The 57,259-nt window shown below is 44.6% G+C and carries 56 protein-coding genes, 4 pseudogenes and 1 riboswitch (2 of these 61 cut by a window edge); of the genes and pseudogenes, 29 read left to right on the plus strand and 31 right to left on the minus strand.

The window, feature by feature from the left end:
• From PLE7327_RS12865 to PLE7327_RS12905, 9 genes are all read left to right on the plus strand, one after another.
• Positions 1-1,304, plus strand: partial view of a NuoF family protein gene (locus PLE7327_RS12865; RefSeq protein ID WP_015144262.1) — the 3' portion only. The gene continues 316 nt to the left of window position 1, outside the view; only the last 1,304 of its 1,620 coding nucleotides appear in the window; the start codon falls outside the window, past its left edge; the stop codon is at positions 1,302-1,304.
• 110 nt (positions 1,305-1,414) lie between these two features.
• Positions 1,415-1,822 (plus strand): hypothetical protein, encoded by a 408-nt coding sequence (locus PLE7327_RS12870; RefSeq protein ID WP_015144263.1) that lies wholly within the window; start codon positions 1,415-1,417, stop codon positions 1,820-1,822.
• 198 nt (positions 1,823-2,020) lie between these two features.
• Positions 2,021-2,737 (plus strand): bidirectional hydrogenase complex protein HoxU, encoded by a 717-nt coding sequence (gene hoxU, locus PLE7327_RS12875; RefSeq protein ID WP_015144264.1) that lies wholly within the window; start codon positions 2,021-2,023, stop codon positions 2,735-2,737.
• A 10-nt stretch (positions 2,738-2,747) separates the two neighbouring features.
• Entirely contained in the window at positions 2,748-4,193 is a 1,446-nt protein-coding gene (locus PLE7327_RS12880; RefSeq protein WP_041393251.1) for an NAD(P)/FAD-dependent oxidoreductase, read from the plus strand.
• Between the two features lie 47 nt (positions 4,194-4,240).
• Positions 4,241-4,789: a coenzyme F420-reducing hydrogenase subunit gamma gene (locus PLE7327_RS12885; protein WP_015144266.1), complete on the plus strand. Its 549-nt coding sequence runs from the start codon at positions 4,241-4,243 to the stop codon at positions 4,787-4,789.
• A 74-nt stretch (positions 4,790-4,863) separates the two neighbouring features.
• Entirely contained in the window at positions 4,864-6,288 is a 1,425-nt protein-coding gene (locus tag PLE7327_RS12890) for a Ni/Fe hydrogenase subunit alpha (RefSeq protein WP_015144267.1), read from the plus strand.
• 55 nt (positions 6,289-6,343) lie between these two features.
• A complete protein-coding gene (locus PLE7327_RS12895) occupies positions 6,344-6,631 on the plus strand; it encodes a (2Fe-2S) ferredoxin domain-containing protein (protein WP_015144268.1) in 288 nt (95 codons plus the stop codon).
• Positions 6,618-7,127: a PAS domain-containing protein gene (locus PLE7327_RS12900; protein WP_015144269.1), complete on the plus strand. Its 510-nt coding sequence runs from the start codon at positions 6,618-6,620 to the stop codon at positions 7,125-7,127. Before PLE7327_RS12895 ends, PLE7327_RS12900 begins: the two co-directional genes overlap by 14 nt.
• 10 nt (positions 7,128-7,137) lie before the next feature.
• Positions 7,138-8,307 (plus strand): SpoIIE family protein phosphatase, encoded by a 1,170-nt coding sequence (locus PLE7327_RS12905; RefSeq protein WP_015144270.1) that lies wholly within the window; start codon positions 7,138-7,140, stop codon positions 8,305-8,307.
• A gap of 179 nt (positions 8,308-8,486) precedes the next feature.
• On the opposite strand, the gene PLE7327_RS12910 is transcribed toward PLE7327_RS12905, so the two are convergent.
• The 3 genes from PLE7327_RS12910 to PLE7327_RS12920 form a co-directional block, all read right to left on the minus strand.
• A complete protein-coding gene (locus PLE7327_RS12910) occupies positions 8,487-8,780 on the minus strand; it encodes a hypothetical protein (RefSeq protein ID WP_015144271.1) in 294 nt (97 codons plus the stop codon).
• Positions 8,781-8,946: 166 nt separating this feature from the next.
• Complete coding sequence (locus tag PLE7327_RS12915; RefSeq protein WP_015144272.1) at positions 8,947-10,005, minus strand: ABC transporter permease; 1,059 nt, start codon at positions 10,003-10,005, stop codon at positions 8,947-8,949.
• Positions 10,006-10,082: 77 nt separating this feature from the next.
• Complete coding sequence (locus PLE7327_RS12920) at positions 10,083-10,601, minus strand: adenine phosphoribosyltransferase (RefSeq protein WP_015144273.1); 519 nt, start codon at positions 10,599-10,601, stop codon at positions 10,083-10,085.
• 67 nt (positions 10,602-10,668) lie between these two features.
• Here PLE7327_RS12920 and PLE7327_RS12925 point away from each other — a divergent pair, with 67 nt between their 5' ends.
• Both PLE7327_RS12925 and PLE7327_RS12930 read left to right on the plus strand, forming a co-directional pair.
• Positions 10,669-11,298 (plus strand): DUF3038 domain-containing protein, encoded by a 630-nt coding sequence (locus tag PLE7327_RS12925; RefSeq protein ID WP_015144274.1) that lies wholly within the window; start codon positions 10,669-10,671, stop codon positions 11,296-11,298.
• On the plus strand, positions 11,295-11,960 hold the full coding sequence (locus tag PLE7327_RS12930; protein ID WP_015144275.1) for a DUF4335 domain-containing protein: 666 nt from the start codon (positions 11,295-11,297) through the stop codon (positions 11,958-11,960). Before PLE7327_RS12925 ends, PLE7327_RS12930 begins: the two co-directional genes overlap by 4 nt.
• Before the next feature lie 8 nt (positions 11,961-11,968).
• Here the strand turns inward: PLE7327_RS12930 and PLE7327_RS12935 are convergent, their stop codons facing one another.
• Both PLE7327_RS12935 and PLE7327_RS12940 read right to left on the minus strand, forming a co-directional pair.
• The gene (locus tag PLE7327_RS12935; RefSeq protein WP_041392114.1) at positions 11,969-12,922 is read right to left on the minus strand and encodes an NAD(P)-dependent alcohol dehydrogenase; all 954 of its coding nucleotides are present in this window, start codon (positions 12,920-12,922) and stop codon (positions 11,969-11,971) included.
• Between the two features lie 47 nt (positions 12,923-12,969).
• Positions 12,970-13,179, minus strand: a complete 210-nt coding sequence (locus tag PLE7327_RS12940; protein ID WP_015144277.1) for a hypothetical protein — start codon at positions 13,177-13,179, stop codon at positions 12,970-12,972.
• 170 nt (positions 13,180-13,349) lie between these two features.
• On the opposite strand from PLE7327_RS12940, the gene PLE7327_RS12945 reads away from it, so the two are divergent.
• A complete protein-coding gene (locus tag PLE7327_RS12945; protein ID WP_015144278.1) occupies positions 13,350-14,129 on the plus strand; it encodes an MBL fold metallo-hydrolase in 780 nt (259 codons plus the stop codon).
• Between the two features lie 45 nt (positions 14,130-14,174).
• Here PLE7327_RS12945 and PLE7327_RS12950 read toward each other — a convergent pair whose 3' ends face one another.
• Positions 14,175-15,296 (minus strand): site-2 protease family protein, encoded by a 1,122-nt coding sequence (locus tag PLE7327_RS12950; RefSeq protein ID WP_015144279.1) that lies wholly within the window; start codon positions 15,294-15,296, stop codon positions 14,175-14,177.
• A gap of 322 nt (positions 15,297-15,618) precedes the next feature.
• Between PLE7327_RS12950 and argF the strand changes: the two genes are divergently transcribed.
• Together argF and pruA are read left to right on the plus strand one after the other, a co-directional pair.
• Positions 15,619-16,545: an ornithine carbamoyltransferase gene (gene argF, locus PLE7327_RS12955; protein ID WP_015144280.1), complete on the plus strand. Its 927-nt coding sequence runs from the start codon at positions 15,619-15,621 to the stop codon at positions 16,543-16,545.
• 595 nt (positions 16,546-17,140) lie between these two features.
• A complete protein-coding gene (pruA, locus tag PLE7327_RS12960; protein ID WP_015144281.1) occupies positions 17,141-20,119 on the plus strand; it encodes an L-glutamate gamma-semialdehyde dehydrogenase in 2,979 nt (992 codons plus the stop codon).
• 145 nt (positions 20,120-20,264) lie between these two features.
• Here pruA and PLE7327_RS12965 read toward each other — a convergent pair whose 3' ends face one another.
• Together PLE7327_RS12965 and def are read right to left on the minus strand one after the other, a co-directional pair.
• Positions 20,265-20,462, minus strand: a complete 198-nt coding sequence (locus tag PLE7327_RS12965; RefSeq protein WP_015144282.1) for a hypothetical protein — start codon at positions 20,460-20,462, stop codon at positions 20,265-20,267.
• An 11-nt stretch (positions 20,463-20,473) separates the two neighbouring features.
• A complete protein-coding gene (gene def, locus PLE7327_RS12970) occupies positions 20,474-21,040 on the minus strand; it encodes a peptide deformylase (RefSeq protein WP_015144283.1) in 567 nt (188 codons plus the stop codon).
• Between the two features lie 426 nt (positions 21,041-21,466).
• On the opposite strand from def, the gene PLE7327_RS12975 reads away from it, so the two are divergent.
• On the plus strand, positions 21,467-23,089 hold the full coding sequence (locus PLE7327_RS12975; RefSeq protein WP_015144284.1) for a pentapeptide repeat-containing protein: 1,623 nt from the start codon (positions 21,467-21,469) through the stop codon (positions 23,087-23,089).
• A gap of 21 nt (positions 23,090-23,110) precedes the next feature.
• Here the strand turns inward: PLE7327_RS12975 and PLE7327_RS12980 are convergent, their stop codons facing one another.
• From PLE7327_RS12980 to PLE7327_RS13015, 8 genes are all read right to left on the minus strand, one after another.
• Positions 23,111-23,641: a phycobiliprotein lyase gene (locus tag PLE7327_RS12980; RefSeq protein ID WP_015144285.1), complete on the minus strand. Its 531-nt coding sequence runs from the start codon at positions 23,639-23,641 to the stop codon at positions 23,111-23,113.
• Positions 23,642-23,726: 85 nt separating this feature from the next.
• The gene (locus tag PLE7327_RS12985) at positions 23,727-24,407 is read right to left on the minus strand and encodes a HEAT repeat domain-containing protein (RefSeq protein WP_015144286.1); all 681 of its coding nucleotides are present in this window, start codon (positions 24,405-24,407) and stop codon (positions 23,727-23,729) included.
• A gap of 144 nt (positions 24,408-24,551) precedes the next feature.
• On the minus strand, positions 24,552-25,427 hold the full coding sequence (locus tag PLE7327_RS12990; protein ID WP_015144287.1) for an alpha/beta hydrolase: 876 nt from the start codon (positions 25,425-25,427) through the stop codon (positions 24,552-24,554).
• A 184-nt stretch (positions 25,428-25,611) separates the two neighbouring features.
• Entirely contained in the window at positions 25,612-27,366 is a 1,755-nt protein-coding gene (locus tag PLE7327_RS12995; protein WP_015144288.1) for a hypothetical protein, read from the minus strand.
• Between the two features lie 325 nt (positions 27,367-27,691).
• A complete protein-coding gene (locus tag PLE7327_RS13000; RefSeq protein WP_015144289.1) occupies positions 27,692-28,147 on the minus strand; it encodes an NUDIX hydrolase in 456 nt (151 codons plus the stop codon).
• 117 nt (positions 28,148-28,264) lie between these two features.
• Positions 28,265-29,650, minus strand: coding sequence for an argininosuccinate lyase (gene argH, locus PLE7327_RS13005; RefSeq protein WP_015144290.1), 1,386 nt, complete (start codon positions 29,648-29,650; stop codon positions 28,265-28,267).
• Between the two features lie 31 nt (positions 29,651-29,681).
• Entirely contained in the window at positions 29,682-29,924 is a 243-nt protein-coding gene (locus PLE7327_RS13010; RefSeq protein ID WP_015144291.1) for a hypothetical protein, read from the minus strand.
• A gap of 25 nt (positions 29,925-29,949) precedes the next feature.
• The gene (locus tag PLE7327_RS13015) at positions 29,950-31,401 is read right to left on the minus strand and encodes a GAF domain-containing SpoIIE family protein phosphatase (RefSeq protein WP_015144292.1); all 1,452 of its coding nucleotides are present in this window, start codon (positions 31,399-31,401) and stop codon (positions 29,950-29,952) included.
• Between the two features lie 245 nt (positions 31,402-31,646).
• On the opposite strand from PLE7327_RS13015, the gene PLE7327_RS13020 reads away from it, so the two are divergent.
• A complete protein-coding gene (locus PLE7327_RS13020) occupies positions 31,647-32,045 on the plus strand; it encodes a 4a-hydroxytetrahydrobiopterin dehydratase (protein WP_015144293.1) in 399 nt (132 codons plus the stop codon).
• A gap of 89 nt (positions 32,046-32,134) precedes the next feature.
• Here PLE7327_RS13020 and PLE7327_RS13025 read toward each other — a convergent pair whose 3' ends face one another.
• From PLE7327_RS13025 to PLE7327_RS13045, 5 genes are all read right to left on the minus strand, one after another.
• The gene (locus PLE7327_RS13025) at positions 32,135-33,370 is read right to left on the minus strand and encodes a hypothetical protein (protein ID WP_041392116.1); all 1,236 of its coding nucleotides are present in this window, start codon (positions 33,368-33,370) and stop codon (positions 32,135-32,137) included.
• Complete coding sequence (locus tag PLE7327_RS13030) at positions 33,345-33,641, minus strand: hypothetical protein (RefSeq protein WP_041392118.1); 297 nt, start codon at positions 33,639-33,641, stop codon at positions 33,345-33,347. The genes PLE7327_RS13025 and PLE7327_RS13030 overlap by 26 nt, the downstream gene beginning before the upstream one ends.
• 205 nt (positions 33,642-33,846) lie before the next feature.
• Positions 33,847-34,785: a glycosyltransferase family 2 protein gene (locus PLE7327_RS13035; protein ID WP_015144294.1), complete on the minus strand. Its 939-nt coding sequence runs from the start codon at positions 34,783-34,785 to the stop codon at positions 33,847-33,849.
• A gap of 121 nt (positions 34,786-34,906) precedes the next feature.
• Entirely contained in the window at positions 34,907-36,094 is a 1,188-nt protein-coding gene (locus PLE7327_RS13040) for a glycosyltransferase (RefSeq protein WP_015144295.1), read from the minus strand.
• 50 nt (positions 36,095-36,144) lie between these two features.
• The gene (locus tag PLE7327_RS13045) at positions 36,145-37,725 is read right to left on the minus strand and encodes a glycosyltransferase family 39 protein (protein ID WP_015144296.1); all 1,581 of its coding nucleotides are present in this window, start codon (positions 37,723-37,725) and stop codon (positions 36,145-36,147) included.
• 134 nt (positions 37,726-37,859) lie between these two features.
• On the opposite strand from PLE7327_RS13045, the gene shc reads away from it, so the two are divergent.
• The 6 genes and pseudogenes from shc to PLE7327_RS13080 all read left to right on the plus strand — a co-directional run bounded on the left by shc (position 37,860) and on the right by PLE7327_RS13080 (position 42,644).
• Entirely contained in the window at positions 37,860-39,800 is a 1,941-nt protein-coding gene (gene shc, locus PLE7327_RS13050) for a squalene--hopene cyclase (RefSeq protein WP_015144297.1), read from the plus strand.
• 71 nt (positions 39,801-39,871) lie between these two features.
• Complete coding sequence (locus PLE7327_RS13055) at positions 39,872-40,168, plus strand: DUF3288 family protein (protein ID WP_015144298.1); 297 nt, start codon at positions 39,872-39,874, stop codon at positions 40,166-40,168.
• A gap of 176 nt (positions 40,169-40,344) precedes the next feature.
• A complete protein-coding gene (locus tag PLE7327_RS24395; RefSeq protein ID WP_071880610.1) occupies positions 40,345-40,470 on the plus strand; it encodes an SDR family NAD(P)-dependent oxidoreductase in 126 nt (41 codons plus the stop codon).
• A 30-nt stretch (positions 40,471-40,500) separates the two neighbouring features.
• Positions 40,501-41,345, plus strand: a protein-coding gene (locus tag PLE7327_RS23460) for an IS5 family transposase (protein ID WP_217523113.1) whose coding sequence is annotated in 2 segments (ribosomal slippage) — positions 40,501-40,885 and positions 40,885-41,345 — 846 coding nt in all. Because the reading frame shifts where the segments join, the coding sequence is not laid out codon by codon here.
• 18 nt (positions 41,346-41,363) lie between these two features.
• Positions 41,364-42,080, plus strand: a pseudogene (locus PLE7327_RS13075) (SDR family oxidoreductase); the annotation flags it as partial.
• A 24-nt stretch (positions 42,081-42,104) separates the two neighbouring features.
• Positions 42,105-42,644: a pentapeptide repeat-containing protein gene (locus PLE7327_RS13080; protein WP_015144299.1), complete on the plus strand. Its 540-nt coding sequence runs from the start codon at positions 42,105-42,107 to the stop codon at positions 42,642-42,644.
• Positions 42,645-42,912: 268 nt separating this feature from the next.
• Here the strand turns inward: PLE7327_RS13080 and PLE7327_RS13085 are convergent, their stop codons facing one another.
• Positions 42,913-43,884, minus strand: coding sequence for an integron integrase (locus tag PLE7327_RS13085; RefSeq protein WP_015144300.1), 972 nt, complete (start codon positions 43,882-43,884; stop codon positions 42,913-42,915).
• A 284-nt stretch (positions 43,885-44,168) separates the two neighbouring features.
• Between PLE7327_RS13085 and PLE7327_RS13090 the strand changes: the two genes are divergently transcribed.
• Positions 44,169-45,062, plus strand: a complete 894-nt coding sequence (locus tag PLE7327_RS13090; RefSeq protein ID WP_015144301.1) for a hypothetical protein — start codon at positions 44,169-44,171, stop codon at positions 45,060-45,062.
• A 40-nt stretch (positions 45,063-45,102) separates the two neighbouring features.
• Positions 45,103-45,582: a hypothetical protein gene (locus PLE7327_RS13095; RefSeq protein WP_144266123.1), complete on the plus strand. Its 480-nt coding sequence runs from the start codon at positions 45,103-45,105 to the stop codon at positions 45,580-45,582.
• 160 nt (positions 45,583-45,742) lie between these two features.
• Here PLE7327_RS13095 and PLE7327_RS23465 read toward each other — a convergent pair.
• Positions 45,743-46,586, minus strand: a pseudogene (locus tag PLE7327_RS23465) (IS5 family transposase).
• Positions 46,587-46,621: 35 nt separating this feature from the next.
• Positions 46,622-47,995 (minus strand): NAD(P)/FAD-dependent oxidoreductase, encoded by a 1,374-nt coding sequence (locus PLE7327_RS13110; protein ID WP_015144303.1) that lies wholly within the window; start codon positions 47,993-47,995, stop codon positions 46,622-46,624.
• A 147-nt stretch (positions 47,996-48,142) separates the two neighbouring features.
• Here PLE7327_RS13110 and PLE7327_RS13115 point away from each other — a divergent pair.
• The 5 genes and pseudogenes from PLE7327_RS13115 to PLE7327_RS13130 all read left to right on the plus strand — a co-directional run.
• Positions 48,143-48,814 (plus strand): annotated as a pseudogene (locus PLE7327_RS13115) (TetR/AcrR family transcriptional regulator).
• Positions 48,815-49,218: 404 nt separating this feature from the next.
• Positions 49,219-49,304, plus strand: a riboswitch (Fluoride riboswitch).
• Between the two features lie 187 nt (positions 49,305-49,491).
• A complete protein-coding gene (gene crcB, locus PLE7327_RS13120) occupies positions 49,492-49,917 on the plus strand; it encodes a fluoride efflux transporter CrcB (RefSeq protein ID WP_015144304.1) in 426 nt (141 codons plus the stop codon).
• Positions 49,917-50,300: a fluoride efflux transporter CrcB gene (gene crcB / locus PLE7327_RS13125; protein ID WP_015144305.1), complete on the plus strand. Its 384-nt coding sequence runs from the start codon at positions 49,917-49,919 to the stop codon at positions 50,298-50,300. Before crcB (PLE7327_RS13120) ends, crcB (PLE7327_RS13125) begins: the two co-directional genes overlap by 1 nt.
• Positions 50,301-50,318: 18 nt before the next feature.
• Positions 50,319-50,492: a DUF190 domain-containing protein gene (locus tag PLE7327_RS23470; protein WP_083888298.1), complete on the plus strand. Its 174-nt coding sequence runs from the start codon at positions 50,319-50,321 to the stop codon at positions 50,490-50,492.
• Positions 50,480-50,805, plus strand: a pseudogene (locus tag PLE7327_RS13130) (group 1 truncated hemoglobin); the annotation flags it as partial. The gene PLE7327_RS23470 and the pseudogene PLE7327_RS13130, both read left to right, overlap by 13 nt.
• A 1,177-nt stretch (positions 50,806-51,982) precedes the next feature.
• On the opposite strand, the gene PLE7327_RS13140 reads toward PLE7327_RS13130, so the two are convergent.
• From PLE7327_RS13140 to phnL, 7 genes are all read right to left on the minus strand, one after another.
• Positions 51,983-52,792 (minus strand): GntR family transcriptional regulator, encoded by an 810-nt coding sequence (locus tag PLE7327_RS13140; RefSeq protein ID WP_015144307.1) that lies wholly within the window; start codon positions 52,790-52,792, stop codon positions 51,983-51,985.
• 92 nt (positions 52,793-52,884) lie between these two features.
• Positions 52,885-53,097: a hypothetical protein gene (locus PLE7327_RS13145; RefSeq protein ID WP_144266124.1), complete on the minus strand. Its 213-nt coding sequence runs from the start codon at positions 53,095-53,097 to the stop codon at positions 52,885-52,887.
• 68 nt (positions 53,098-53,165) lie between these two features.
• A protein-coding gene (locus tag PLE7327_RS13150) for an ISKra4-like element ISPle1 family transposase (protein ID WP_144266088.1) occupies positions 53,166-54,232 on the minus strand; the annotation gives its coding sequence in 2 pieces (ribosomal slippage) (positions 53,166-54,076 and positions 54,076-54,232; 1,068 coding nt in all).
• Positions 54,233-54,251: 19 nt separating this feature from the next.
• Entirely contained in the window at positions 54,252-54,656 is a 405-nt protein-coding gene (locus PLE7327_RS13160; protein ID WP_217523118.1) for an MBL fold metallo-hydrolase, read from the minus strand.
• 155 nt (positions 54,657-54,811) lie between these two features.
• Positions 54,812-55,381, minus strand: a complete 570-nt coding sequence (gene phnN, locus PLE7327_RS13165) for a phosphonate metabolism protein/1,5-bisphosphokinase (PRPP-forming) PhnN (protein ID WP_015144308.1) — start codon at positions 55,379-55,381, stop codon at positions 54,812-54,814.
• Between the two features lie 5 nt (positions 55,382-55,386).
• Entirely contained in the window at positions 55,387-56,547 is a 1,161-nt protein-coding gene (locus PLE7327_RS13170) for an alpha-D-ribose 1-methylphosphonate 5-triphosphate diphosphatase (protein WP_015144309.1), read from the minus strand.
• Between the two features lie 52 nt (positions 56,548-56,599).
• Positions 56,600-57,259, minus strand: partial view of a phosphonate C-P lyase system protein PhnL gene (gene phnL / locus PLE7327_RS13175; protein WP_015144310.1) — the 3' portion only. It continues 78 nt past the right edge of the window; 660 of the gene's 738 nt are visible here — the last part of the coding sequence; its start codon lies beyond the right edge, outside the window; it ends in the stop codon at positions 56,600-56,602.

Consider the following 57,259-nt stretch of genomic DNA (forward strand, 5'->3'; position numbering starts at 1 on the left):
GCGACTCCCAACATCCCTTTTTTGCCCGCCAAATGCGGATCGTCAGGAAACATAGCGGCAAGATCGATCCCGAACGCATCGAAGAATATATCGCGGTTGGAGGCTATCAATCTCTCTACAAAGCACTCTACGAAATGTCCCCCCCTCAAGTGGTAGAAGAAATTAGTAAAAGCGGGCTGCGAGGGCGCGGCGGCGGCGGCTATCCCACGGGCTTAAAGTGGGCAACCGTGGCAAAAATGCCTGGAGAGCAAAAATATGTCATCTGCAACGGAGATGAAGGCGATCCCGGTGCTTTTATGGATCGCAGCGTCTTGGAAAGCGATCCCCACTTGGTATTAGAGGGAATGGCGATCGCGGGATATGCCGTCGGTGCTAACCATGGCTTTATCTACGTTCGCGCCGAATATCCCCTCGCCATCCAAAGACTGCAAAAAGCCATCCAGCAAGCTAGGAAATACGGAATTCTCGGCAGTCAAGTCTTCGATTCCCCCTTTGATTTCAAGATCGACATCCGCATCGGGGCGGGCGCGTTTGTCTGCGGCGAAGAAACTGCCCTGATCCAGTCAGTTGAGGGCAAACGAGGCAACCCAGTCCCCCGTCCGCCCTATCCCGCCGAATCCGGTTTGTGGGGCTGTCCTACTCTCATCAATAACGTTGAAACCTTCGCTAACATTAGCGCCATCATCCGAGAAGGGGCAGACTGGTATGCCAGCATCGGCACCGAAAAAAGCAAAGGCACCAAAATCTTTGCTCTCACCGGGAAAATTCGCAACAACGGTCTGATCGAAGTGCCGATGGGGATTACCCTGCGGGAAATCGTCGAAGACATGGGCGGCGGTGTTCCCGATGGCGAAGTCAAAGCCGTACAAACGGGCGGTCCCTCTGGCGGCTGCATTCCCGCTTCCTTACTCGATACGCCTGTAGACTACGACTCCCTAACCAAAGTCGGTTCGATGATGGGATCTGGCGGGATGGTGGTCATGGATAAAAGCACCAGCATGGTAGAAGTCGCCCAATTTTATATGGAATTCTGTCGCGGGGAAACCTGCGGCAAGTGCGTCCCCTGTCGCACGGGAACGGTACAACTCTATGGTCTGTTGACCAAGATATTGAAGAGAGAGGCAACCATGGCAGATTTGGAAAAACTAGAAGCCCTCTGTTACATGGTCAGGGATACCAGTCTGTGCGGTTTGGGAATCAGTGCCCCCAATCCAGTCTTGAGTACGCTGCGCTATTTCAAGGAAGAGTATTTAGATTTGATTGGGCAAGAAAGTCCAAACGGGAGAATATTAGTGAGTCATTAGTTCTTGATAAGCAGAGCCACCAATTTAAATATCAATTGTAGTGCGAGCATCTTGCTCGCGCGAGCGAGACGATCGCACTACCTACCTCTGTTATCGGAAGAAGATTAGAAATGGAAGCGATTAATTACCCGCTGGCTTTAGGGTTATGGATAGGAATGCTTGCTATCGCTGTTACTAACGGCTATCTAGGTGATATTTATATTGCCCCTCGCTGGGGCGATTATAGAACTCATGTCTATAAAACGCTATCTTTTTTACCTGTTATTTTTCTTTTTGCTTGGCTATATGCTGGGCAAACTAGAGGCGATCTTTGGTTGGCTAACGCCCTATTTTTAGGTTGTTTTTGGGTAAGTTTGACCATCTTATTTGAATTCGTTTTCGGTCACTATGTCTTAAAAACTTCTTGGGAAATATTGCTGGCTGATTATCGAATTTGGCAGGGAAGATTATGGTTGTTGGTATTGATAAGTGAAGCGATCGCACCTATAACAATAGCATGGTTGCTCAATCGTTTATAAGATAAGTAGAGTACCCACTGATACCCCGAAAACCACCAATCTTAAAACTTTAAAAAATAACGGATTAGCAACATGAATAGAGAGTTAAATTTAGAGTAGAAAACGAAAAGTTTTAGAGGCAAAGAAAGCGTAAGACCTAAGCTACGCAAATGAACGCAGAAATTTTTTTAGATAAAAATTAATCGTGAATTACTAATTATGTCTGTCAAAACTTTAACCATTGACGATAAACCCGTCGCTATAGAAGATGGAGCTACCATTTTAGAAGCAGCAAAAGAGGCGGGCATTCCCATTCCTACCCTTTGCCATTTAGACGGGGTTTCCGATGTGGGGGCTTGTCGGTTGTGTCTGGTAGAAATAGAAGGCACCAATAAACTCTTGCCATCTTGCGTTACTAAAGTAGCAGAAGAGATGGTAGTGCGTACCAATACCCCAAAATTGCAAGAATATCGGCGCATGGCAGTAGAATTGCTCTTTGCCGAAGGCAATCACGTTTGCTCTATTTGTATCGCTAATGGCAATTGCGAACTTCAGGACGTTGCTATTCAAGTGGGAATGGATCATACGCGTTTTCCCTATCGCTTTCCCAATCGCGGCGTTGACATCTCTCACCCGCAGTTTGGCATCGACCACAACCGTTGCATCCTCTGCACCCGCTGCGTTCGCGTCTGCGACGAAATCGAAGGGGCACATGTTTGGGATGTAGGACAACGCGGTGCGGCTGCTTACATTATTTCCGGGCTAAATCAGCCCTGGGGCGAGGTAAGCGCTTGTACCTCTTGCGGCAAGTGCGTCGATGCCTGTCCGACGGGGGCAATCTTTCGCAAAGGAACCACCACGGCAGAAAAAGAACGCGATCGCGCCAAACTCGAATTTCTGGTCAATGCCAGAGAAAAACAGCAGTGGATACGTTAAAAAAAGTAGCATGACTACCAACTTATATGATGTTTTGATTGTTGGTGCTGGCCCAGTAGGATTGGCAACCGCGATCGCCCTGTATCGACATGGTATAAAAAATATACTGGTAATCGATCGCACGAGTGAGTTTCGGCGCGTTGGGCAAGGGGTCGATCTTTTGCCCAACGGCTTAAAAGCACTAAAATACATAGACGAGCTGGCTTATATGCGGGTTAAGGAGGCAGGGGGAAAGTTTCTTAACCCTCCCAGTCATAACAATCCCGACGATAAAGCTAGCGCGATCGAACCGGAAAAACTCTCTCACAAAAGAGCATGGAATCACAAAAACTTACAAGGAAAAATTCTTCGCTCGATTCCTTTAGATTTTGAAACTTGGTTTAATCGTTATGGTGAAGGACGAGTTTTCCTTACTTGGTTTGACTTACAAACTATTCTAAGAAATTTACTGCCCCAAGAAATTGTCCGAGCTAATCATCGTTGCGTTAATGTGACTCAAGACGGTACATGGACGCAAATATCTTGTGCTGGCGATCGCGCACCTGCCACTAATCCTTTCGCTCATTGGGAAATGCACAAATCGGAACCAATCGAGATTAATTCTACACAGAAATTTACTTTAGATTCGACTCAGAAGAATTTTCGAGCTAAGTTAGTGATAGGGGCGGATGGAATTAATTCTACGATTCGGCAGGTACTTTATAATCATTCGGATTTAAGCCAATGGGCAAAACCTCAATATTCTGATTTTTCTGCCATTGGTTGTTTGCAAATTGACAACGTACCCGATGAGATTATCCAAGAATTAGAGAGTAAGTATTTTCAAGGCGATCGCATAATCACGTTGTCCAACGCTCCGATTAATTCCGATTCTCAGTATTTAGAGCAACCGCGAATAATTTTAATTCGCCAACAAGAGAATACACTCGGTTATTTGCTTCATGCTCCTTTAAGCTTAGATTCATTACTTAATAAATCAGCAAAAGAAAAGATTGAGTTGGCAGTAAATGTTTTAGAAAAAGCTAATGTTCCGCCTATTTTTACTCGTTTAGTGAATTTATCAGTTCCTAAAAATTTATTTTCTCGCCCTTATTATATCCATCCGGCAAATATTTCCATTGATTCTAAACCTATTTGGAGTAGTGGGCGAATCGTTTTAGTAGGAGATGCGGCTCATGGAATGCCTCCTTTTGCCGCACAAGGAGTCAATCAAGGGTTTGAGGATGCAGCTTTAATCGCAACTGCGATCGCTAAAATTATTGATAATAAGGCTTTAGATGATGAAAAAACAATCTTTAATGAGTTTAGTAAATACGAGCAAATTCGCCGTCCTTTTATGATGAAAATTCAAGAGGCTACGATGAAAAATCACGTCTGGTCACAACAACAATGGGAGGACTATAGCGAGATGGTTTATAGTCGCAAACTACAGCAATCAATCGGCAATTTAGCTTAAGTTTTCTACAATTTTTCAAGACATTTTTGACTTAGCTATAAACTATTATGAACAAGAGCAAATTTGCTACAGTTTGGCTAGCAGGATGTTCGGGCTGTCATATGTCGTTTCTCGACTTGGACGAATGGTTGCTCGAACTGGCTAACCACGTTGATGTTGTCTACAGTCCCGTCGGTTGCGACCTCAAAGAATATCCCGAAGGCGTGGATATTTGCTTAGTTGAGGGAGGCGTGGCAAACGAAGACAATTTGGAACTGATTCGCAAAGTTAGGGCGCGGACAAAAACCCTCGTTTCCTTTGGCGATTGCGCCGTTACTGCTAACGTTCCAGCAATGCGAAATATCTTGAAGGGAGCCGATCCCGTACTTCAAAGAGGCTACATAGAACTAGCCGACCTCAAACCCCAACTCCCCCACGAACCGGGAATCGTTCCCGAATTATTAGATAAAGTTTTACCCGTTCACGAAGTCGTCCCCGTAGATATTTTTATGCCGGGATGCCCGCCCGATGCCCCTCGCATCAAGGCAACCCTCGAACCCTTATTGCGGGGAGAAAAACCCAAAATGGAGGGACGAGAAATGATTAAGTTTGGTTAATGGTTAGTAGTTAGTAGGATATTCCCCAATAACAACTAACAACTAACAACTAACAACTAACACTGGAGGAAATCATGTCTAAAATAGTAGTCATCGATCCAGTCACGCGCATAGAAGGTCACGCGAAGATTTCTATCTACTTAAACGATGCAGGCGAAGTAGATGATGCCCGCTTTCATGTCGTTGAATATCGGGGATTTGAAAAGTTCTGCGAAGGAAGACCTTTCCCCGAAATGGCTGGCATTACTGCCCGCATTTGCGGCATCTGTCCGGTGAGTCACTTACTCGCTTCGGCAAAAACAGGCGATAAACTGCTGGCGGTTAAAGTTCCCTCTGCGGGAGAAAAGCTGCGGCGGTTGATGAATTTGGGACAAATTACTCAATCTCATGCCCTTTCTTTTTTCCATCTCAGCAGTCCCGATTTTCTTTTGGGATGGGATAGCGATCCGGCAAAACGTAATATATTTGGTTTAATTGGCTCCGATCCGGAGTTAGCAAGGGCAGGAATTCGCTTGCGCCAGTTCGGACAGACGGTAATCGAGTTGTTGGGAGCAAGGAAAATTCATGCCGCTTGGGCGGTTCCTGGCGGGGTGCGTACTCCCCTTTCACAAGAAGGACGGGAGTGGATACGCGATCGCTTGCCGGAGTCTTTTGCTACTATCAGGATGGCACTCGATTTGTTTAAAAACCTACTCGATCGCTTTGCGACCGAAGTCGAAGCATTTGGCAAATTCCCTTCCCTGTATATGGGATTAGTCGGCAAAAACGGCGAATGGGATCACTACGGCGGTCATCTCCGCTTTACCGACAGCGAAGGGAATATCGTCGCCGATGGTTTATGCGAAGATGATTATCAAGACTTTTTAGGGGAAGCCGTGGAAAACTGGTCGTATCTGAAATTCCCCTACTACAAGCCATTAGGCTATCCCGACGGCATCTATCGAGTTGGTCCTTTGGCACGACTCAACGTTTGCTCCCATTTCGGTACGCCAGAAGCGGATAAGGAATTGATAGAGTATCGAGATCGCGCTGGCGGCGTTGCTACTTCCTCATTCTTCTATCACTATGCCCGGCTAGTGGAAATCTTAGGCTGTTTAGAGCGAATTTCCCAACTAATCGACGATCCCGATATTACTTCCAATCGCACCCGCGCCACGGCTGGAATTAATCAACTCGAAGGCATCGGTGTCAGCGAAGCGCCCAGAGGAACGCTGTTCCACCATTATCAAATCGACGAGAACGGTTTGATTAAAAAAGTCAACCTGATTATTGCCACCGGACAAAACAACCTGGCAATGAACAAAACTGTAACTCAAATTGCCAAGTATTATATCCATGGCACAGAAATTCCTGAAGGGATGCTCAATCGAGTGGAAGCGGGAATTCGTGCCTTCGATCCTTGTTTGAGTTGTTCTACCCACGCGGTAGGTCAAATGCCGTTACAGATTCAATTGATTGGATCTGATGGAAGGGTATTAAAAGAAGTTTATCGAGATTAAGAGTTAGTAGTTAGTAGAAAGAACCACTAACTAACAATAAAGAGGAGAAAAAATCATGATCAAAGAAAATCTTTTTCTCTGTATGGGTTCTGCTTGCCACCAAATGGGAGTTTATGAAGTTTTACCCAAACTGTTAGCTTTACTTGGTGAGTACGAACTCGAAGATAAAATCGAGTTAAAAGGATCTTTTTGTCTGGAGACTTGTAGCTATGGAATCGTCATGAAGTTTCAAGATTTGCACTTTATCAACATCAGTCCTCAAAATGTTGAAGCGAAATTTATTGCAGAAATTTTACCGGCGATTCAAAAGTCATTATCTGAGGTAGGTCGTGTTAGAAGCTAATCAAAATAATTTGTGGCAATTATTGTGGGAATACGATCCTAATGGCTTGATTGTTGTCGATGCAGATTTGTATGTCAAGCTAGTCAATCCAGCCTTTTGCAAAATGTTTAATGTCAAGTCCGAGGATATTATCGGTCAGCCTGCCTCAGTTATTTTGGATGATGTTAAAGATTTTCAAAAAGTTTGGGAAAATGGAGAAATTATTCGAGGGCAATCTAAATATTATCCTCGGCATAATATTTATGTCAGAGAAGTGATTTTTCCCATCGAAGATGAAGGAGTTGTCGCTAGCATCATGGTAGACACGACCCATGAAATAGATCGAATCAAGGAATTAAGTAAAATCAAAATTGAAACAGTTAAAAAAGTCAATCAAGTTGTGGATAAACAGATGAAAGTTGTTCAGGAAATTGCGGGATTATTAGGAGAAACAACCGCAGAAACGAAAGTGAGTTTATTGCAAGTTATTCAGATGCTAGAAACTGAAAATCTGTAATTGAAGAGAGATGAAAGTTGATAATTTTTTAGATATCTATCAACAGAGTTTAAACAAAAAAGGTGAGGAACTTTGTGGGGACAAAGTTAAATATCTTAAAACCGATAAGAAAACGACAATTGTCTTATCGGATGGTTTAGGAAGCGGTGTTAAAGCGAATATTCTTGCTACCCTAACGACAGAAATTCTAATTACAATGTTGAATGCGGACGTTCCTTTAGAAGAAGTCCTCAAAACCGCGATCGCAACCCTACCTATTTGCCAAGTTAGAAAAATTGCTTATTCTACTTTTACAATTATTCAAATCAATAGCGAAACTAATCACTTTACTATTATTAACTTTGATAACCCACCCTTTTTATATTTTCATCAAGGTAAAGTCGTCGAATTAGAAACAAAAACAGAAAAAATTTTAGATCGAAAAATTATAGTAGCAGAAGGGTATTTAGAAAGAGGAGATTTCTTAGGTGCCATTAGCGATGGAGTCCTCTACGCAGGGATGGGAATAGAATTAAATTTTGGTTGGGGTTGGGACAGTATTGCTAAATATATTGAAGGGGTTTTGTTGCAGCGATCGCACACAGCAAGAACCATCGTTCAAGATGTCATTCGCCAAACTTACTCTCTTTATCACGGACAAATTGGTGACGATGCAACTTTTGTTGGAGTGTACGTTAGAAAGCGAAATCCATTGATGATTTTTACTGGACCTCCCCTCAATGAGGATAAAGATGAAATCTATGTAGACAGGCTATTAAACTTTGAGGGTAGAAAGGTTATTTGTGGAGGAACAACGGGAAATATCGTCGCCAATTATTTAGGCGAAACAATTGAAATGGATCTCTCGACAATTCGTAAAGATTTACCTCCAATAGGAATGTTAAGTTGCGTAGATTTGGTCACGGAAGGAATTTTAACTATCTCAAAAGCCACTCAATATATTAAACGATGCGAAGGCGATATTGCTCGTTTAAAGTTTGATAATAATGGAGCTTATTTACTGGCGAAGGAAATTTTGCAAGCAGATGCAATTTTGTTTTTAGTCGGTCAAAAGATCAATGAATTTTATCAAAATCCTTTGCTTCCGAAAAATATTTCGATTCGCAGAAGCTTAATCGAAGATTTAGTCAAGTTTTTACGAGAAAAATATCAAAAAGAAGTAATGATAGAATATTGTTAAAGCCATATCGATCCAGGGTTATTTATTTGATTCTGAGTTGATTTCACCAAGAAATAAATTTCTTGTCCCCAAATATTAAGTCCTATAAGACGGACTTTAGCCTCTTAGACAGAGAATTTCTTCTCTGGCTACTAGAATGAAATAGCCCTGCATATCGACCGATGCAAGAATTCTATCGATTACTCGTAAACTAAAAACTGAATCTGGGGTTCGAGGGGATCTTGAACGAGTCCGAGTCCTTTAAAACCCCAACGCTGCATGATGCTTTTTAATTGAGTAGCCGGGATTGATTCTACCGAAAAGCGATCGCTAACGCCCGCAGCATGAGTGTTAAGATAGCTGAGCGCATCGTAACGTTCTTTAAACAATAATAAATAGTTAGCCTCAGTAGGACTCTCGCCTGCTCTCAAACGAGCTACAAGATATTGACCGTCAATTCTAGAGCGAATCAGGTAGTGAGTTTGAGACAACATAATATTAGGATTTTGGATGAAAGGATTTTAGATTTTGGATTGGGGAGTAAAGATTGGTCAGTTGTCCTTTGTCATTGGTCATTGGTTAGTCGTTAATTGTCCCCCAAACTTCCCACACTCCCACTCACCCCTTCTCCCCGTCCCCTTGTCCTAAACTCCTCCAGTCTTACTTCAGGTCTTCTAATTTAATTCGAGGATCGACTGCTTTTAGTAATAAGTCAGCTAACAAATTGCCAATAATTAGCATGGCTGCGCCCATCATCAAACTGCCCATAACTAAATAGGGATCTCTTGCCGTTACGGCTTGTAATATCAAACGTCCCAAACCGGGCCAATTAAAGAAAAATTCTGCAATAAATGCGCCGCTCAGCAAACTAGCAAATTCAAATCCGAGTAAAGTGATCAGGGGATTGATCGCATTACGTAAGGCATGAACGTAGATGACTCGATTTTCTGGCAATCCTTTGGCGCGTGCTGTTTGAATATAATCCTGCCGCAAGACGTCGAGCAACTGTCCTCGCATCAAGCGCTGTAATCCTGCAAAGCTAGTGATGCTGAGGGCGAGTGTTGGCAGAAGCATGTGCCAAGCGATATCGACGACTTTGCCAAAAGGGGTTAGCTCGGCGTGGTAGAGGCTGGTCATATCCCCAACGGGCAACAAGGGAGAAAGATTTTGTGCCAGAATTAAAAATAATAAAGCCGTGATAAAACTGGGAAAGCCCTGTCCCAAATAGCTAATTACTCGTAAAATTTTATCTACCCAACTGTTTTGTTTGACAGCGCCAAGAATTCCTAGGGGAATAGCAACCGTCCAAGTCACGATAATCGATGCTATTGCGAGCAATAAAGTAGCTGGTATGCGTTCTAGAAGAAGGGAAGACACGGGGCGAAGATAGACAAAGCTCGTGCCAAAGTTGCCCGTAAAAACCCGAAACAGCCATAACCAATATTGAACGATCGCTGGCTTATCTAAACCAAACTGTCTTTTGTATTCCTCAATAGTTTCTTGGGAAATTTTCGGATTGAGCTGCAAGGTTTCAAGAAAATTGCCAGGGGCGAGTTGCATAATCGCAAAACTGAGAACAGAAGCTAAAAATAAGGTCAAAAGTCCCTGCAATAATCTTTTGAAAACGTAGCACGAGGTTTCGCTAGTTAATTGCGATCGCAATCTCAACAATCCATGATTAAATCCATTTTTTAAGGAAGAAACTTTGGTAAAAGCCATAAAAATAGTTCGGATATTGGTTATTGGTTAGTTGTTGCTTGTTTGGCGCTACCATACTAACCACTAACTACTGACTACTAATATTGAACTAACGTAATAATAGGAACATCTGGCAATTTTTTGCGCCCTTCTAATTCGGTTAACTCGATGATAAAACTAAATCCCAAGACCTGGCAGCCAATTTGTTCTAGTAAATCGGCTGTTGCTTTAGCCGTTCCACCAGTAGCAATGAGATCGTCAACGATCAGCACTCGACTTCGACCGTCTATAGCATCTTGATGGATTTCCAAGCGATCGGTTCCATACTCTAGCTCGTATTCAACGGCATGAACCGCCGCTGGAAGCTTTCCCGGTTTGCGGACTGGAACGAATCCAGCATTGAGGGTATAGGCTAGCGGCGTTCCAAAGATAAAACCGCGAGATTCCATACCGACGATGTAATCGGGAACCAAACCAGCGTCTTTACACTTCTGAGTTAATGTATCGATCGCGTAGCGCAACCCCTCCGGATTGCTAAGCAGGGTCGTAATATCGCGAAAAGTAATTCCCGGCTTCGGAAAGTCAGGAATATCTCGAATGAGAGATTTGAGATCCATAATTTCACTAATTCACGAATTAATCGCTAATGACTAAAATACAATTTTCCCAATAAGCTATTCTAGGATGAGTCCTTCTACAACTATAATGTCCGATTCTAATTCTCCTGTTGATGCCAAACCACACATTTTAAATATTCTGCCCGACTTTCCTATCATAGGGCAGCAATCTGCTATTCGCATTCAGCAAAAAATTGACCTGATCCTCTTGGCGATCGAAGCTTTGGAATTAGGAGCGTCAGAGCAGTTTTTAGCAACGGCTAAACAGTTAGATCTTCAGGGGATTATTAAAAATCGGATCGTCCTGTGGCGCTTGCGTTGCACGAATCCTTGGCGGCGTTCTTACCTGCGCAACAGCCTTACCTTGGAGCAAGCAAAAGCGCTTGTCATTATCGCTAGCTATCGAGCCAAACAACTCATCGTTCCCATCCGCAACCTACTGCTTGCCGAACAACAAATGCGAGATAAAGGATTGCCCTTAGATAACCATTTTCTCTTATCGGAGTATCTAGAACAGTTTCGTTCGCACTTTCGCAGTCGCATGAATCCCCGTCGCGCTAAGGTAGCTGTTTATCTCGGTTGGGAAGACGAATTGAACGAACTCGCCCTATCCCTACTTCATCAGCTAATATTTTTTACGGGTACGATGGGCATGCAGCGATTTTGGATTAGTTTGTTTGACGGAGAGGTGGCATGACCATTCGACGACAGTATAGTTTGCCTAACTGTACTTTAATTTTAGAAGGATTGAGCAATGAGGCAGCACCTGCTGACGCAACAGATGCACGACCAATGCTATCAATTTTGGTCAATGCAGAATGTCAGTTTGTTGGCATTAACAAAAAGCTGCACGGCGGACGGACGTTTTTGGAAAATTTAGTCAAAGCGGTCAGTGCCTATGCCCAGGAGTGTCTCAGCGGAGTTCGCCACCCCCAGGACTCTCGGGAAAATGGCGATCGCATTTATTTAGAAAAAATTGAAGGAACTAATCTGCACCGCCTCACGTGGCAACCCGCAGAAGACGCCAACGAACAACCCGTCGAAATTGAATTAACGACAGTGCAGTTATTCGATCTTGTAGAAGCCGTCGATCAATTTGCTGCCGACACTCGCACCTTACCCGATATCTCGATCGAGTTAAAACCCCTATCTCGTCGCTACCGTAAACCCGACGAACCTATCGCCCAAAGAGCCATTCCCGCCACATTAGGAGTCTTGGGATTAGCGTTGACTGGGTTTATTGCTTTCTTGCTCCCCATTCCCGAAGTTCGCAAACCCGAACCCGAACCCCAAGCAAGTCCGACACAAACGACTCCGAATTCTCAGCCATCTCCTCCTGGTAATCCCCCAACACCATAGTTCGGCTATTAGTGATTGCTTTCTAAAGTAATGACAATCTTGCCAACTGCGCGACCGCTTTCACTATAGCGATGAGCCTCAGCTATTTCTGATAAGGGATAAGTGCGATCGATAACGGAGCGAATCTTATCGGCTTCAATTAATTGTTTTAATTGAGCCAAGTCCTTACCACTTGCTTTGGCAAAAAATAATTTCGCTTTTTTCCCTGGAATTAAAGAAGTCAAAAAACTATTCACAAGAACGTCAGGGCTTGGCAAAAGAGCGATATAAATCCCTTGAGAAAGTAGATTATTTTTACATTCAGAAAAAGAGCGTTTGCTCACCACATCAAAAATAATGTCGTATTTTTCAGTTTCTTTCGTAAAGTCTTGTTGCGTGTAATCAATGACTCGATCTGCGCCTAAGCTTTTTACCAATTCCACGTTTTTTGTGCTACAAACTGCCGTGACTTCTGTTTCCCATGCCTTAGCAATTTGCACTGCAAATGTCCCTACACCGCCCGATGCGCCGTTAATGAGAACTTTTTGACCTCTTTTTATCTCTCCTGCATCTCGCAGGGCTTGTAGGGCAGTTGTAGCAGCAAGGGGAACGGCAGCCGCTTGTTCGTGAGTGATGTTATTTGGTTTGAGGCAAACAAACTGTTCTGCAACGGCTACATATTCAGCATAAGCCCCGCCGGGAATAGAACCGAGATAGGCATAGACTGCATCTCCGGGCTTGAATTTTGTCACTCGATCGCCGACTTCTACCACTTCTCCCGAAACGTCAAACCCTAAAATTAATGGAAATTTATAGCCTGTCAGGAATTGAAGCATTCCCTGTCTGATTTTCCAATCGATGGGATTGACGCTACTGGCATAAATTTTGATTAGCAGTCGATCGCTTTTTAGAGAAGGCTTTTCGACATCTGCGTATTGTAAGACATCAGCAGAACCGTACCGATTAATGATGATTGCTTTCATACTTTCACCTGTTGCGATCGCTCCCTCAAGTTTTCCTAGGGGCTTCTCTATACAAGTTGCCATTGTTTCTTGAGCAGCGCTAAAAAGGTGGCGTAGCCTGCCGAAAACTCGAATTTGGGCGGATCGGGAACGAGATATTCGGGAAACTCCGTATAGGGCCGCCATTTTTCTGAGGGATCGTGCCGTAGATATAGCATACTCGCATCGGTTGCGCCGTCAGGTTTCCAAGTCATTTGACCTGGGGTGCGATCGCCCATAAAAATCTCCTTACACTCAATCTTACAACCATGTCTTAAGAGTTTTTTACATTTTGACAAATAGCTAGCTAGCTTCTGTAAGCATTTATACTTATTTTTTCTCGATTGCTTCGAGAAAAAGATTTACGCTCAATCTTTAGAATAAATGTAGATATTTACAGGCGAAGATTATGAAGTTAACTTGGCTCGACAGTAATTCTTGGCTGATCGAACTGGCTGGAAAACGCATCCTCCTCGACCCCTGGTTAGTTGGTTCTCTAGTCTTTGGCAATCTCTCGTGGCTGTTCAAAGGGGAAAAAAACGTCTCTCGTCCCATTCCCGAAAAGATCGATTTGATTCTACTGTCCCAAGGATTAGAAGATCACGCCCATCCTCCGACACTCAAACTACTCGATCGCAATATTCCCGTCGTTGCTTCTCCCAATGCAGCTAGGGTAGTTCGAGAGTTAGGATACGTACAGGTAACGGCTTTAGCCCATGGAGAAACTTTTACCTTTGCCAATCAATTAGAAATCAAAGCCGTTCCCGGTTCTCCTATCGGACCGCAGTTAGTTGAAAATGGCTATTTGCTAAAAGATCTAGAAAACGGTCAAACAATCTATTACGAACCTCACGGCTATCATTCTCCTTCTCTCAAAGAGAATGCACCTGTCGATGTCGTTATTACCCCGATTATCGATCTAAAAATCCCGCTTCTAGGTTCGGTCATTAAGGGACAACAGAGTGCCTTGGAAGTATGTAAATGGTTGCAACCTCAAGTCATCGTGCCAACAGCAGCAGGAGGTGACATAACCTTTGAAGGATTGCTGATGTCCGTGCTTCGTGCTGAAGGAAGCGTCGAAACATTTCGTGCTTTGCTTGCCAAAAATAACCTCTCGACGCGGGCGATCGAACCAAAACCGGGCGAAGCATTTGAAGTAGAGTTAGAAAAAAGGGCTGTTAGCCTTTGATCGTTGGGTGGGTTGGCGAAACGCAACCCACCACCACCCAGTTCGTCAAGCTGCTTTAGCTTGGGCTTGTTGTTGCAGGAAATTAACAATTGATGTTTTCTCCAAAAGTCCAACAACAACGCCATTTTCACCAACAACCGTTAGCTGTTGTAGATTTTTCTGTTCTAGTAGTTTAACGACTTCTAATAGAGAGCGATCGGCGCTAATCATTTCCATTGCTCGTGATGGTTGAATGAGTTCGCTAACTCGAACTTCTGTCCATTTAGAAGTGGGAACTTTTTTCAGGTCATCGACGGCAAGTTCTCCTAATAATTGTCCGGCTTCGTTAGTTACTAAAAACTTTTTCCACTGGTTCTGTCCAATGACATAATCATTGGCAAAGTCCCGCAGCGTTAAGGTAGCAGGGACAATTGGACTATTAGGGATAACGGCATCTTGAGCCGTGTATTGACTTAAAGTTTCTTGAATTCTAGCCGATTGAGCGGAGAAACCAGCATTTTGTAATAGAAATAAACCAATTAATAGCGTCCAAAAACTACCAAATTGGCTCAGTCCTAAGATAGATAGTCCGCCTAAAATTACGGCTAGCCAACCAAAGAATTGACCGACTCTACTGGCAAAGATAATACCTTTATTAGGGTTTCCTGTAATCTGCCAAACGATCGCTTTAAGAACGTTGCCTCCATCTAGGGGTAAGCCAGGAATTAGGTTAAATAATCCCAAGATTAAATTAATTGAAGCGAGTAAGTAAACGATCGCTTCTACGGGAGAGGGCAGAGATAAGTTGTTGGCGAGAATTGTAAATAGACCGAACAGAAATAGACTAACAACTGGTCCTGCGATCGCGACTAAGAAAGCTTGCAAGGGACTATTCGATTCCTTCTCTAACGTTGCCAATCCGCCAAAGAGAAATAAAGTAATCGATCTAACTTTAATTCCTTGAGCGATCGCAACGAAACTATGTCCTAGTTCGTGGAATACCACAGAAGCAAATAATAACAGTGCGGCAACAAATCCTAGAATCCAGGGTGTTATTCCTGTGAGTTGAGGAAATGATGTTAGTTCTCCCCCGTAACTCAAAGTTACTAAGCCCAGGACAAAAAACCAGGAAGGATTCACATAAAAAGGAATCCCAAATAAATTGCCGACGCGAATGTTGCCATTCATGAGATAACCTCTGAAAATTTTGAATTTTGAACCCGCCCGCAGTATGAATTCCGAAGACGGCTGAATTTGTTATTGGCTTCTGTTTAAATTGTAACGAAGTGTTAAAAGCAATTAAGTTTAGCTATTTTAGTAAAAACCGTCCAAAAAAGTTCGGTTAGGTAAGAGAAGAAAGTTATTGATTTAATTTAAAAAGATTAAAAGGCAAGATTGTAAATCCAAGCTTAATTATTCGAGAAGCTCCCTCGAATCGAGAGTTAATGCTTGTATAATTAAAAGTTTCTACTACTCTATTGCCAAGAAAAAAAGGGTTGAGAGAAAAGAAATGGGGATTAAAGACTTAAAAGGCAGAGATATTTTAGGTATAGCAGACTTGAGCGCGGCAGAAATTAAAGATTTGTTGCAACTCGCCGCCGACCTGAAAAGTGGAAATCGATCGCCTGTTTGTAACAAAATCTTAGGATTATTATTTTACAAAGCTTCTACTCGCACTCGCGTGTCTTTTACCGTTGCCATGCACCAACTTGGCGGTCAAGTCATCGATCTCAATCCCAACCTCACTCAAGTTGGCAGGGGCGAACCTATCTCAGACACAGCAAGGGTTTTAGATCGCTATATCGATATTTTGGCAGTGCGAACCTTCAAGCAAACCGACTTGGAAGAGTTTGCTCGCTATGCCCAAATTCCGATTATTAATGCCTTGAGCGATCTAGAGCATCCCTGTCAAATTCTAGCGGATTTATTGACGATTCAAGAATGTTTTGGCAAGATTTCAGGCGTTACGGCAACTTTTCTCGGCGATGGCAATAATGTCGCCCATTCCTTCATTCTCGGCGGTGCCTTAATGGGCATGAAAATTCGCATAGCTACCCCAGAGGCACATAAACCAGAACCCGCTATTGTAGAAAAGGCAAGGCAATTGGCAGTAGACGGGGCGGAAATTATCATTACTGAAGACCCCATTGAGGCAGTGAAAGGATCGCAAGTGGTTTATACTGACGTTTGGGCAAGTATGGGACAAGAAGCTTCAGCTGAGTCGAGAATTCCCATGTTTCAACCTTACCAAGTTAACGAAGAAATTCTCGCTCATGCGGATTCGGATGCGATCGTACTGCACTGTTTGCCTGCCCATCGAGGAGAGGAAATTACTGAAGCTGTCATTGAAGGCAAGCAATCGCGGGTATGGGATGAGGCAGAAAACCGCATGCACGCCCAAAAAGCTTTGTTAGTTAGCTTGTTGGGAATTGAATAATACTATTTGGTTGGTTTGGAATTATTTGCAAGGGCGAATCGCGATGCACCCCTGAAATCCCTTCTCCCACAAGGAGCGAAAGGACTTCAGGCAAAAGTCTTAAGTTGAAAGCCCTTCTCCCGCTCTGGGAGAGGGGTTGGGGGTGAGGGCGATTTTTTTAGATTTAGGACGAGAAATGCGATCGCTTTAATTATTCTTCTATAGCAATACGAAGCTCACAACTATTGCTTTTCAAGACGCGAAGCGCCCAAAAGAGTAACAGCTCTTTTGCACTCACTACTCGATTAGAACGCTTATTCTGGTTCTATTTCTAACTTTAATCAAAATAGAATAAATTGTTATTGACAATGAAATTTTCTATGATTTTAAAGAAAAAAATTACTTTAATTAACAATCAGCACTAATATAAAGTCAATCCCGTAAATAAATATAATTTCTTAGGAATTGTCCATTTGCAATTGTCAATTTTTCGATGGCTCTAAATGCTAAAATTAATATATTTGAGCTTCTTAGATTAAAACATCAAAGATCGAACATTCTAATAACCTAGTCAGCCTTACTAAAAAGCCTCGCTCGGAATTGGAGTTAATTAACTGTGGTTATTCAAGTAAATTCTAATCAAGCTTATGAAGCGAAAACTCAAGAGATCGCCAGACAGCTTTTAGCATCGACGCGGGAGAGGCGTTCTCTCTGGGCACAGGTACGCGACCAAATGCGCTGGGACGATAAACTTCTCGACTGGGCAATGAGCAATCCTGGCTTGCGGGTTCAACTATTTCGCTTCATCGACTGTTTGCCGGCTTTGCGCAGTAATGCCGAAATCGCCCGCCACATGCAACAGTACTTAGGAGAAGAATCGGTAGAACTTCCGTCGGCACTGAAAGGCATACTCAATTTCACCGATCCCAATTCTGCTCCGGCTCAATTAGCAGCCGCAACGATTAGCAAAGCAGTAGAAGCACTAGCTTTTAAATATATTGCTGGGGAGACCGTTCCACAGGTTATTAAGACTATCGATCGCCTGCGTAGAGAAAAGATGGCGTTTACCATCGACTTACTCGGAGAAGCCGTCATTACAGAGGCAGAAGCGAAAGCCTATCTGCAAGGCTATCTGGATTTGATGGAACAACTAGCCCAGGAAGCGCAAAGATGGTCGAAAGTGCCAGAAATTGACGAAGCAGACGGAGAACCGCTCCCAAAAGTTCAAGTGTCCGTGAAATTAACAGCTTTTTACTCCCAATTCGATCCTATCGATCCAGAGGGAAGTCAGGAAAAAGTTTGCGATCGCATTCGCATCCTTCTCCGTCGCGCCAAGGAATTAGGGGTAGCGGTTCACTTCGACATGGAACAATATGTCTACAAAGATTTGACCCTTGCCATTCTCAAAGAATTGTTACTCGAAGAGGAGTTTCGCACCCGTACCGATATCGGAATTACCATACAAGCCTATTTACGCGACTCGGAACAAGATTTAAAAGATGTCATCGAATGGGCAAAGAAACGGGGCAACCCGGTAACGGTTCGCTTAGTCAAAGGGGCATACTGGGATCAAGAAACGATTAAATCCCTCCAGCGTCATTGGCAGCAGCCAGTATACAACGAGAAAGCTGCTACTGATGCTAATTTCGAGCGTTTAGCCCAGTTATTGCTAGAAAACCACGAATATTTATATGCGGCGCTCGGCAGCCATAACGTGCGATCGCAGGCATTAGCCTGTGCCATTGCCGAAACTCTCCAAATTCCTCGTCGTCGCTTCGAGATGCAAGTTCTCTACGGAATGGGCGATCGCTTGGCACAAGCTTTAATCAAACGCGGTCATCGAGTACGAGTCTATGCACCCTACGGAAAACTTCTTCCTGGCATGGCATACTTGATTCGCCGCTTGCTGGAGAATACGGCAAACAGTTCTTTCCTCAAACAAAGTCTGGAAGAACGTCCCGTTGAAGAATTGATCGCCCCACCCGTCTTTAGAGAGGGGGGGACGGAAAGACGGAAAGACGAAGAGACTTTCCCTGGCGCACCCGATACGGATTATGCTAACGCCGAATTGCGCGAGGCAGCCAAACAAGCTTTAGTTAAAGTTCGCAATTCCTTGGGGAAAACCTATTTACCTCTGATTAATGGGGAATATGTCCAAACTGAGACAGCGATCGATTCGGTCAATCCGTCGAATCCCAGCGAGATTGTCGGCAAAATTGGCTTAATTTCTGTCGAACAAGCCGAAAGTGCGATAGAGGCGGCAAAAGCTGCTTTCCCCGCCTGGAAGAAGACTCCTGTTAGAGTGCGAGCAGGAATTTTGCGCAAAGCCGCTCAAATAATGGAACAACGTCGCCACGAATTGAGCGCTTGGATCTGCTTAGAAGTGGGAAAAGTCTTGCAACAAGCCGATGCGGAAGTCTCGGAAGCGATCGATTTCTGCCGCTACTATGCCAAAGAAATGGAACGGTTGGATCTGGGGCACAATTTTGACGTTGCCGGAGAAACTAACCGCTACCTTTATCAACCGCGAGGCGTTGCCGTGGTCATTTCTCCTTGGAATTTCCCCATCGCCATTGCTACAGGAATGACGGTAGCTGCATTGGTCGCTGGCAATTGTACCTTACTCAAACCCGCCGAAACTTCCTCCGTCATTGCCGCTAAAATAACCGAAATCCTCCTAGAAGCAGGAATTCCTAAAGGAGTTTTTCAATTTGTCCCTGGCAAAGGTTCTCAAGTAGGCGCTTACATGGTGAAGCATCCCGACATTCATTTAATCGCCTTCACGGGATCGCGGGAGGTAGGCTGTCGTATCTATGCCGACGCATCCATACTCCAACCCGGACAAAAACATCTCAAACGAGTCATAGCCGAGATGGGCGGGAAAAACGCCATTATCGTCGATGAAAGTGCCGATCTCGACCAAGCGGTAGCTGGCGTGGTGCAATCGGCGTTTGGCTATAGCGGGCAAAAATGTTCGGCTTGTTCGCGGGTTATCGTTCTCGATTCCGTATACGATGCCTTTGTGGAACGGTTTGTCGAAGCCACGCGATCGCTCAATATCGGTGCGGCAGATTTACCCAGCACCCAAGTTGGTCCAGTTATCGACGCAACTGCACGCGAGCGCATTCGGGACTACATTGCCAAAGGCAAACAGGAAGCCGAAGTTGCCCTAGAAATGGATTCTCCCGAAAACGGCTATTTCGTCGGTCCTACTATCTTTACCCATGTTTCTCCCACGGCAATTATTGCCCAAGAAGAGATTTTTGGGCCCGTAGTCGCACTAATACGGGTAAAAGATTTTAATGAGGCATTAAAGGTTGCTAACGGAACCGATTACGCCCTCACGGGTGGTTTATATTCTCGCACTCCCGACCACATTAAACGGGCTGGCGAGGAATTTGAAGTCGGCAACTTGTATATTAACCGAACGATTACGGGCGCGATCGTCGCCAGACAGCCCTTTGGCGGGTTTAAACTCTCTGGAGTCGGTTCTAAAGCCGGAGGTCCCGATTACTTACTGCAATTCCTCGAACCACGCCATATTACTGAGAATATCCAACGTCAGGGATTTGCGCCGATCGAGGGAGCAGAATAAGTTAAACCGAACTGGTAGGGTAGATAACGAACTGAACGCTTGCTCGTTTTCATGGGGGACTTGGTGCCGAAGTAAATCCGGCACTTTAAGCGCCCTCTCACCGGCTGAAAAGATAGAGGCATTCAACAACGCTTTTCGGTAACTTTTATTTCAGATTAGCTCTCGTGTCTCGAACAGCCACCCAAAAGAACAATCCGGTTAAAGGAATGCTCGCCGCTAGAATAATTCCGGTCGTGACATTTCCTAGTTCTGGCGTTCCTGAAGACAGTTCAAAGACCGAACCCACTCCAGCGATCGCTGCAATACAAGAACCCAATAAAAATACGCCGCTTTTCGGTGTCACTGTTATTACTCCTAGTGCGAGATAGACTTAACCGCCCCAAGCGAAAAGCCGTTCTTCTTCAATTCTTCTGTCAATGCTAAGCTATTTTCGACGCGATCGACAAACAGAACTCCTTCGAGGTGATCCATTTCGTGTTGGATGACGCGAGCAAGAAATCCCGATGCTTTAAGCTTGCGAGGTCGTCCCTGTTCGTCCTTAAACGAGACTTCAATCGTTTCTGGACGAGTGACATCCATATACACGCCGGGAATGCTCAAACACCCCTCTTCAAAGTCGCACAATTCGCTCCCGTAGCTGGTAATTTGCGGGTTAATTAAAACCAGAGGAGGATTGGCGGGATTATCTGGTTCGCAGTCGATAACGATTAATTGTTTGTGAATGCCGACTTGAGGAGCTGCCAAACCGACGCCGTTAGAGCTATACATGGTTTGCAGCATTTCTTTGGCGAGTTGCCGCACGCTGTCGTCTACCTTAGCAATGCGCTTAGCAGGCTGGCGCAGGACGCGATCGCCCAAATAATGAATTTTTAAAGGGGGTTTTTCTAACTTTTTTTTCTCTACAGCGATTCCTGAAGTCATGAACTGACCTATCTAGCAATAGTTATGGCTATATTTTTTTCAATTTTAACTAATATTAACAGGGATTGGATCTTCCGGTTTTAGGGGTTTGCCGATCGCAAGGCTTGGTATTGACAAAAATGGCTATCTGTGAATAAAAACTGGTGAGCGATCGATTTAGATTTTCATGAATTGGGCAAAAGCATCGAGAAAAAACACTCGATGTAATAAAATAAGATTATTTATTGCAAAAACTCGACAAAACTTAGCAAGTCATTGGCAGTAACTTGATTAAGTTCGCCAAATGCGTCAAATGATAATTTTGACGTTTGAATTGTTAGTTTAAGTAAATTTCGGGGAACTCTTTATAAAGAGAGAGTATCTTAGTCTTGTCAGTTGCAAGCAACGACTGAAATTCGGCACTCGATGCGATAACGGCGATCCAGAATGAGCTATTGTGTAAATCCCTCTTGTTCTCAACCGAAAAACCCCAAAAATGCCGAGGTTTGTCAAGCTTGTGGCTCCAGTCTGATCTTACGCGGACGTTACCGAGTTTTAGGGATCTTAGGCAAAGGGGGATTTGGAGCAACCTTTGTCGCAGTCGATCTCTCGCTTCCCGGCAAACCCTGGTGCGTCGTCAAACAACTGCGCCCCTCGACTGACGACCCTGCCTTATTCAAAATGGCAAAGGAGCTTTTCGAGCGAGAAGCGGAAACCTTGGGCAGAATTGGCAATCACCCGCAGGTTCCCAGATTGCTAGACTATTTTGAAGACAGGCAGCAGTTTTATTTAGTCCAAGAATACGTTAAGGGACACAACCTTCATCAAGAAGTCAAAAAGAACGGTCCCTTCAGCGAGGCAGGAGTTAGACAGTTTTTGAGCGAAGTCTTACCCATCCTACAATATATCCATACCCAACGAGTGATTCATCGGGATATCAAACCCGCTAACATCATCCGCCGCGAAGAAGATCGCCAACTCGTCTTGATCGATTTTGGGGCAGTGACCAATCAAGTCAACTCAGTGGCCAACAGTGCGTCTACTCAGACGGCTTTCACGGCCTTTGCCGTTGGAACGGCAGGTTTTGCCCCACCAGAACAGATGGCAATGCGTCCCGTTTTTGCCAGCGACATTTATGCTGTTGGCGTGACTTGTCTTTATTTACTCATTGGCAAATCTCCTAAAGATTTAGGCACCGATCCGACTACCGGAGAAATTACCTGGGAAAGATGGATAACGGTAAGCGAGTCGTTTGCTAAAGTATTGAAAACGATGCTGGAGGTGTCTGTTCGTCACCGCTATAAAACTGCTAACGAAGTGCTACAAGCGCTCGAACTGGTTCCCTATAGCGAGAGTTTGGCGCAGAGCATGATTAATGCACCCAATTTAGAGAAAGGAACGGGCAATTCTGCTATTCTGGCTACTACACCCATCTCAAAAATAGGAATGGGCGATCGCACTCGCATCGATCGCGCTACTCGGACGAGTGCCAATCCACCTACCCCTAATCTTCCTAGTAAAGCTGCAGCTGGATCGAATTTCTCTGCCGCTCTCAACTATCAAATGTCTAGTAACTATGCCATCGACAAAAATCGATTGGCTAGTCCGTCAAAATCACCAGCCTCTAAGAAACCCGTACCTAAATTAGATGCTAACAGCATTGTAGAAGGTTATAAAAATGGCAGGCGAGATTTTGCTCAGCAAGAGCTGAATAACTTGAATTTAAGCAGAGCTAGCTTGCCCGGTGCGATTTTTCATCAATCCCAGTTGAACCAAGCCAATTTTCAAAGGGCAAATTTGGCGAACGCGGATTTTGGTCATGCCAATTTAACTCATGCCGATTTGCGAAATGCGAATTTGAGTCGGGCATATTTAAGTTATGCCGATCTTAAAGGTGCCGATTTGCGAGGAGCCGATCTGAGTTTTGCCCATTTGACTTATGCCAATTTGAAAGGAGCAAACTTATGCGGGGCAAATCTTACTAACGCCAAAGTAACAGAGGAGCAACTCGTTTATGCAAAAACGAATCGCTCGACCATTATGCCAACGGGAAGAAAAGGATTTTGGTAAAATTCTTAGCGATCGATATAATTATGTCGATTTAGGGGGAATTTTACGAATTTCTGAATAAAAAGCGGTTCGACTGAAGCCATGAGCATTTTTCACCAAGCTAGTTCTCAACCGTAAATTGGGACTGGCAAACCAGAGGCGTTCTTCTAAATACGTTTTGTCTTTTTCAATAATTAAAGTCAAAGCTTGGTCATTGCCCAAGACAAAGCTACCCAAGCTTATCGTTGTCAGAGGCATTCCTGCCGCAAACAAAAGTTGGCCGGTTTGAGAATTATCGCGATCGGGAACTAGGATCGTGACTGAAGAACCACTTTGCTTGGGTTTTCCCCAATCTACCGAGTTATCCCACCATGTTTTCGTTCCTCCTAGGGTGTGGCTGGGGTCAATTTTATGTTGCTGACAAAGGGTTATTATTTCCGGTCGATCTCGGGATAGTCTTTCTACAGTCAGGTCTGCTTTGTGATTTTCAACTTTTGTTTCATCTAGATGATAACTCGTGCGCTGAGAAAACCATTTACCCGCACACAGTTCGAGAAATTCCTCAATTTCCATGAATGATTCGCAAACGCTGTTCTTATCAGTTGACTCAATGAATCGTCAGAATGGACTTTATCAATTCTACCGCTGTTGTTATCCTTTATTGTTCCGTTGACCCTTCTTCAAGTCGCTCTAGGGATAGGGTGGCCGCTTGACTGACTTGAGGATGAGGATCTTTGGCTAAAAATTTGAGCGCAGAAATGCTTTTTTCCGTTTTGAGGTTGCCCAAAGCTTCTGCCAGACGCTGGCGAATCAGCCAATCCTCTGAAGGAGCAAACTGGAGAAGGCGATCGACAGTATCTACTGCTTCAATTTCTCCCAAAGCCGCGATCGCGGCTTGGTGTAAGACGGCTTCCTCGCTTTCTAGCGCTTTTAGCAAAACTTCCTTAGCGCGAATATCTTTGAGATTTCCCAAGGAAACCGCCGCACTAAAACGCACTAACCATTCCGTATCTTCGTAAAAGGCACGCACTAGCGGTTCAAAGGCGCGTCCGTCTTCTAAATAACCCAAAGCGCCCGCTGCGTCGGCTCGAATGCCGTAATCGGGATCGGTCTCTAGAAGCTTCACCAAAATCTCATAGCATTCTTCCGTCTGCTTGACTCCCAAGGCAAAAACTGCCATGGAACGCACTGGCAAGATTTCGTCGTAGAGAACTTTTTTAATCAGGGGGACTGCATCTGCGGCTGGGAATTGTCGCAACGAGACTAGTGCCAACAGGCGATCGCGAGAATTGGGACTTTCGAGTTGGACGGCGATTTGTTCTAAACTCGGCTGATTCATCAATTTATTTTTTGTCCAGCTACACCGATGTTACTAACTATATCGCTATCAACAGGGAGAGTGCGAGTGTCAGTGATTGGTTCTCACTATGAATCCAGGACTGTCTACTTTTTCATTGTCTCCTCTCCCCGGAAAACTTGCATTCTATCTTAGGGATGCGTTTCTCTTGCGCGTTTGCTCGATAAATTCCCAGATTGTTTGAAGATACTGCATCCCTCCCAGTTCAGCCGTATCGTTGTGTCCTGCATTAGGCACTAACAGCAGTTGTTTGGGTTCCGGTGCAGCCTGGTAGAGTTCTTGGCTCATTTTAACAGGGATTATCTCGTCAGCCGTGCCGTGAATAAAGAGGATTGGCATTTGCAGCGATCGCACTTTGGCAAGAGAATCGAATCGCTGAGTCAGAATCAAATCTACGGGGAACAGTCGATACAAGCTGACCTCGTCTACCACTGCCCTTACGGACGTGAAAGCCCCTTCTACGATGATACCCGCGATGTCGGGGTGTCGTGCCGCCATTTCAATGGCGATCGCGCCACCTAATGAATGACCGTAAAGAAAAATGTTTTTGGGCGCAATCCTTCGCTGTTGAGTTAAATAAGTCCAAGCTGCTTCCGCATCCTCGTAAACAAGGGACTCATTGGGAAATGGTCCCGAACTTTTGCCATAACCGCGATAGTCAATGAGCAATACGGATAGTCCTAACTGGTGAAAGCGAGAAGCGCGATGGACGTTATCGCCGATGTTGCTTCCGTTACCATGAAAATAGAGCAAGACGGGAGCTTCGGCTTTTGGGGATCGTATCCACCAACCATGTATTTTCCCCGTTGAGACGGGCAACCAAACTTCCTCATAGCTGAGATTGACTTCTGCTGGCGTTGTTGCGATCCCGGCAGGCGGAAAAAAAATCATTCGCGTCTGCCAGAATTTCAAAAACAGGCAGACTCCGATGTAGACAGTTGCTAAGATTCCTCCTGTAACGAAAATTCCTTTGACCAAAGCTAAAGCAGTAATTTTACCCACAGTTGTCAAACTAGGAATGTCTTTCTTGATTGCGTTACTCCCTACTTTTCATATGATAAGTGCAACCATAAATTAAGTTATTGTCATTGCTTCAAAGTGCTGGCTAAACCTGCTCCTAATATTAGGTTTCATGGTTATTGAATCTAATTCGAGCTTATGATTTTCGATTGCTGATTTAGTTCAACTAATTTTCTTCTACTTTTGTAATACAAGCTGCCTCTAATAAAATGAATTTTTCTGTTGAGACAACAGAACAGCGATCGCTCAATTTTTCTAAGGCTGGTATTTCTCCTTTCTCTAGTCGATTAATTGTTGCAAATACGCTATCTCTAAAAGAACTCCGGGTCAGCCATTCTTGTTTCAAAAGATAGTCTGGCTGAAAAGAATTGCGTTCTATCAACAAAAAGTCAATACTATATTTTTGAATAATGCTTTTAGTAACCGATAAATCAGAGCTATATTGAGCGCGAATTGTATCAATCGTTCTTTGCTGGATTCGATTGTAATAAGCTGGATGATAGGCGAGAGCAAATTCTCGACTTGCTAAGAGCGATCGCTGGGAAAAAGCAGGGATATTATCGGCTTCTTGTGCGATAGAAGCAACTAAGATATTTTTAGGCTGCTTGGATAAAAATTCATAGACTGCTGGCGCATCTCCAACTATCCAGGTTTGAAATAAAAATAGAACCCCAGAAGGAATTGCTGGAACGATTATTACTATTGTGGCAAACAAGGCAACCAGTCCTAATAAAAATGATTCTTTTCTAGTAAATTTTGCTTTTGTTAGCCTTTTCTTAGATAGCCAACGCCATCCTGATTCTAAAAGAACGAGTAAGACAATTCCTGCTGCTATTGGCATCACAAATCGAATGCTGTGATGAGTATAGCGACTGGGAAGATGGAGTTTTGGCAGCAACAAATGAGCTAGAAAAAACATTCCCAAAGAAGCAATAACAATTTGCCAGAGAATCTTCGCATCTTCTGTGACAAACTTGGCTAGCGAGAGTTGTGACTTATGCCAAAATGGCAAGGCAAAAGCAAACCAGACAATTGAAGGAAATAAGGGAAGTTTTATGCCGCTAGAACCCATAAAAATAAACCAAATTGGATTGACTCCAAAATATTGATTTCTTCCCCTAAATCCAAATTCAGGCATGGCTTTCATTTGCGCCAAAGTGACAACCGTTGAAAATTCTGAGCGATCTAGAATAAAAGGGAGCAAAACGACAAAAGCCACTCCTAATCCAGATAGCCAAAAAAAATAATCTTGTCGATCTTGAGAAAGTTGAGGTAATCCTCTTTGCCAGCGAAATAATCGCACTGTGAGAATAGCAACTTCCACTAATAATAATTGTGGATAAAATAAACCTTGTAGGGCAACAGAAATTAAAATGGGGATTAGCGATCGCTGAACTAAGTAGTATAAGAAAGCTGCAAAAAGAGGATAGACAAACGATCTAGGTGTAGCTGAAATTAGATCGTCATTATTCCAAATGACTTGATTAAAAAGTAGGCTAATTAGAAAAGCACCGCTGGGAATAGGAAAGATTTTAAGAGAGAAAAAGAAAAGATAGACAGTTGCGATAAATCCTAAAACTAGCGGTAAGATTTTAGCGAGTAAGATTGACTCGATCCCAAGCTTTGCCATGCTCCAATAGAAAAATTTATAGCCAACTGGAGCAAGAGTCTGAAAGTAGTCAGCAATGAGATCGTTAGGAAACAGTTGAGGATCGACAAATCTTTGCAACCAGACGACATGTTGTCGAACATCATCCTGAACGATGTAATCTTGACTGAATCCATGACCTATGGATACGAGTCCGAAATACAGGTTAACGCTAAGACTTAAACTAAACCAAAACGAAGTATTGGGATGGCTGAATAATTTTGAAGACTTGATCGGCACCCATAGTTGTTTTAGAGAAGTAATCGAGGACATTTGAGTTCGTCGAGGAAAAATTTAGAGAGATTTGACAAATTACTGTATCATTTATCCGTTTTAAGCTTATATAAATCCAATTTCTCATGCGATCGCGATCGCAGCTCTCTTCAACAGGGAAAGAAATGCGAAAATTAGATACAGCAAAAAAAAATCCAGTAATATAACCGCTAATTAGACGAGCAAAATTGAAAAAAGTTACCCATACTAGAGCAAATTGTCATAAAAAGCTCTAGATTTTAACTTGTGTGTAGAAAGAGAATATTCTTGTACTTGTAAAGACTTGGCAATAGCAAGCCCTTGCAGTAAAAAGGTTACTAGAAACTTACGCGAGGATAGTTGAGCCTTTAAAATAGTCTTGCAACTGTCGATCGTGATCGTGGGAGAGGTTGCCCAGAGGCAAATCCTCTGGCAAAAATGCTTTAGCATCGGAGACTTCCAAAGTATCTCCAATAGCTAAAGCCCCCCGAACTTCTGCTTCGATAGAAACTGTAATCGAATGAATTCTGGGATCGCGGTCTGGTGAAGAGTATACGCCAACTAATCGCCGAATCTTGACCAGTTCTAATCCGGTTTCCTCTGCCAACTCTCGACGTGCAGTCGTCGCAATATCTTCTCCCCAATCCACGATTCCTCCTGGCAAAGACCATTGACCCGTATCGCGCCGACGAATTAAGATGATTCGTCCATCTGGCAGGATCGGGATAATCGTCGTTCCCGTGACTGGATGGCGGAAGATAATGCCGATTACGGTTGAAATAAATCGCCAAGCACGAAGCATATATGAGTTATCGGTATTGTTATCAGTAGGGATGTATTCTTATCGCGACGGACGCTCGAATGATTTGCCCCTAGGTGGCAAATCCGCATCTTTGTAAGCCGAATAGGTTTCCAGAAGCTAGTTCTCAACTAAAGATTTAGCTGTAGCCAGAGCTTGACGAACTTGCTCGAAACCCGTCCCGCCATAACTGTTGCGAGCTGCAACCACTTGTTTGGGAGCGATCGCTTCGTAAATATCTCCTTCAAAGGCTGGATGCAATTGCTTCCATTCCTCTAGGGTTAAGTCTTTGAGCAATTTACCCGCAGCGAGACTGGTCTTGACGACTTTCCCTACTAAATTATAAGCTTCCCGGAAAGGAACTCCTCGCGCTGCTAAATAATCAGCAACATCCGTCGCATTGGAGAAATCCTCAGAGACTGCCTCTGCCAGTCGTTCGTCTCGAAATTCCAATCCCTCATCCAATAAAATCGTTATTGCCTCCAGGCAAGCTCGCACAGTTTTAACCGCATCAAAAAGGGCTTCTTTATCTTCTTGCAAGTCTTTGTTATACGCTAATGGCAGGCCTTTCATCAAAACTAGCATTCCTTGCAAGTGTCCAAAGACGCGTCCGCTTTTCCCGCGTACCAGTTCGGGTACGTCGGGGTTTTTCTTTTGCGGCATAATGCTCGAACCCGTGGCACAGCTATCTTTGAGGGTAACGAAATTGAATTCCTGAGATGCCCAAAGGATAATTTCTTCGCTTAGGCGACTCAGGTGAACCATAATCAAGCTAGCAGCACCCAGAAATTCGATCGCAAAATCGCGATCGCTCACGCCATCCAAACTATTGCCATAAACGCCCTCAAAGCCTAATAGATTGGCGCTGTATTGGCGATCGATGGGAAAAGTCGTTCCAGCTAATGCACCGCATCCCAAGGGCAAAATATTCGTTCTAGAGCGAATCTCTCCCAGGCGTTCCCAGTCTCGCTGCGCCATTTGAAAGTACGCTAGCAAGTGATGGGCTAAACTTATCGGTTGCGCTCGTTGTAGATGAGTATAGCCGGGGATGAGGGTTTCTACGCGAGCTTCGGCATGGCGCAGGAGAACCCGTTGAAACTGCCGCAATCGATGCCGGATCTCGTCGATGCGATCGCGCAGATAGAGGCGGATGTCGGTGCCTACTTGGTCGTTGCGCGATCGCGCCGTGTGTAATTTTTTGCCTACATCGCCGACGATTTCTATCAATCGTCGTTCGACGGCAAAGTGAACGTCTTCTTGTTCGATGCCGGGATTAAATTTGCCGTTTCGATATTCTTGACGAATCTGTTCCAATCCGGCGACTAACTGCCCAGCTTCCGATCGCTCGATAATCCCCGTATGGGCAAGCATTTTCGCATGGGCAATCGAACCCGTTATGTCGTATTCGATCAGTTCGATATCGAAACCGATGCTGGCATTGAAACGGGCGATCGCGGGATGCAGCGTCCCTTCAAAGCGATCGCTCCAAGTCTTTTTTTCTGTCACGGCAAACTACTATATCGCTCCCAATGCGAAATTAATATGCGGTAAAACTCCGAAAAATATAGCCGAGAACGAACCCGATCAGCAATGCCCAGACTTGACCCGATTCAATAAAGTTATTGAAGGCATCTTGCATCTGAGCCAAAACATCGACATCTTTATCTATTTTGGCGATTATCGACACTGCGTATTGAGCGCTCGATGCGGTTGATGTTTCTTTTGCGGGAAGAAAAGTGATAAATTGGCTTCTCAGGTTCTGTTTTTCCAAATTCTCCATGGAGATTTATTCCTCTAAATATAGCTTACTCCGAAGATTGTACCCGCATCACCACTAAGGTCATATCATCCCCATTACTATTTTCTCCGCTAACGAAGCGATCGACTTGCTCGAATAGATAGTCGAGAATTTCTTGAGGGCTGTGACATTGCTGGCAGGCTTGCCGAAAAGCTTCTATCAAGCCTTTTTCTTCAAAGCGATCGCCGTTGGGGTTTACCGCATCGGTAAACCCATCCGTGTAGTAAATAATGGTATCTCCTGGCTTTAGCTGAACCTTGGCATCTTCGTATTGAGAATCGGCATCCACGCCAATCAACATTCCATTTGTATCCAAGCGTTCGATTTCTTGGCTAGAAGTTCGCCACATGAGCGGGGGATTGTGAGCAGCATTACTATAAGAGAGAATTTGACTTTGAGGGTCGTATTCTGAATAAAATAGGGTGACAAAGCGATGAGACTCGTCTAAATCGGCATACATGACCCGATTTAAGTGTTGCAGAATTTGAGCTGGAGAATGACGGTTGAGAACTTCTGCCCTCAGCATGCCTCTGGTCATGGTCATGATTAAACCTGCCGGAACTCCTTTGCCCATCACGTCGCCGATGACGATACTCCAGGGAACGCAGCAGGCAGTTTGTTTGTCAATCTTGCCTTCTTGGGTTTGCCGCAGTTGGTCGTAGTTAGTGGGAATGAAGTCGTAGTAGTCTCCGCCGACGCGATTGGCATTTCTGCACCTAGCAGCTAGTTCGACCCCTTGTATTTTTGGGCATTTCCTGGGTAGTAGGCGTAGCTGAATTTCTGAGGCAATTTCTAGTTCTCGATCCTGACGTTCTTTAGAGCGCAATTCGACAGTCAATTCATTATTGGCGATCGCTACGGCTGTTTGATCGGCAACTAGCTGAAGTAACTTCCGCCGAGTTTGAGTCCAAACGTAGTCTGGATCGCTACTAAAGATATAAAAACGCCCTCTCTCGACATTTTTGACCAAAACTGGCGTGCTGTAGAGTCGTACTTGAGGTCCCAAAGCCTGCCTGATTTGCTCGTCAAGCAACGATGGTAATAGTAAGATAGGCGAATTGTTCGAATTTTTGTTTCTTTGGTTTTCTGAGGTATTGGCTTGACGAATCACGCCATCGAGCAGGCGACGAAGTTCTTGAGTTGCCTGATGTTCCTGACAATGTAGCTGTTCTAGGGATATCTGCCCGTTCGATTTCAACAAAATCAGAGCGCTGCCGTCAGCATCGGTGACTCGTGCCGCCATTAATGGCGTTAACTCCAAAAATTGATTGAGGTTATTAAAGCTACGCAAAGCAAAGCCCAGAGAACTCAACAAATTTTGAATTTTGTTTTGTTCTCGGTACAAACTTGCTACCAGTTCCTTCAGTGCCAATACTGGCGTAGTTTCAGTTCTGACACCACTAGGGTTTGCATTCTTATCGGTTGAAGAGGGCTGGCGGGGAATAGGCACAGCAGTCATTGCACTTAGAAAGCATTAATTAGGCTTACAGTAAAAATTTATGAGTCAGGCAAACTAGGCGTATAAGTCATGCTTGCCCAGTTCAAACTACCACTATAGTAGATACGAAACTAAATCCAACCAAACTAGAGTTGATACATAATAGCGCTCATTGGTACTCCTGCCAATGCCCCTAGACAAAAATCTGAAAATTTATCTCGATCGGGATAAATTTATGTTTGACTTAGTTGTTTGTTCTATTCGCCATGCTTTCTAATCTGAAAAAAAATCTGACATTAGGTATAGCGATCGCCTGTCTTCTCCTAGTTCATGCTAGCTATACTTTAGCCAACGAACCGCCTAACAATTCAACTAGGCTGACCCAAGCAGAGATATCCCAACAGATAAAAAACTTACCTGGCTGGACGCTCGAAGATGGGCAGCTTCGTCGTACCTATTCTTTCAGCAATTTTGTCGAGGCGATCGCTTTTGTCAATCGCTTGGTAGCACCTGCCGAGGCAGCAGGACACCATCCAGACTTATCGATTTCTTACAATCGAGTTACTGTCAGTTTGACTACCCACGATGCAGGGGGACTAACCCAAAAAGACTTCGAGCTAGCCCAAATTATTTCTCAACTATTTTCTCAGACTCAATCGGAATGAATCTAGGCAAACGAACAAGCGATCGCTCGTTCGCAAATGCGATCGCCTAAAAAAGGTGTTTTACAAGTTGGTTTCTTAACAAGACTTCATCATATTTTTTCTTCTTTGTGACTTTTATTCGAGATTTCTTCGCCAAACAGCTCGTCAAATCCATCGAGATCGAGATGTCCGTTTGAAGAAGTCTCTGAAGACTGAGCATCTGTTTCTTCAGTTTGGAACATATCTAATAACTCTTTTTCGGAGCCACCAGTATTTTCCTGGAAGAAGTTATCCAATTGGTCTAATTGTCCATTCCGATCCGAATTAACTTGCGAGTCAGAAAAGAAATCTCCCCAATCCGAGTCGTCTGCTGACGTGGCTTCATCTGTTGGTTCGATGGTTTCTTGAGTAAAGCTCTCAAAACTAGTCATTTCTGACGGCGCTTCGGCGCTTGCGTCAGAGAATAAGTCGCCCCAATCCGACTCATCTGCTGAGGCGGCTTCGCCTGTTGGTTGTGGGGCTTCTGGAGGAAAGCTCTCGAAGTTAGCCGTTTCGGCTGCTGATTCGGTAGCAAAGGAGTCTAGGGATTCGGGTTCCAAGCTCTCCAAGCTAGCTGTTTGTGGGGAAGCTTCGGCGGTCGAGTCAGAAAAGAAATCTCCCCAATCCGAGTCGTCTGCTGACGTGGCTTCATCTGTTGGTTCGATGGTTTCTTGAGTAAAGCTCTCAAAACTAGCCATTTCTGACGGCGCTTCGGCGCTTGCGTCAGAGAATAAGTCGCCCCAATCCGACTCATCTGCTGAGGCGGCTTCGCCTGTTGGTTGTGGGGCTTCTGGAGGAAAGCTCTCGAAGTTAGCCGTTTCGGCTGCTGATTCGGTAGCAAAGGAGTCTAGGGATTCGGGTTCCAAGCTCTCAAAGCTAGCTGTTTGTGGGGAAGCTTCGGCTGAGAACGTGTCTTGGGGGACTTCAGCTACTGGTTCAGTAAAGGAGTCTAGGGATTCGGGTTCCAAGCTCTCAAAGCTAGCTGTTTTGGCTTCTTGTGCTGGGGTTTCTGAGACAAAGCTGTCGAAGGCTGCAACATCTTGCTCGGACTCTAGTATAACTTCAGCGACTGATTCTGCTACAGGTTCTTCTGTCTCCTCGGACGCTGATGACCCAAAAGCAGCAGCAGCGGCTCCAGCTACTGCGGCGGCTCCAGCAATGGCTGCCGTTCCTGCTATCGATTCTGTTGGTGAAGGAGGATGTTCTTCTTGGGCTACTGCCAGATTAGAATTCTCTAGCACAACAGCCCGACTAGCCTGTTGCAGTTCTTGAATTTGAGTTTCATAAATTAGCTCGTAATTCTTCAATTCGAGCTTGATAAGCTGCTTCGATTTCCTCAAGTTTAGACTGATGGGCTTGCTCTAATGCTTGAATTCGATTTTGATAAGATTTTTCAATTTCTTCTGGCGATTTGCCTTGAGATTGTTGAAGTTCCCGAAGTTGAGCCTCAGTTTGTTCTAAGGCTACACGGGCTTGCTCTAATCTATGTTGCGTATTTTCTAACTGGCGCTTTTGTAACCAATATAATAAGCCTGCTCCTAACAGAAAACCAATAATACCAACAAATACAAATTCCATAAGTGCCTCCAAAATGAGTAAGTTATTCTTTATTAGGTAATATGCCCAATATTCTCGATCGAATTACAGAACTTTATCTATTGACAGTTTTCTTATCTAAGATATTTGAATACGTCACAAGTCACTTCTATATCTATGCAATTGTCGATATAAGGCTTACAAATATAAAGAAAATCTTTAGATTTGATCGTAAGAATTTTATAACTTAAGAACTCTGCTGTATTTCTTCGTAAGCGGCATAAACACCCCTAACATTGTGCCAATTTAAAAAAATTCGCGCAATTTCTAGGGCAAGTTGAGATTTACCGCGATCGATTAACCATTGCAATAATGGAGCCATGCTATGCTCGTTAAATCTGCCTCCGCAGGAGAGTAACCCCCACAGAAGGCGATGAAGCCAAGTCATCTGGATCATCATTCGTACTTCCCAAGTAGGATGCTTTTGGTAAAAAAGAACTCCCATGCGTCCGCGATGAATTTCTTTTTCGATCAGTTTGGGAATTTGGTCTAGGCTAAAAGGAGGATGCCAATGATAGCCAACAGCAGCCGGACATTTGATCAATTTGAGTCCTAATTTTTTGAGACGAACGCCTAATTCCAAGTCTTCCCAACCGTAAAGTTGAAAGCGGGTGTCAAAAAGTCCGGCTTGTTCGAGCCATTTCCGGGCGATCGCAACATTGCCAGTAGCAAAATAGGCGGCTGAAAAGTCAGTTAGTTTATAGGGTTCAGCAGTAGGATTGTCGAAATTACAGGTATTGATGACCCAGCCGTAGGTAAAAAGGCGATCGCTGCCTAGTTGTTTTTCTCCTTTCACCAAGGCGTCAGCGTGTGCCTGAAGAAATTGCTCGGTGACAATTAAGTCGCTATCGATAAAGATAATTATATCTCCTTTGGCTTGCTCGACGCCTAAATTTCGAGCTGCCGCAGCTCCTTGACGAACCTGAGAGAAACAACGGACGCGAGGAAATTTATCTGCACGATCTGCTAACCATCCCAACGTTCCATCGGTAGAACCGTCATCGACCAGTACAACTTCATAGCTGCTAACTTTAGTATCAGTCAATTGCTGATTTTCTAAAGCTACTAAGCATTTTTCTAAAATCAGCTTCCGGTTATAGGTGGGGATAACAACGCTGAAAAACACGATTAATCTGACAATGAAACTGCCTTGAGTTTTCTTAATTATCAATCAAATTTGCACAATCGGAAAAATTTGTGGCAGAAAAAGTTGGGAGAAAAACATAGTTTAACATCTACTGGATCGACTACACTTGAGGATAAACTCGTCCCTTCCAGGCTCCCCCTTGCCCTCGCCAATAACGAACGGCAGAATCAATTGTCATCAGTATATAAAGAAAAGCGATCGCGGGCAAATAAAATGCCCATAGGGAGGAGATTTTGTACAGTCTAATGGTTGGCAAATATGCAACAGTCATAAGCGACCAAGTAAATAAGCTAGTTATAGCGGTTATCCAATCTCTCGTCAATATGCTTATTACCAAGCCTATCGGAGAAACTAAATAGGTTAAAACCATACCGAGCAATGTAGCGAGTAACAACCAAGCTGAATAGTTAAGCTGTGTAAAAGCTGTCCGTGCGATCGTATCCCAGATCCTAGACAAGGAAGAATAGGTTCGCAAGCTATGAGTAGTGGTTGTCAATCCTAACCAGATTGATTTTGTTCGATCTGATTGACTGCTAGATTTTACTGCTTGGGCTAGAGTACAATCATCGATCAAAGCTTGTCGGACTGCTTGAATGCCACCAATACACTCTAACGCCTGACGCTGGATTACAATGCATCCTCCGGCAGCGGCAGCAGTAGGATTATTAGGGTCATTTACCCAAGCAAAGGGATAAAGTTTTTGAAAGAAAAAAACGAATGCCGGAATCAGAAGTTTTTCCCAAAAAGTCTGACATTTTAACAACACCATTAAAGAAACTAAGTTTAGATTGTCTCTTTGAGCCTTAATAACTAGCTGACGAAGATTGGTAAGGTCATGCTCGATATCGGCATCCGTAAGCCAAAAATAATCGGGCAATGGCGTTATTTTTTGAGCCTGACTAATTCCTTGTTCTATTGCCCAAAGTTTCCCCGTCCAACCCGGCGGTAAAGGTTGGGACTCAATGACTTTTAATTGCTGGGGTTTGCTTGATTTTTCGGCGACTTCTTTAGCTAGGTTTGCCGTTCCATCCGTACTGCGATCGTCTACTAAAATGACAGAAAAAGAGCCAGGGTAGTCTTGATTCAAAACCGATCGCAATGCGATTGGCAGCAATTCAGCCTCATTACGAGCAGGAATTATTGCCGTGACTGAAGGATAAGATTCTAGTTCGATTGTCTGGGGTTTAAAACGTTGATTCGATCGCCAAAATTGTCCGCGAAATCCTAATAAATATATCCAGATAATTGCGGAGATAATTATTAATGATAAAAAAATGCGATCGCTCATTTCTTTTTTGAGTCATTTCTTATTCGTCATTTACCATTAGATACTTATCATCATCGATCCCCAATCTTATCCAACTTCCACAGCCAACCTTTTAACATATCTTTTAGATGATAATTTTTTTCTTGCTCGATCTGCTTCTCTAATTTAGAAGAGGGTTGATAGACAAAAATATTGTCAAAATTTCCAGAAATTTTTAGAGAATCTGGCCGAGATAGTAACAAAAGTTTAACCCTTCTATTAAGTAAATGACTGAGAGACAAAATTCTTCCCGGCGTATTATCGCTAATGACAAGAGAATTGTTGGTTTGATTGATAATTTCGGCTATTTGAGGATTATAATAGCCGCTGGATTTATTCCACCACGCTTGTGCTTGAGAACTAATCGCACAAGAAACAATTCCCACTGACATAAGGGCAACGAGAACAAAGCTCCAGAATGACTTCCACCTGGATTTTAAGGCGACGAGTTGAGTCGAAAATAGATAGGCTATAGCTAGCTCAATACCAAGATAACTAGGAATTAAATAACGACTGTCACTAGACCGTTTTCCTCCTAAAAGAATATCAGGGATCGCTAATGCTAAGGCTGTTCCGATTAAAATTACAATAAATAAATAAGTCTCTTTTGAACGCTTACGAACAAGGTAATAAAGAGCATAGATCGTTAGCAAGAAAATAATAGGAAAAAAATAATCGCCGAGATTAGGAATATCTACAAAAATTCGATAAAGACTTTGACACCAGCTTTTGATTAAAGCTAGCAAACCTATGTTGATGTTAGTTCTAGAGACATTGCTACTAATTTTAGATGATTGAGCGATCGCAACGATTAACCAGGGAACAAACGCAAGAAATCCTCCGATTGCCGACAAAAGATAGGCAAAAAAACGTTTACTCAGTCGAAAGCGTTCGATGCACAAAACGTAGATGCCCTGTCCAGCGACAACCAGGATAGATAAGGTATGAGAATAAATTGCCAGGGCTGCTGTTGCCGCATACACGACCCAACTTATCTTGGTCTGGACTCGTAATGCCCTCAGCAGTGCAGCGCTGGACAGTAATAGGGTAACCGTCCACAGGCTATACTGTCTTGCCTCTTGCGCGTAGAGCACGTGAAATGGCGAAACAGCCATCAAAGCCATACCAATCCAGCCAGTTAAAGGCGAGTTAAACAATTCCCGGCACAGCCAATAGAGACAAAGTAAAGCTAGCAAACTCAATAGAGCAGATAAACTTCTAATAGCAGCGATCGAACTGCCAAACCAGTCTACCCAAACTCTAGCTAGGACGTGATAGAGAAGCGAAAGATGCGCGTCTTCAGTTGCTAGGGAATTAATAACGCCATCTAATCCTTTTTCGGGATTGGGGCGTTGATACTTCATTATTTCAGAAACATCGATCGCTCTGCCATCATAGACCTGCTGGATTATCTCGGCTTCGGTATAGCCGCTTATTCTTAGAGAGGTTACAGCTTCGTCATTCCAGTAAACTTTTCTGTCTAAGTTAGCAAAGCGAAAAAAAATCCCGATCGCCAGCACGATAGCCAAAAGCGCGTATAGCCAACGCCAATTAGAGACCCAAATTCGCCCCGGTTTTTCTAAGCCCGATCGCTTGACGCTCGTTGTCTGCATGATTTACTCGCTCGCGACTTACTAAATTCTATAAGCAGACTCGGTGAAGATTTAGTAAAGCTTTCCTAGAAGGCAGGAACAAAACCAGACAACCTGCTACCTTATAGCAAGTAAGTCATGTCGATTGGGGATATATGCAGACGCAAGACAGAGTAACTCGCAACGGGGATTCAAAAGCCTTTTCTAAGGTCAGCGAAGCCATTGCAGCCAGCCAAAATTATCTCCTTTCAATTCAAGATCCACAAGGGTACTGGTGGGCGGAACTAGAATCTAACGTAACGATAACCTCAGAAGTCGTCTTACTGCATAAAATTTGGGGAACCGATCGCGATCGACCCTTACACAAAGTAGAAGCTTATCTACGCGCCGAGCAACGAGAACATGGAGGTTGGGAACTCTTTTGCGGCGATGGCGGCGATCTCAGTACCTCGGTAGAAGCTTATATGGCACTGAGGTTGTTGGGAGTTCCCCAAAGCGATCCTGCATTGCTTCGCGCTAAAGATTTTATCCTTAAGCGAGGCGGGATCTCTAAAACCCGCATTTTCACGAAAATACACCTTGCCTTGATTGGCTGTTATGACTGGCGGGGCGTTCCTGCTATTCCGCCCTGGATTATGCTGTTTCCCGAAAACTTCCCCTTCACGATTTACGAAATGTCTAGTTGGGCAAGGAGTAGCACCGTTCCCCTTTTAATTGTTTTCGATAGAAAGCCCGTTTTTGTCACCGAACCCGCCATTACCCTAGACGAATTGTATGCCGAAGGCATTGAGAATGCGAGATACGAGTTACCCCTCCGGGGCGACTGGACGGATGTCTTTGTCTGGCTGGATAAAGCTTTTAAATTAGCCGAAGATTTGCATTTAGTTCCCTGGCGACAAGCAGGTGTCGATGCGGCTGAAAAATGGATATTGGAAAGACAAGAAGTCAGCGGAGATTGGGGCGGAATTATCCCAGCGATGCTAAATTCCCTGCTGTCGTTGCGAGTCCTGGGCTACGACACAGCCGATCCCGTTGTAGAACGGGGGCTGAAAGCGATCGATAACTTTGCGATCGCAACAGAAGAAACTTATCGAGTACAGCCGTGCGTTTCTCCAGTTTGGGATACGGCTTGGACGCTACGCGCTTTGGTAGAATCGGGGATCGCGCCCGATAATCCTGCTCTCGCTCGCGGTGGAGAATGGCTGCTAGGCAAGCAAATTTTGAGTTATGGAGACTGGGCAGTCAAAAATAAACAAGGCAAGCCTGGAGGGTGGGCATTTGAGTTTGAAAACCGCTTCTATCCCGATTTAGACGATTCTGCCGTCGTCGTTATGGCATTAAACGGGCTAAAACTGCCCAACGAATCACTCAAACAAGCTGCCATCAAGCGCTGCGTTGCTTGGATGGCAACGATGCAGTGTCGATCGGGGGGTTGGGCGGCTTTCGATGTCGATAACGACCAAAACTGGCTCAATTATTTACCCTACGCCGATCTCAAAGCCATGATAGACCCCAATACGGCAGACGTGACGGCTAGAGTACTAGAGATGCTCGGTTCTGGGAATTTAATGATGGATAGCGATCGCGTAGAACGGGCGACCGCGTTTCTAGAAAAGCAACAAGAAGCAGATGGCAGTTGGTTTGGTCGTTGGGGCGTGAATTATATCTACGGAACGAGTGGGGCGATCTCTGCCCTAGCCGTTATTGCACCTCGGACTCACCAACGCCAGCTCCAAGGCGGTGCCGCTTGGCTGGTCGGCTGTCAAAATCCCGATGGCGGCTGGGGGGAAACCTGCCGCAGCTACGACGATCCCACCCTAAAAGGAAAAGGGGTCAGTACTGCCTCGCAAACGGCTTGGGCGTTAATAGGTTTGCTAGCAGCAGGTCAAGCAACGGGGAAATTTGAGCAAAGAGCGATCGAAAGCGGCATTAACTATCTCGTAGCCGTTCAGCGTTCCGACGGTACTTGGGACGAATGCGAGTTTACGGGAACGGGTTTTCCCGGTCATTTCTATCTCAAATATCATCTCTATCAGCAATATTTTCCGCTTATTGCTCTAAGCCGCTACCAACGATTGCAACCTTATATCTCATAATTCAATCGGATTTATCAATAGGGTAAATTGAGGGTAAATTGTGAATTGATAATTGCGAATTATGAATTGAAATGGCTTCGGCAGCGAACTCTCAAGATCAACGACATCCCCTAGAAAAGCAGGATCGGGAAATTGTCAATCGTCTTTTGCAAGGAAATCCCGATCCCTTAAACTTGGCAGAACTTGCCCGACTGCGGATTCGTTACCGAAATTTTCCGGGGGCGAGGGATATTCAAAGAGACTTGGATGTAATCCTGAGACAGTGGCAAATAACCGAAGAACAACTTTTTGAGAAAACGCGCCAACTTCATCTGACGGAGCGAATTTATCAGCGCCGCCAAAGTGAAGAGCAACAAGATTGGAGTTAATAAGGGTGCGATCGCGGTTTAGATAAACTGACTTTAATATCGATTTCCTCTTTCCTCTTTGCTGACTATAGATGAAGAGAAGCAATCGCTATTGTCATTTTCTGGTCATTTTTATTGTGAAACCTGTAGATAAGGAACGCGATCGCTCTAGTATTTGTTGAGAAAGGGAAAAGACGATGAAAGGATTAAAAGACAAAAATGCTCTAATTACAGGGGCAACTTCGGGGATAGGGCAAGCGATCGCTATCCGTCTCGCTCAAGAGGGTTGCAATAGACCTCCAGCAAAAGTCAGAGTAAGTTAGGTAAAATAAAACCAAATTACAATTCGAGTTATGACTTACTCTCAAGTAAAAAATTTAAAACCGACAGAGTTTAAACGGCTTTGTGGAGTATATCCAGAGACGTTTAAAGAGATGGTAAAAGTTCTAGAAGCCGAAAAAGTCTTACAAAAAAAAACAGGACGACCAAATAAATTAAGCGCAGAAGACCAAATCTTAATGACTCTTGAATATTGGCGAGAGTATCGCACCTATTTTCATATCGGAACTAGCTGGGGAATAAACGAGACAACGGCTTTACGAATCACCAGAAAAGTAGAAGATATTTTAATGAAATCGGGACTTTTCAATCTGCCTGGGAAAAAAGCTGTTCAACCCCAAAATACAGAAATTGAAATTGTCGTAGTAGATGTAGCAGAACATGAAATAGAAAGACCGAAAAAAAACAAAAAGCTTACTACAGTGGTCGGCAAAAGTGTCACACGATAAAATCGCAAGTTTTAGCTGACGCAAAAACGAGACAAATTCTTTGTATTGCTCATGAGAAGGGAAAAAGTCATGATTTTAAGATTTGGAAAAATAGTAAAATAGGAATCGAACAACAGATAGAATGTTTGGCTGATAAAGGATATCAAGGAATTCAGAAACTTCATCCCAACAGTAGAATTCCCAACAAAAAAAAGCGCAATCAACAGTTAAGTCTAGAGCAAAAGAAGTTTAATCGTAAGTTAGCAAGTGAAAGGATTGTAATTGAAAATATTCATCGCAGTCTAAAAATATTCAGAATTCTTTCAAGTCGATATCGCAACCGAAGAAGACGGTTTGGGTTGAGATTTAATTTGATTGCTGGCATTTATAATTATGAACTTCTTTCCCACTCCAATTATGCGATCGCGTAACACTTTTGCAGGAGGTCTAATATCGCCATCAACTACCGTAAAAGTCCAGAAGCGGCAGAAGATACCGAAGAAATAGCATTGCAGAAAGCCTGTGGAAATATTGAAAACTGCGGCGTTCAATCCCTGCTAGTACAAGGCGATGTTTCTTCCGAGCAAGACATTGTGGAGATGGTCAATACTGTGGTAGAGAAATTTGGCAGTCTCGATCTACTCATTAACAATGCCGGAATTCAAATCGAATGTCCCTCTCACGAAGTCAAAACACAAGCGTTCGATCGCGTTCTTGGTGTAAATCTTCGGGGTGCTTATCTATGCGCTTGCGAAGCGATTAAACATTTCCTGACACAAAACCATCCTGGGACAATTATCAACATTTCTAGTGTTCACGAAATTATTCCCAGACCGATGTATGTCAGCTACTCCATCAGCAAAGGCGGCATGGAAAACATGACCAAAACTCTAGCACTAGAGTATGCTAATAGAGGAATTCGGGTTAACGCTATCGCGCCAGGTGCGACTATCACACCGATTAACGAAGACTGGACAAAAGACCCCGAAAAGAAAGCGGTTGTGGAAAGTCATATCCCAATGGGTCGTGCGGGGACTCCTGAAGAAATGGCTGCTGCCGTTGCTTTTTTGGCTTCTTCCGACGCGACATATATCACCGGACAAACCTTGTTTATCGATGGCGGATTGACGCTATATGCGAATTTTCGAGAAGCTTGGTCGGCTTAATTCCCTAAATAAGCAGAAAAAATCATGAATAGATCGAATTTTTTAAAAATCCTATCTCACTGGAGTGTAAATGCTGTTTTTCTAACGCTAACCGTTGGAAGTATGGCGATCGCGATGCCCAAGGCGATCGCTCAATCGACGGCACCAGAAGCATCTACAGAACTGAGACGTTTGCTGGATACCAAAGAATGTGCTGGGTGTAATTTAAGCGGCGTAGATTTACAGAACGCGAACCTGCAAGGAGCGAATTTAGAAGGAGCTAACTTACAAAATGCTGACTTAGAAGAGGCCAATTTACAAGGAGCCAATCTAGCGGGAGCCAATCTACAAGGAGCCGATTTAGAAAAAGGAAATTTAGCAGGAGCCAATCTACAAACCGCTAATTTAATTAATGCAGATTTAGAAGAGGCAAACTTACAAAATGCCAATTTACAAGGAGCAAGCTTGCAAAGAGCGGACTTAGAGAAAGCTAATTTAACAGGAGCAAATACAAATGAAGCCAACTTACAAGGAGCCAATCTAGAAAATGCGATCGGGATCGACCCAACAGCTCAAACTCGATAAATATTAGCTCTAGAACCGCCGATTCGTTTTGAGCGGAGTAATCAACAACCTTTGCATCTTGCCTCTGCGTAAGTCCTGTCGCTAAGATGAATGTCACTAAGATAAGAAGCGATCGATCGATCGATCGCGGGCAACAAAAAATACCGCCGATTTCTGCTCAGATAACAACAACCTTAGAGAGCATTTATAAAGTAAATCTTAAGTCGAATTTGAGAAATGAAAGCGATGTCTGACGACAAAGCTATTCGCGCCTTAATTCTCGATTAACTTATTGAAAATCTAGTGGACTACGAACGCCTCGACCACCACGATTAAGTACGTGAGTGTAAATCATCGTCGTGCGAACATCTTTATGTCCTAATAATTCCTGTACCGTGCGGATATCATATCCATCCTCAAGTAAATGTGTAGCAAAGCTGTGGCGAAAGGTATGACAACTGGCGTGTTTGGTAATTCCTGCTTGGCGAATAGCTGTCTTTACTGCCCTCTGTAGCGAATCTGGGTAGATATGATGTCGGCGAACTATACCCGAACGTGGGTCTTTGGAACGATTATTAGCAGGAAAAACAAATTGCCATGCCCATTCCCGATTGGCATGAGGATACTTTTGCTCTAAAGCATAAGGTAAATATACTGCGCCATATCCTTGAGCTAAATCCTGTTGATGTAAATATCTTGCATTTTCCAACTGAAGTTTAAGCCCTTCAATCGTTAATTTCGGCAGTGTTGTAATGCGGTCTTTATGTCCTTTTCCATCTCTGATTACAATTTGCTGATACCCAAAATCAATATCTTTAACCCGTAAATTTAAGCATTCTGTTAAACGCAAACCCGAACCATAAAGTAAACTAGCCATGAGGTGATGAACGCCCTTCAAATTTGCCAAGATAGCTTGTACTTCTTCACGAGTAAAAACCACAGGCAGTCTTTGGGGACGTTTGGCGGGTTGAATTCCATCAATAAAAGGTAATGCGATCTGTAGGACTTCTTTGTATAAAAACAATAAGGCATTTCTGGCAACATTTTGTGTTGATGCTGCCACATTTTTATTGATGGCTAAATGGGAAAGATAGGCTCTAATTTCCTCAACTCCCATTTCTCTGGGGTGACGTTTATTGTGAAAAAGAATGAACTCCTTGATGTAGTAAACATAGGACTTCTCGGTTTTTAGGCTCATGTGCTTAAGACGCAATGTGTCACGCACTCGGTCAAGCAGACGAGGTGGTTGTGGCTCGGTCATCTATCAAGTTTAGTAAAATGCTCTCATTCTTATTGTTCCCAGATTAGTGTTACTAGATAGCAAACTGCGGTAAAATTGACGAAATTTGAGGTGTTATATAGCAAGGTGCGGTTTTTGCCCCTTATAATGAATACTAGACAGCAAACTGTAGTAATGCACTCATATAGTGAGTGCTAGATAGCAAACTACGGTTGAATATATAGTTAGACTGAATCTCTGATCACTTTAGCTGTAGGTATGGGTATTCTTTCTTATATGAACCTCTTCGCGTTTCCTAGAGATCAATGGAAGAACAATTATCGCTAGAAGCCTGTCCGAAGTGTGGTAGCCCCCTTCGCCCACCATTAAAGACAACAGGTCGTCAGATTTGCGTGAAATGTGGTTGGACTAATATAAAAAGAGAATCTAAATCTTCAGTCAAGTCTGATGTAAGCTCTACGTCAAAAATCGAATCTTTAATTTCTTCCTGGAAACAGAAAATTTCTTTTGTCAATGAATTACTAAAATTGAATAAGAACGTTAAGTACGGGCTTGCATCAGTAATTGGAATTGCAGTTATTGGTTGGGGATCTACATCCCTCTATTTTAAACATCAGGCTGATAGTTGTAGGACAGAAACTAAAGAAGCAATTGGCAAGATTTCTGAAGAATGGGACGATGTTATGTCTCGTGCTAAAGCAAGTAATCGTTTGAATATGCAGGCTAATATATCTGACTTACAGCATATTAAACGGAAAGTTAGTGATGCTAAATGGCCTCAGTGTGCTTTAGTTGCCAAATCTGCTGTTTGGGTTGGAATGCAGTCTGATATTAATCAACTCCTGAAGTTTGCAGGAGGAGACGATATCAGTTATGACAAAAGTTTTGCATGGAAAATTTTTGCAGACGAAATAAAACAAATTACAAGTAGTGGTGAAACTAATCACAGTGTAAATTCTGAGGATGATGCGAAGAAGGCTGTAGAAGCTTTATTTATTGAAGAGATAAATAAAATCAATGCTCAAATGGAGCCGCTAAAACAACCATTTTCAGAATATGAATCAAAATCTAATCAATTGTCGATGTCTCTTTATGATCAGCAAAGGAACCTAAGGGAGCAGTACAAGGATGTTGTCAGTAAGTATACTGACTTGCAGCTTGAAAAAACTAAGTTAGAAATGGATAAATTACTTTTGTAAATTATAGTTAATATGATAAATAAATGGAGAATGAGTGAATGTGAGGAAAAGCCAAGTTCCGTTAAAACAGATTGTCGGAAATATCAACAAATATGAATCATATCGTGAGGCATGGTCACGTATTAAATTAGCTCAAGAAAATCATTTTTTCTTGGAAGCTATCACAATCCAGGAAAGCATTATCTCTGATCGTCTCATCAGTTTTCTATCTCGTCCTGAAGCTCTAAATCCTCCTTCTAAGAGGAAAAACGGACAATTTCCTTCCTTGAATCAGCTTATTAAGCAATGGCGTTCAGAATTTCCTCATGCACTTCAATCAGGCTCATATTCTGATCTAATCAGCGCAGTTGATCAGTGGCGACGAACTAGAAATGAAGCAATTCACGCAATTGTTAAGTCTGAACCTGGAGAACCAACTCAACCTATTGATTCATTTTTGCAAAAAGCTAAAGAGGCGGCTGAAGAGGGAGAAAAACTTACGAGAGAGGTATGCAAATGGTGTAAAAGGGGTAAAAAATAGAGAATTTTTGTCTTCATTTTTGGTCTAACAAGCGCTTGCACACGGAACGGTAAGTTACGGTGTCGTTGATGATGCAAAATCTACTTCCGTCCGGTGAAGCGCAGGCCGTTAGCTGGCAAAGTAAGCATGTATTTAAGATAGTAGACCTCCTGCAAAAGTGTTACGCGATCGCATAATTGGAGTGGGAAAGAAGTTCATAATTATAAATGCCAGCAATCAAATTAAATCTCAACCCAAACCGTCTTCTTCGGTTGCGATATCGACTTGAAAGAATTCTGAATATTTTTAGACTGCGATGAATATTTTCAATTACAATCCTTTCACTTGCTAACTTACGATTAAACTTCTTTTGCTCTAGACTTAACTGTTGATTGCGCTTTTTTTTGTTGGGAATTCTACTGTTGGGATGAAGTTTCTGAATTCCTTGATATCCTTTATCAGCCAAACATTCTATCTGTTGTTCGATTCCTATTTTACTATTTTTCCAAATCTTAAAATCATGACTTTTTCCCTTCTCATGAGCAATACAAAGAATTTGTCTCGTTTTTGCGTCAGCTAAAACTTGCATTTTATCGTGTGACACTTTTGCCGACCACTGTAGTAAGCTTTTTGTTTTTTTTCGGTCTTTCTATTTCATGTTCTGCTACATCTACTACGACAATTTCAATTTCTGTATTTTGGGGTTGAACAGCTTTTTTCCCAGGCAGATTGAAAAGTCCCGATTTCATTAAAATATCTTCTACTTTTCTGGTGATTCGTAAAGCCGTTGTCTCGTTTATTCCCCAGCTAGTTCCGATATGAAAATAGGTGCGATACTCTCGCCAATATTCAAGAGTCATTAAGATTTGGTCTTCTGCGCTTAATTTATTTGGTCGTCCTGTTTTTTTTTGTAAGACTTTTTCGGCTTCTAGAACTTTTACCATCTCTTTAAACGTCTCTGGATATACTCCACAAAGCCGTTTAAACTCTGTCGGTTTTAAATTTTTTACTTGAGAGTAAGTCATAACTCGAATTGTAATTTGGTTTTATTTTACCTAACTTACTCTGACTTTTGCTGGAGGTCTAGTGTTTTGCCTTTCATCGCATTTAAAACCTCTGTACTCGCTCGTTCTGCGGATTGGAGCGCCCCTTCCATATAGCTGCGCCACTCTGTAGCCGTCTCGCTACCGGCGACGTGAATGCAGCGATCGGGTGACACCGAAGAATTTTGCCGATGGCTCCAACCACCGATCCCCCAACGGGAGGCATATCCGCCACGGGAGAACGGCTCAGCGATCCAATCCATTGCGATAAAGTTTGTGAGATGCCCAGAGGCATTACCCAGCATCTTCTGAATGCAAGCCAGCGCCGTTGCTTTGCGAGTTTCGCTATCCATAAGGCTCAACTGCACTGCTCGCGATCCAGTTGCTAATGCAATCAAAATCCCTGGCTTTCCACTCGGTGATGAACCATCGGCAAGGAAATTAATGAGTTCATCGGGGGCAATGGCAATGCCGCTTAATCCCGCTTCGCGCCACCAAGCACAGTCATAAACGATCGGGATTTTGACCACTTGCCCTAAGACTCTCTCTCCAGGCTGGTGAGGGAAGGGATGGGTTAAGCCATCTTCAAAGGTAATCTGATTAATAAGTTGAGGGGGTAAAGCCAGAATGACGTGTTCTCCAGTAAACTTCCCTTGGTCAGTGATTGCTTGAACGAATTTGCCTTGGCGCTTGAGCGATCGCACTGGTGTTTGCAAGTAAACGCAGTCACCCAGTTCCTCTGCCATACGTCGAGCAACAGTCTGGGCACCATCGGCGAAAAACTCATACTCCGCCGTTTCCAATTTTTCTAGCCCACCGATTGTGGCAATTTGGTGCAGTACCTCAAGGGGAGAGACACGATCGGCACTGGCACAAAAGCCGCTCTCAAACAGATGCAACCAGTACGATCGCGCTGCTTTGGAAAAGCTATTTTTCTGTAGCCATTGATTAACCGAGATGCTGTCTAGGTAGCCAGCGCGAGGATGCTGCCACGGTTCGGCGATCGTCAGTTGATTGAGTAAGCGATCGATCCGCCAACCAAGTTGGCTGATATCGAGTTTTGCAAACCAGGACATGGGCGGAATTGTATCGGATGTTCGTTGATAGTGCCCATCCACTAAAAATACGGACTCTCCCTGAGTATGGGTTACGATGGTGTTCAGTCCATACTCCTTAGCCAACGCATACATCCGCTGTTGACCGGGTCCAATCCACTGTCCTCCCAAGTCAATGGTCACTCCATTCACTAATGTTTGACTGAGCACCCGTCCACCGACTCGGTCGCGGGCTTCTAAAACCGTCACCGTCAGTCCCGCGCGTTGCAGCGATCGCGCCGCATAAAGCCCAGAGAGTCCTGCGCCAACGACTAAAACATCCGCAATTGAACTCATAAATCAGTCACCTTCAGCTTGAGCGAGGAGTGAAGACTGCCAAAATGTGAGGATTACTCGCATTAGTTGCAATATACGAGCAGCCCTCATATTTTTCAAGTAGAATATGAGCAGTCCTCATTTATTTTTGGAAATAGGGATAAAGCAATGACTGAAGGCGCATCGTACGAGGAGTTGATGCGACGTAGGCTTTGTCAGGCTCGAAGTCAGGAACGGGTCAAGCGAATTTTGGATGTGGCATAAAAACTGTTTGCGAGTCAGGGCTACATGGCAACAACGACCAACGCGATCGCGACTCAAGCCCAAGTGCCGATCGGGTCGATCTACCAGTTTTTTCCCGATAAGGCTGCTATTCTACGAGCCTTAGCCCTACGCTATGCCGACAAGCTGCAACAACAGTTGGCGACCATTAATGAGACGAAGCAAGTCACACTCTCTTTGACTGATTATGTGAACCAGTTGATTGATACCACCGAGCGCTTCTTTACTGAAAACCCCAGTTACCATGCCATTTTTATGGAGGTTCAGGGAACAATGCCCGAATTGGAAGAAATCGATGAGGAAACCGATGCCAAGTTAATTCAGGATTTAGCGAGTTCCTTAGCAAGACGTGATGCAAGCTTAGAGCCAGTAGATTATGACGCGATCGCCTTTGTGCTGGTCAAAGGGATCGGAACATTACTATGGTTATCTCTCAGCCAAGAGCAAACATTTCGGCAGCGACTGGTAGAAGAAACGAAACAACTCACCTTAAAGTACTTGCAAAGCTATTTCCCGTCAAGTCTACCGCCAGCTAACAATTGTGTTGGAGCGGACTAGCGAAAGATCTTGATAGGGTTGCCAAAATTTTAGTAGCCGCTCAACACGGCCGTTATCTGGCTTTGTTCCTTGATGGAGGTGGTACTTTGAGCATAACTGTCAATGATCAGAGTTTAGTTGCTTCAAGCTATCTGTAGGGCAGTGTTCTTAGCCCTCTTTTATCACTATCTCCAGAGAATAATTGCAAAGCCTTGCTATATAAGCTTTTTGCTCAAAAGCTCATGGTTTTTAGTTTCTGTTAGGAAATAAATGCTCAAATTTGCTTCCTGCATGAAGTTTAAAAATTGCGTTCGATTTTTAGTTTCCCAGAGTGACAAATCAGGGTTAGGTTAGGAGTAGACTGAGTCCCAAAGGAACACGCTCCGCGTAGCTTGCCTCCACGGAATTGATGTATCGTATAAGGAAGAGACGACGGCGATGGAGCTCGCCGAAACCGCCCAGCGTTTTGAGCATTATCACAACGTATTTGGCTGATGGCTCCTACTGTTCCGACTTGTGGCGCAAGGGTAGGGCCATGTCTGTATGGGCTGAAGCAAATCCGTCGCTACAAGTCACGTTGATTAACCGACTCAACTGCAACGTGGCGTTATGTTAGAGAGCATTGTTTGGATTTTGTTGATGGGATTAATTAGCAAATTAATTTGCCAACCCTTTGCAAAAAACTGGAGTATTTCATTATGCTCAAACAGCCTGTAGTACGAACTGTGATGGCAATTTCATTAGGCGCGATCGCGGGTGCCCTATGTCGTTACTACTTAGGACTGGGAATCGGGCATCTGCTTGGCACAGCCCTACCCTACGGCACTTTATTTGTAAACATTACTGGATGCTTTGTAATGGGGCTTTTAGCAACACTTTCATTGGGGCAGGTTATCAGCCTTCATCCCGATCTGCGGTTATTGCTTTTGACCGGATTTTTAGGGTCATACACTACGTTTTCAAGTTATGAACTCGATAGCGCCAAACTTCTATTTCAGAAGGATTTACGAGCAGATTTGATCTACTGGGCAGGAAGTGTGTTGTTGGGGATCATCAGTCTGCAACTGGGCATTACTCTTGCAGAGTGGATGCTCAAGAAACTTGATCGGAATTGGTCAAGCTGATGGAAGCATCTGATTTTCTCCCGGTATGGATCGTATTAGGTGCAATTCCTGGAGCATTAAGTCGTTATTATCTGACCCTCATTTGTACTCAAAGATTGGATGGAAATTTCCCCTATGGGACTTTCTTGATTAACCTGACAGGTGCTTTTTTGATGGGGTTCTCAGCGACGGTGCTGCAAAAAATGAGTGCCGAGCAATGGCTCAGTGGATTTACCACCATTGGCTTTTTAGGCGCTTACACAACGTTTTCCACCTATGCGCTGGATTTCTCAAACCTCTTGAAGCTTGGTAACTACAAACAAGCACTGCTCTATGGGTTGGGCAGCCCGACCGGAGGTTTTTTAGCCGTTGAAATGGGTATTGCCTTGGCTCAGCACCTCTAGCCTTTGCAGGAAAATCCAATGAGCAATGCAGAACAGTTGACAATCTATGTGACCGAAGGCGATCGCGCTCAGGGCAAACTGCTATACCGCGTCCTGATGAATGCGGCACGGCAGTCGAATATCGCTGGTATGACCGTAGCTCCAGCGGCAGTGGGCTATGGCCAGCGCTACCGCCATAAGCTGTTGATCTAGCTGTAGACAAGTTTTATGAAAAGGTCTTGGCGGATGAGCGAGTCCAGCGTTTCATATGCAACAACAGAAGCAGCATCAAAAAGCCTTCATGACCTACGCTTTTGGTGGTGCTCAACACTGGAATGGTCGCCCCATGAGGGACGCACATAAAGAATTAGTGGCTGAGATGGGCTTAACCGATAGCCACTTCGATGCGATCGCCGAGGATTTAGTCGCGACCCTAGTTGAAATGGAAGTTCCCCAAGCCCTAATTGATGAGGTAGTGAAAATTGTAGGCTCCATCACTCATCGGAATGATGTCTTAAATCGCTAAAACAATGTAGCAGCAGTGAATGTCTAACAATTGCGGTGCAGCAGACTGACCGGAGCTACTTGGGTAATATGCAAAAATTAGGGCAACTGATGAACTTGACCGTTACGGCAATTCCAAGTTTTTCTCTGATATATAACAGTTATATAACAATAAATTGTAGAATAACTTAACCTCTCAAAATCTCTTTTAAAAGTGAGTATCGTGTGATCGCTCCCACGATATTTTTGTGCGATCGCTCCCAGTTTCAACTGAGTCCCAAAGGAACACGCTCCGCGTAGCTTGCTTCCACGGAAAAGTAATTAGCAATCTGACAGAAGTTCATGCAACCACATTCCCCTATTTGGGTTGATTAGAATGGGAGGGGATTATTTATTAAATGTGATATGCCTCTGGCATTAAGCTTTACTTATGTTCCATAAGTTTCTTTGGACGTTGTTCCATAGGAATAATATCGATAAAATTTCTGTCTAATACCCTAATTTGGATGTTATGGGGAATATGTCTGGATATCAGCCAGGAATATACTGAAAAACTTGTACTTACGTACAAAATAGGGTGGATATGCGGAATAGTTCTGGATATCATCCTTTTTCGGATAATAGCCAGAAAAATTCTTGATATCTACCCCAAATCAGGTAGTTATCCAGAAATTTTCTGTATAATAGTTGGATATTGACGATATCCAGAAAAATTCTTGATATTATGATTAAAATGCTTGTCACCTTTTCGCTGACTGAATCACTTAGTTTAATAGGTGGAAACTTTCCGTATAATAAATAGTTAGCTGGCTCTGCAAAAATTCTTGCACTCGTCTTTGAAGGTTGTCGGTGCATCCGAAAGAGTCTTGAAAAGGCTCTATTACGGGGTGTTTCAAAATGGTCAATCGTGCGTCACGTCACATAAAGGTTGGTTGAAGGCAAGTTATAAGTTATTGCCTTGGCTAAAAAGAATTGATATAACTGGGGTTTATGAAGTTTGGCTATTTATTTCAGGTGATTTATGGAACCCATAACTACAGCAGCGATCGCTTCAACTCTGATCTTCAAGGCTTTAGAGAAGAGTGGGGAAAAACTAGGGGAGGCTGTAGCTAGCAAAATTGGTCGATTGATAACTGTGATCCGAGAAAAATTTAGAGCTAAAGGGGTTGAAGGAATCTTATCGCAAGCGGAGGAAAGTCCTACAGAAGCGAATAAGCAAATGTTTCAGACAATTCTGGAGATGCAGGTTTCACAGGATGAAGGGGAATTTCTAGGATGAAGCGATCGCTCCGAAAGCGGGTAACGGTGTAGTCGATAAGGTCGCCTTGGTCGGTTTGAGCCAGCCCTTGGGTAATCAAGACCGGAATTTGGGGCGGCATGTCCAACAGGGCTACATCTTCAGGGGTGGCGGCTTCGGCGGCAATGCGTGTCCAACGGCGCTGGGGCACCACGCCATAGTGCTGTTTGAGCAAGCCGTAGAGAGACTGGGCGTGGTAAATCTTCTGGCTAAGCTGGGGAAATTGGTCTTCTCGCAAGTAGGAACAACTGATGCACAGCGGCTGGAAGGCCGGAACCTTGGGGCCAACCATGGCAGCGGTGGCGGTACGGAGGATTTTGATTTCGAGTATCGCCACCTGGGCCGCTATCTGCAACACTTCCATCAGTTCTGCCGTAGCCGATCGGGTTTTGACCGAGAGAATCTTGAAGCAGGGCAGATAGCCCAATTCCAGCATGGCGTGGCTAAAGCTGGTCTTTGCGCCAATGGCGTAGTACAGATTTGGCTCGGCCACAAAAGATCCCTTTCCCTGGTGACGATAGATGAATCCCTGCTGGGCCAAAAGGTTCATCGCATGGCGCACAGTCAGCCGATGTACCTGGTATTTGGCTGCTAGTTGATTTTCAGAGGGCAGTTTTTCCCCTGGCAGGTAATGTCCGGTCTGAATGGCATCAATGATGTGATAAGCGATTTGTTTGTATCGCGGTAAAGCGTCGCTGGTGGATAACGTCATGACACGGGATGTGAAAGGCTAGAGTGTGTGAAGGAGACGGTATAGACGGAAGATTTAAATCGCAGGAGTTGTGTTACCTGGAGCCTAATCCTCTATTGTAGCGCAATAATGTCGCCGTCTTGGGCACATCTGACAGTGGCTGGAAGGAAATCCGCCTGTACCATTAACCAACGATCACACTCGTGACCCATGTGGGTAAGATAGCCCTGGCGGGGCTGCAAGGCATCGAGAATCGCCAGAGCGCGGGGTACATCATTATGGTTGCGGGGTTGGGTGGGCTGGGGTGGATGATCACAGTCTATCACCACCGCGTCTGGTTGCCAGTGTTCTAGGAAACGTTGGGGGAGCATCCACTTTTGGAAGAAACACCCAATCAGACAGCAAGTAAACCATTAAGATAAGCACAACGAACAGAGAGGATGTGATTGACACTTTCAACATTCCACTGTGCGCCAGAAATTTTGATCCTTAAACCAATTTGTTTAATTGCAGATTCAACTGCCCCTGAACCGATAGAACATAATTGTTCAGCCTGATAATAGCTGTAATTGACAATGCGAGGGAGATGTTTTTCCAGATAAGCGATGAAATTTTTAGCTTGTTTACCTCGGCAATGATTAAATAGGGTCTTGGCCGCTTCTACCTGACCTTGCCACAACAGAGTTTCCGCAGCTTTGAGTCGCTTTAAAGAACCACCAACTTTATAAAGATTTTCCTTCAGGTGATACCAATCCAAAATTTCACAGCGAGAAAACTGGTCTTGTCCAAATTCTCTCACCAGATTCCAGACACCATCATGTCCATCTCCCAAGCAAACAAGAGGGTCTAACAACTGTTGGCTATTGACATAATCAATTAATGATTGGTTGTCATCAAAAAATGCACCATAGTAAATCCCTTGCAGACGAACGGTTTTATAGTCTCGCCAGTGGCAGCCTGCTTTCGGTTTACCCCTGAGTCGGACTTTTCCTCCATCTACGCTGACTTCTGAAACTGATTGTTTAGCAAGTGGTAGTTGAAAATCTTGTGACAGCACTAGTTGTTGTTGTGTTGAATGACCAACTTTTACTCCTGTCAATGCCTCAATCTCGATTTCTGCTTTTTGGTATGATTCGTTAGCTGATAACCTCAAACAGCACTTTTGAAGTAATGGACTTAGGCGAGTTCTTGGCTTTAAACCTAGTCTAATAAGCTGTTTGGCTTTTAATTTCAGTTCCCCTACTAGGCTTTTTATTTTCCTAGTTTTACCTACTTTTGTTCCAGTTTTTTGTTCGATAAAAAAAGGGCTATTTCTGGGCTGACTAGTTCTAATACTTGACTGCGAACTGTTTTTTCTATGCCTTCAAGGTCTGTCAGCTTACTTTTGTCTGCTTCTTCATACAGCAGTGTTGACAATTCTTGTAAGCAGGCTTTGATCCGTTCTTGTTTCTCTTGGTTCATTGTCAGCGATCGCACAGGATTATTTCCCTTTACATTTTCCCATAAATGGTAAATCTTCCAAAACTGGATGCTCCCAACGTTGGGTTTTAGGCGGCAGACCCACGGTATCGGTGAGGTAGGCCAGTTTGCCGCTGCTGTCTTCCATGCAGTAGCCAAAGGTGAGCTTGGAATGCTGGAGCGGTATAGGGATCACCTGTCCCTGGCCTAGGGAAATCGGGGTAAACGCTGTCAGTGGTTGGAACCGCAGCAGGCCGGGGTTACGGTAGAGGTCAGCGCAGCCCTGGGGATCGGGGGGGCAATGAACGGTAATCGGGGCACCCATGCCCCAGCGCAGATGGAACAACCCCTGAACATGATCTACATGAAAGTGGGTGAGCAAAATGCCGGATAGGGTGCCAGGGGAAAAGCGGTCTCCCAAGTCCATCAGCCCCCCGTCGATTAACCAAGACTCGGAACCCCAATTCAGCAGGGCCGAACAGGGTCGTCGTCGGTAAGTGGGGTTTTGGCGGGCACGATTGCAGACTACACAGTTGCAGCCATAACACGGCACGCCCCCAGCATCCCCCGTCCCCAACAGCGTTAACCGCATAGGGGCCACACTCCCTCCGTTAGCAGATCCAGAAAATCCTGCCCTGCTTTTTCCAGAGGTTGGTCGTTGTCAATTTCCACTAGTCCAGCTTGGGGCCAGTGAATTTGCTCGGAGCGTCGCAACCGGGCGGCAATTTCTTCGGGGGTTTCCCGCTGGCGAGCCTGGAGCCGCTGGGCTAAGATGGCAGGCGATGTTTTGACCAATACAGGGCGGATTTTTGGATAGTGGGCCTGGGCCTGGGGCAGATAGGCACGGGAGCCATTTACCACCACCCGAAAGCCCCAGGATAACCACTGGTTGATTTCGATGCCAACACCGTAGTGGTAGCCGTGGCTCTGCCAGTGCATGGCAAAACAGCCGTGGTGCAATCGCTCAGCAAATTCAGCGGTAGTGAGGGCCACATGGTTTTCGCCCCCAACCTCAAAGGGGCGAGTGATATAGCGATGGGCGAACAAAACCCGTTGATGGCCATTGAGATGAGTACGGGCGTAGCGCATCAGGCTATCTTTGCCCGAACCCGATGCCCCAATGACATAAAACAATTGACCTTGAGTAGTCATAGGATTTACCTCGTTGCATAGCGGTTTCGGTATACTTCCTGACCTGCCACCCAGGTACTTACCACCTGGGGAAAGCCCAGATCGTGGCGCACGACAATCAGATCGGCCCGCTGGCCTGGGGCGATCTCGCCGCGATCCGTCAACTGCGTGGCCCGAGCCGGGTTACGGGTAATCAGGGCGATAGCCTCCGGCAGCGTCCAATCGGTCACCAACTCAGGAATTTTGAAGGCGGCGGCCAGCAAACTGGCGGGAGAATAGTCGGAACAGAGTACATCGCACAGCCGCTGTCGAACTGCATCAATGGCCTTCATGGAACCGCTCTGGCTTTGGCCCCGCAACAGATTTGGTGCCCCAAAGACGGTGCTGAGGGAGCGGGCGGTGGCGGCTTGGGCGGTGGCAGGGTTGATCGGGAATTCGCTAATATGCACCCCCAATGCGGCCATGCTGTCCACCCGTTCTGGGGTATCGTCGTCGTGGCTGGCCACGGTGATGCACTGCTGGTGGGCCGCTTCAATCAAAGTTTTGACGCGGTCCAGGGCATCGGCGGCTTGGTCTAGCTTGCGGGCGGCGATCTCCTCAACTTCGGCAGTGGATTTGTGGTAAGTGCGGGCAAAGTAGGCTTGGAAGGCTTGCAGGTCCTTAAACTGGCCCTGCCCAGGAGTGTGATCCATTAGGGAAATCAGGTGAATGTCCTGTTCGCCCATCAGATCCAGCAGGATAGGCAGTCCAGTAGGGTCAGTGATTTCGTAGCGACAGTGGACGCGGTTGTTGACCAGGGTGTGGGTCTGGCAGGCGTGAAGCAGTCGCACAATTTCGGCGGCTTTGTCGTTGTTGCGTACCCCCAATTCCTCATGGGCAAAGGAAATAGCATGGAATGGTGTGGTAATGCCCAGGGCGGCGTTGCGTTGGTCGATCTGGGCGATGGCAAATTCAAGCGGGAAGAACGCGTTGGGACGCGGCTCAATTTCCTTTTCAATCGCATCGCAGTGAAGGTCTACCAGTCCAGGGAGTAGGTAGTGGCCCCCTAGATCAATCGTGTTGGCAGCGGCGGGGATGACCTCTGGATTAATCGCCGCAATATGGCCGTCTTCCAATAACAACGTGCTGTCGGGCAGAACGTGATCAGCGGTGATTAGGGTAGCGTTCGTGAGGTAGGTGTTAGTCATGATGAATGAACCAATGAACAGATGAGGGTAACGTGGTCGAAATCGCCACGTTCTAGGCTGGTTCGACGGTGACGACAGTATCCGCCAGAGTTTGGATGATTTCTGGGTCGTGGAAGACGGCGAGGAGGGCGGTGCCCCTGGCTTTGATGTCATGAATGAGTTCCACGACCCGCTCGGCGGCGGCGTGGTCGAGGCTGGCGGTGGGCTCGTCCAGCAGCAACAGCCGAGGCTGGAGGGCCATGCTGCGGGCTAGGTTGACCCGTTGCTTTTCCCCGCCGGAAAAGGTGGCCGGAGATAGGTGCCACAATCGTTTGGGCAAGTGCATGTGCTCTAGCAGTGCGGCGGCACGGTCGCGAGCTTCCTGGCGATCCAGACCCAATTCAAACAGAGGCTTAGCCACCACATCCAGCGTCGGCTGGCGGGGCAAAAAGTGGAGAAACTGCGTTACAAAGCCAATTTCCTGTCGGCGCAGGGCCAAAATTTCGGCATCGCTCGCCTGGGCTAAATTGACCCAGGCTCCAGTAGCAGTGAGATAGTCAATGCGTCCAGCGGTGGGCAGGTAGGTACGAAAAACGCACTTCAGCAGGCTAGATTTTCCGGCTCCAGAGGGCCCAGAAAGGGCCGTGAGTTGCCCCTGCTGGGCGGTGAAGGAGATCGGCTTAGCCCCTGGCAGGGTTTTCCGTTGCTCGTGAAGGACAAAGTCCTTGGTCAG

The sequence above is a fragment of the Pleurocapsa sp. PCC 7327 genome, assembly GCF_000317025.1.
Taxonomy (GTDB): Bacteria; Cyanobacteriota; Cyanobacteriia; order Cyanobacteriales; family Microcystaceae; genus Hydrococcus.

What these genes read in the sequence shown, in the direction of transcription:
- PLE7327_RS12930 (WP_015144275.1), top strand. Translation starts at nt 11,295, where the DNA reads ATGACCATTCGACGACAGTATAGTTTGCCTAACTGTACTTTAATTTTA.
- PLE7327_RS12980 (WP_015144285.1), bottom strand. Translation starts at nt 23,641, where the DNA reads ATGGAAATTGAGGAATTTCTCGAACTGTGTGCGGGTAAATGGTTTTCT.
- PLE7327_RS12910 (WP_015144271.1), bottom strand. Translation starts at nt 8,780, where the DNA reads ATGTTGTCTCAAACTCACTACCTGATTCGCTCTAGAATTGACGGTCAA.
- PLE7327_RS12915 (WP_015144272.1), bottom strand. Translation starts at nt 10,005, where the DNA reads ATGGCTTTTACCAAAGTTTCTTCCTTAAAAAATGGATTTAATCATGGA.
- PLE7327_RS24395 (WP_071880610.1), top strand. Translation starts at nt 40,345, where the DNA reads ATGAAAGGATTAAAAGACAAAAATGCTCTAATTACAGGGGCAACTTCG.
- PLE7327_RS12945 (WP_015144278.1), top strand. Translation starts at nt 13,350, where the DNA reads ATGAAGTTAACTTGGCTCGACAGTAATTCTTGGCTGATCGAACTGGCT.
- hoxU (WP_015144264.1), top strand. Translation starts at nt 2,021, where the DNA reads ATGTCTGTCAAAACTTTAACCATTGACGATAAACCCGTCGCTATAGAA.
- PLE7327_RS13140 (WP_015144307.1), bottom strand. Translation starts at nt 52,792, where the DNA reads ATGACGTTATCCACCAGCGACGCTTTACCGCGATACAAACAAATCGCT.
- PLE7327_RS13055 (WP_015144298.1), top strand. Translation starts at nt 39,872, where the DNA reads ATGGCTTCGGCAGCGAACTCTCAAGATCAACGACATCCCCTAGAAAAG.
- PLE7327_RS13080 (WP_015144299.1), top strand. Translation starts at nt 42,105, where the DNA reads ATGAATAGATCGAATTTTTTAAAAATCCTATCTCACTGGAGTGTAAAT.
- PLE7327_RS13020 (WP_015144293.1), top strand. Translation starts at nt 31,647, where the DNA reads ATGCTTTCTAATCTGAAAAAAAATCTGACATTAGGTATAGCGATCGCC.
- phnN (WP_015144308.1), bottom strand. Translation starts at nt 55,381, where the DNA reads ATGACTACTCAAGGTCAATTGTTTTATGTCATTGGGGCATCGGGTTCG.
- PLE7327_RS13045 (WP_015144296.1), bottom strand. Translation starts at nt 37,725, where the DNA reads ATGCAGACAACGAGCGTCAAGCGATCGGGCTTAGAAAAACCGGGGCGA.
- PLE7327_RS13010 (WP_015144291.1), bottom strand. Translation starts at nt 29,924, where the DNA reads ATGGAGAATTTGGAAAAACAGAACCTGAGAAGCCAATTTATCACTTTT.
- PLE7327_RS12925 (WP_015144274.1), top strand. Translation starts at nt 10,669, where the DNA reads ATGAGTCCTTCTACAACTATAATGTCCGATTCTAATTCTCCTGTTGAT.
- PLE7327_RS12905 (WP_015144270.1), top strand. Translation starts at nt 7,138, where the DNA reads ATGAAAGTTGATAATTTTTTAGATATCTATCAACAGAGTTTAAACAAA.
- shc (WP_015144297.1), top strand. Translation starts at nt 37,860, where the DNA reads ATGCAGACGCAAGACAGAGTAACTCGCAACGGGGATTCAAAAGCCTTT.
- def (WP_015144283.1), bottom strand. Translation starts at nt 21,040, where the DNA reads ATGACTTCAGGAATCGCTGTAGAGAAAAAAAAGTTAGAAAAACCCCCT.
- PLE7327_RS12895 (WP_015144268.1), top strand. Translation starts at nt 6,344, where the DNA reads ATGATCAAAGAAAATCTTTTTCTCTGTATGGGTTCTGCTTGCCACCAA.
- PLE7327_RS12950 (WP_015144279.1), bottom strand. Translation starts at nt 15,296, where the DNA reads ATGAATGGCAACATTCGCGTCGGCAATTTATTTGGGATTCCTTTTTAT.
- PLE7327_RS13085 (WP_015144300.1), bottom strand. Translation starts at nt 43,884, where the DNA reads ATGACCGAGCCACAACCACCTCGTCTGCTTGACCGAGTGCGTGACACA.
- PLE7327_RS13090 (WP_015144301.1), top strand. Translation starts at nt 44,169, where the DNA reads ATGGAAGAACAATTATCGCTAGAAGCCTGTCCGAAGTGTGGTAGCCCC.
- PLE7327_RS23470 (WP_083888298.1), top strand. Translation starts at nt 50,319, where the DNA reads ATGAGCAATGCAGAACAGTTGACAATCTATGTGACCGAAGGCGATCGC.
- crcB (WP_015144305.1), top strand. Translation starts at nt 49,917, where the DNA reads ATGGAAGCATCTGATTTTCTCCCGGTATGGATCGTATTAGGTGCAATT.
- PLE7327_RS12890 (WP_015144267.1), top strand. Translation starts at nt 4,864, where the DNA reads ATGTCTAAAATAGTAGTCATCGATCCAGTCACGCGCATAGAAGGTCAC.
- PLE7327_RS13015 (WP_015144292.1), bottom strand. Translation starts at nt 31,401, where the DNA reads ATGACTGCTGTGCCTATTCCCCGCCAGCCCTCTTCAACCGATAAGAAT.
- PLE7327_RS12920 (WP_015144273.1), bottom strand. Translation starts at nt 10,601, where the DNA reads ATGGATCTCAAATCTCTCATTCGAGATATTCCTGACTTTCCGAAGCCG.
- argF (WP_015144280.1), top strand. Translation starts at nt 15,619, where the DNA reads ATGGGGATTAAAGACTTAAAAGGCAGAGATATTTTAGGTATAGCAGAC.
- PLE7327_RS12880 (WP_041393251.1), top strand. Translation starts at nt 2,748, where the DNA reads ATGACTACCAACTTATATGATGTTTTGATTGTTGGTGCTGGCCCAGTA.
- PLE7327_RS13170 (WP_015144309.1), bottom strand. Translation starts at nt 56,547, where the DNA reads ATGACTAACACCTACCTCACGAACGCTACCCTAATCACCGCTGATCAC.
- PLE7327_RS13030 (WP_041392118.1), bottom strand. Translation starts at nt 33,641, where the DNA reads ATGGAATTTGTATTTGTTGGTATTATTGGTTTTCTGTTAGGAGCAGGC.
- PLE7327_RS13000 (WP_015144289.1), bottom strand. Translation starts at nt 28,147, where the DNA reads ATGCTTCGTGCTTGGCGATTTATTTCAACCGTAATCGGCATTATCTTC.
- PLE7327_RS12985 (WP_015144286.1), bottom strand. Translation starts at nt 24,407, where the DNA reads ATGAATCAGCCGAGTTTAGAACAAATCGCCGTCCAACTCGAAAGTCCC.
- PLE7327_RS12995 (WP_015144288.1), bottom strand. Translation starts at nt 27,366, where the DNA reads ATGTCCTCGATTACTTCTCTAAAACAACTATGGGTGCCGATCAAGTCT.
- PLE7327_RS13110 (WP_015144303.1), bottom strand. Translation starts at nt 47,995, where the DNA reads ATGAGTTCAATTGCGGATGTTTTAGTCGTTGGCGCAGGACTCTCTGGG.
- PLE7327_RS12940 (WP_015144277.1), bottom strand. Translation starts at nt 13,179, where the DNA reads ATGGGCGATCGCACCCCAGGTCAAATGACTTGGAAACCTGACGGCGCA.
- PLE7327_RS12885 (WP_015144266.1), top strand. Translation starts at nt 4,241, where the DNA reads ATGAACAAGAGCAAATTTGCTACAGTTTGGCTAGCAGGATGTTCGGGC.
- crcB (WP_015144304.1), top strand. Translation starts at nt 49,492, where the DNA reads ATGCTCAAACAGCCTGTAGTACGAACTGTGATGGCAATTTCATTAGGC.
- PLE7327_RS12870 (WP_015144263.1), top strand. Translation starts at nt 1,415, where the DNA reads ATGGAAGCGATTAATTACCCGCTGGCTTTAGGGTTATGGATAGGAATG.
- PLE7327_RS13160 (WP_217523118.1), bottom strand. Translation starts at nt 54,656, where the DNA reads ATGGACTTGGGAGACCGCTTTTCCCCTGGCACCCTATCCGGCATTTTG.
- PLE7327_RS13040 (WP_015144295.1), bottom strand. Translation starts at nt 36,094, where the DNA reads ATGAGCGATCGCATTTTTTTATCATTAATAATTATCTCCGCAATTATC.
- PLE7327_RS12975 (WP_015144284.1), top strand. Translation starts at nt 21,467, where the DNA reads ATGAGCTATTGTGTAAATCCCTCTTGTTCTCAACCGAAAAACCCCAAA.
- PLE7327_RS12935 (WP_041392114.1), bottom strand. Translation starts at nt 12,922, where the DNA reads ATGAAAGCAATCATCATTAATCGGTACGGTTCTGCTGATGTCTTACAA.